The 57448-nt window shown below is 58.9% G+C and carries 52 protein-coding genes, 1 tRNA gene and 2 pseudogenes (1 of these 55 cut by a window edge); 28 read left to right on the top strand and 27 right to left on the bottom strand.

Going from position 1 to position 57448, the window contains the following annotated elements; genetic code table 11:
- From IBT46_RS13705 to IBT46_RS13635, 15 genes are all read left to right on the top strand, one after another.
- Positions 1 to 964, top strand: partial view of an autoinducer 2 ABC transporter substrate-binding protein gene (locus tag IBT46_RS13705; RefSeq protein ID WP_105591230.1) — the 3' portion only. Its footprint begins 23 nt before the window's first position; only the last 964 of its 987 coding nucleotides appear in the window; its start codon lies beyond the left edge, outside the window; it ends in the stop codon at positions 962 to 964.
- Positions 965 to 1016: 52 nt separating this feature from the next.
- Positions 1017 to 2516 carry a sugar ABC transporter ATP-binding protein gene (locus tag IBT46_RS13700; protein WP_200546136.1) on the top strand — a complete coding sequence of 500 codons (1500 nt, stop codon included), beginning with the start codon at positions 1017 to 1019 and terminating at the stop codon, positions 2514 to 2516.
- Positions 2509 to 3495, top strand: coding sequence for an ABC transporter permease (locus IBT46_RS13695; protein WP_200546135.1), 987 nt, complete (start codon positions 2509 to 2511; stop codon positions 3493 to 3495). The genes IBT46_RS13700 and IBT46_RS13695 overlap by 8 nt, the downstream gene beginning before the upstream one ends.
- A gap of 1 nt (position 3496) precedes the next feature.
- Positions 3497 to 4450 carry an ABC transporter permease gene (locus tag IBT46_RS13690; protein WP_200546134.1) on the top strand — a complete coding sequence of 318 codons (954 nt, stop codon included), beginning with the start codon at positions 3497 to 3499 and terminating at the stop codon, positions 4448 to 4450.
- A 15-nt stretch (positions 4451 to 4465) separates the two neighbouring features.
- On the top strand, positions 4466 to 6103 hold the full coding sequence (locus IBT46_RS13685) for an FGGY-family carbohydrate kinase (protein ID WP_105591226.1): 1638 nt from the start codon (positions 4466 to 4468) through the stop codon (positions 6101 to 6103).
- Positions 6100 to 6708 carry an SIS domain-containing protein gene (locus tag IBT46_RS13680; RefSeq protein WP_200546133.1) on the top strand — a complete coding sequence of 203 codons (609 nt, stop codon included), beginning with the start codon at positions 6100 to 6102 and terminating at the stop codon, positions 6706 to 6708. The genes IBT46_RS13685 and IBT46_RS13680 overlap by 4 nt, the downstream gene beginning before the upstream one ends.
- A 158-nt stretch (positions 6709 to 6866) precedes the next feature.
- Positions 6867 to 8051 carry a mannonate dehydratase gene (uxuA, locus tag IBT46_RS13675; protein ID WP_105591224.1) on the top strand — a complete coding sequence of 395 codons (1185 nt, stop codon included), beginning with the start codon at positions 6867 to 6869 and terminating at the stop codon, positions 8049 to 8051.
- Positions 8052 to 8158: 107 nt separating this feature from the next.
- Positions 8159 to 9625 carry a fructuronate reductase gene (locus IBT46_RS13670; protein ID WP_200546132.1) on the top strand — a complete coding sequence of 489 codons (1467 nt, stop codon included), beginning with the start codon at positions 8159 to 8161 and terminating at the stop codon, positions 9623 to 9625.
- A 16-nt stretch (positions 9626 to 9641) separates the two neighbouring features.
- Entirely contained in the window at positions 9642 to 11054 is a 1413-nt protein-coding gene (uxaC, locus tag IBT46_RS13665) for a glucuronate isomerase (RefSeq protein WP_200546131.1), read from the top strand.
- Positions 11055 to 11142: 88 nt separating this feature from the next.
- The gene (gene uxuR, locus IBT46_RS13660; protein ID WP_200546130.1) at positions 11143 to 11925 is read left to right on the top strand and encodes a Uxu operon transcriptional regulator; all 783 of its coding nucleotides are present in this window, start codon (positions 11143 to 11145) and stop codon (positions 11923 to 11925) included.
- A gap of 15 nt (positions 11926 to 11940) precedes the next feature.
- Complete coding sequence (locus IBT46_RS13655; protein ID WP_200546129.1) at positions 11941 to 12531, top strand: TetR/AcrR family transcriptional regulator; 591 nt, start codon at positions 11941 to 11943, stop codon at positions 12529 to 12531.
- 388 nt (positions 12532 to 12919) lie between these two features.
- Complete coding sequence (gene uidA, locus IBT46_RS13650) at positions 12920 to 14725, top strand: beta-glucuronidase (RefSeq protein WP_200546128.1); 1806 nt, start codon at positions 12920 to 12922, stop codon at positions 14723 to 14725.
- A gap of 6 nt (positions 14726 to 14731) precedes the next feature.
- Positions 14732 to 16129: a glucuronide transporter gene (gene uidB / locus IBT46_RS13645; RefSeq protein ID WP_200546127.1), complete on the top strand. Its 1398-nt coding sequence runs from the start codon at positions 14732 to 14734 to the stop codon at positions 16127 to 16129.
- A 20-nt stretch (positions 16130 to 16149) separates the two neighbouring features.
- On the top strand, positions 16150 to 17427 hold the full coding sequence (locus IBT46_RS13640) for a glucuronide uptake porin UidC (RefSeq protein ID WP_200546126.1): 1278 nt from the start codon (positions 16150 to 16152) through the stop codon (positions 17425 to 17427).
- A 137-nt stretch (positions 17428 to 17564) separates the two neighbouring features.
- Entirely contained in the window at positions 17565 to 17831 is a 267-nt protein-coding gene (locus IBT46_RS13635; protein ID WP_200546125.1) for a YceK/YidQ family lipoprotein, read from the top strand.
- A 35-nt stretch (positions 17832 to 17866) separates the two neighbouring features.
- Here the strand turns inward: IBT46_RS13635 and fabB are convergent, their stop codons facing one another.
- Complete coding sequence (fabB, locus tag IBT46_RS13630) at positions 17867 to 19090, bottom strand: beta-ketoacyl-ACP synthase I (protein ID WP_105591216.1); 1224 nt, start codon at positions 19088 to 19090, stop codon at positions 17867 to 17869.
- Positions 19091 to 19247: 157 nt separating this feature from the next.
- Here fabB and mnmC point away from each other — a divergent pair, with 157 nt between their 5' ends.
- From mnmC to IBT46_RS13600, 6 genes are all read left to right on the top strand, one after another.
- Complete coding sequence (gene mnmC / locus IBT46_RS13625; protein WP_200546124.1) at positions 19248 to 21248, top strand: bifunctional tRNA (5-methylaminomethyl-2-thiouridine)(34)-methyltransferase MnmD/FAD-dependent 5-carboxymethylaminomethyl-2-thiouridine(34) oxidoreductase MnmC; 2001 nt, start codon at positions 19248 to 19250, stop codon at positions 21246 to 21248.
- Between the two features lie 163 nt (positions 21249 to 21411).
- Positions 21412 to 21885, top strand: coding sequence for a (2Fe-2S)-binding protein (locus tag IBT46_RS13620; protein ID WP_200546123.1), 474 nt, complete (start codon positions 21412 to 21414; stop codon positions 21883 to 21885).
- Positions 21882 to 24134: a molybdopterin cofactor-binding domain-containing protein gene (locus tag IBT46_RS13615; RefSeq protein ID WP_200546122.1), complete on the top strand. Its 2253-nt coding sequence runs from the start codon at positions 21882 to 21884 to the stop codon at positions 24132 to 24134. Before IBT46_RS13620 ends, IBT46_RS13615 begins: the two co-directional genes overlap by 4 nt.
- Positions 24131 to 25426 carry a cytochrome c gene (locus tag IBT46_RS13610; RefSeq protein WP_200546121.1) on the top strand — a complete coding sequence of 432 codons (1296 nt, stop codon included), beginning with the start codon at positions 24131 to 24133 and terminating at the stop codon, positions 25424 to 25426. Before IBT46_RS13615 ends, IBT46_RS13610 begins: the two co-directional genes overlap by 4 nt.
- Positions 25423 to 26007 (top strand): nucleotidyltransferase family protein, encoded by a 585-nt coding sequence (locus IBT46_RS13605; RefSeq protein ID WP_200546120.1) that lies wholly within the window; start codon positions 25423 to 25425, stop codon positions 26005 to 26007. The genes IBT46_RS13610 and IBT46_RS13605 overlap by 4 nt, the downstream gene beginning before the upstream one ends.
- Positions 26004 to 26978, top strand: coding sequence for an XdhC family protein (locus tag IBT46_RS13600; protein WP_370569453.1), 975 nt, complete (start codon positions 26004 to 26006; stop codon positions 26976 to 26978). The genes IBT46_RS13605 and IBT46_RS13600 overlap by 4 nt, the downstream gene beginning before the upstream one ends.
- A 61-nt stretch (positions 26979 to 27039) precedes the next feature.
- Here IBT46_RS13600 and IBT46_RS13595 read toward each other — a convergent pair whose 3' ends face one another.
- From IBT46_RS13595 to IBT46_RS13585, 3 genes are all read right to left on the bottom strand, one after another.
- Complete coding sequence (locus tag IBT46_RS13595; protein ID WP_200546119.1) at positions 27040 to 27318, bottom strand: YfcL family protein; 279 nt, start codon at positions 27316 to 27318, stop codon at positions 27040 to 27042.
- A gap of 34 nt (positions 27319 to 27352) precedes the next feature.
- Positions 27353 to 27898: an elongation factor P hydroxylase gene (locus IBT46_RS13590; RefSeq protein WP_200546118.1), complete on the bottom strand. Its 546-nt coding sequence runs from the start codon at positions 27896 to 27898 to the stop codon at positions 27353 to 27355.
- 67 nt (positions 27899 to 27965) lie between these two features.
- On the bottom strand, positions 27966 to 28787 hold the full coding sequence (locus tag IBT46_RS13585; RefSeq protein WP_200546117.1) for an AraC family transcriptional regulator: 822 nt from the start codon (positions 28785 to 28787) through the stop codon (positions 27966 to 27968).
- 130 nt (positions 28788 to 28917) lie between these two features.
- On the opposite strand from IBT46_RS13585, the gene iolE reads away from it, so the two are divergent.
- Together iolE and IBT46_RS13575 are read left to right on the top strand one after the other, a co-directional pair.
- Positions 28918 to 29811 (top strand): myo-inosose-2 dehydratase, encoded by an 894-nt coding sequence (gene iolE, locus IBT46_RS13580; protein WP_200546116.1) that lies wholly within the window; start codon positions 28918 to 28920, stop codon positions 29809 to 29811.
- Between the two features lie 9 nt (positions 29812 to 29820).
- Complete coding sequence (locus IBT46_RS13575; protein ID WP_200546115.1) at positions 29821 to 30993, top strand: Gfo/Idh/MocA family protein; 1173 nt, start codon at positions 29821 to 29823, stop codon at positions 30991 to 30993.
- 217 nt (positions 30994 to 31210) lie between these two features.
- On the opposite strand, the gene IBT46_RS13570 is transcribed toward IBT46_RS13575, so the two are convergent.
- From IBT46_RS13570 to prmB, 4 genes are read right to left on the bottom strand one after another with little or no spacing between them, the layout of a single operon-like run.
- A complete protein-coding gene (locus tag IBT46_RS13570) occupies positions 31211 to 32008 on the bottom strand; it encodes a sulfite exporter TauE/SafE family protein (RefSeq protein ID WP_105591205.1) in 798 nt (265 codons plus the stop codon).
- Between the two features lie 32 nt (positions 32009 to 32040).
- Complete coding sequence (gene mepA, locus IBT46_RS13565) at positions 32041 to 32865, bottom strand: penicillin-insensitive murein endopeptidase (protein ID WP_200546114.1); 825 nt, start codon at positions 32863 to 32865, stop codon at positions 32041 to 32043.
- 5 nt (positions 32866 to 32870) lie between these two features.
- Positions 32871 to 33956 carry a chorismate synthase gene (aroC, locus tag IBT46_RS13560; RefSeq protein WP_200546113.1) on the bottom strand — a complete coding sequence of 362 codons (1086 nt, stop codon included), beginning with the start codon at positions 33954 to 33956 and terminating at the stop codon, positions 32871 to 32873.
- A 26-nt stretch (positions 33957 to 33982) separates the two neighbouring features.
- Positions 33983 to 34915, bottom strand: coding sequence for a 50S ribosomal protein L3 N(5)-glutamine methyltransferase (gene prmB, locus IBT46_RS13555; protein ID WP_105591202.1), 933 nt, complete (start codon positions 34913 to 34915; stop codon positions 33983 to 33985).
- 201 nt (positions 34916 to 35116) lie between these two features.
- Between prmB and smrB the strand changes: the two genes are divergently transcribed.
- Positions 35117 to 35668 (top strand): endonuclease SmrB, encoded by a 552-nt coding sequence (gene smrB, locus IBT46_RS13550; RefSeq protein WP_105591201.1) that lies wholly within the window; start codon positions 35117 to 35119, stop codon positions 35666 to 35668.
- A 92-nt stretch (positions 35669 to 35760) separates the two neighbouring features.
- On the opposite strand, the gene sixA is transcribed toward smrB, so the two are convergent.
- The 4 genes from sixA to IBT46_RS13530 all read right to left on the bottom strand — a co-directional run bounded on the left by sixA (position 35761) and on the right by IBT46_RS13530 (position 40354).
- Positions 35761 to 36243, bottom strand: coding sequence for a phosphohistidine phosphatase SixA (gene sixA / locus IBT46_RS13545; protein WP_200546112.1), 483 nt, complete (start codon positions 36241 to 36243; stop codon positions 35761 to 35763).
- Positions 36244 to 36413: 170 nt separating this feature from the next.
- The gene (gene fadJ / locus IBT46_RS13540; protein ID WP_200546111.1) at positions 36414 to 38570 is read right to left on the bottom strand and encodes a fatty acid oxidation complex subunit alpha FadJ; all 2157 of its coding nucleotides are present in this window, start codon (positions 38568 to 38570) and stop codon (positions 36414 to 36416) included.
- Complete coding sequence (gene fadI / locus IBT46_RS13535) at positions 38570 to 39880, bottom strand: acetyl-CoA C-acyltransferase FadI (RefSeq protein ID WP_200546110.1); 1311 nt, start codon at positions 39878 to 39880, stop codon at positions 38570 to 38572. The genes fadJ and fadI overlap by 1 nt, the downstream gene beginning before the upstream one ends.
- Before the next feature lie 177 nt (positions 39881 to 40057).
- The gene (locus tag IBT46_RS13530; protein WP_200546109.1) at positions 40058 to 40354 is read right to left on the bottom strand and encodes a YfcZ/YiiS family protein; all 297 of its coding nucleotides are present in this window, start codon (positions 40352 to 40354) and stop codon (positions 40058 to 40060) included.
- A gap of 372 nt (positions 40355 to 40726) precedes the next feature.
- Here IBT46_RS13530 and fadL point away from each other — a divergent pair, with 372 nt between their 5' ends.
- Positions 40727 to 42010, top strand: coding sequence for a long-chain fatty acid transporter FadL (gene fadL / locus IBT46_RS13525; RefSeq protein ID WP_200546108.1), 1284 nt, complete (start codon positions 40727 to 40729; stop codon positions 42008 to 42010).
- An 84-nt stretch (positions 42011 to 42094) separates the two neighbouring features.
- On the opposite strand, the gene mlaA is transcribed toward fadL, so the two are convergent.
- The 10 genes and pseudogenes from mlaA to ccmA all read right to left on the bottom strand — a co-directional run bounded on the left by mlaA (position 42095) and on the right by ccmA (position 49782).
- Positions 42095 to 42856, bottom strand: a complete 762-nt coding sequence (mlaA, locus tag IBT46_RS13520; protein ID WP_200546107.1) for a phospholipid-binding lipoprotein MlaA — start codon at positions 42854 to 42856, stop codon at positions 42095 to 42097.
- Positions 42857 to 42876: 20 nt separating this feature from the next.
- Positions 42877 to 43869 (bottom strand): annotated as a pseudogene (locus tag IBT46_RS13515) (tetratricopeptide repeat protein); the annotation flags it as partial.
- Between the two features lie 207 nt (positions 43870 to 44076).
- Positions 44077 to 44457, bottom strand: a pseudogene (locus IBT46_RS13510) (cytochrome c-type biogenesis protein CcmH); the annotation flags it as partial.
- A gap of 26 nt (positions 44458 to 44483) precedes the next feature.
- Positions 44484 to 45041 carry a DsbE family thiol:disulfide interchange protein gene (locus IBT46_RS13505; protein ID WP_200546106.1) on the bottom strand — a complete coding sequence of 186 codons (558 nt, stop codon included), beginning with the start codon at positions 45039 to 45041 and terminating at the stop codon, positions 44484 to 44486.
- Positions 45038 to 46990, bottom strand: coding sequence for a heme lyase CcmF/NrfE family subunit (locus tag IBT46_RS13500; protein WP_200546105.1), 1953 nt, complete (start codon positions 46988 to 46990; stop codon positions 45038 to 45040). The genes IBT46_RS13505 and IBT46_RS13500 overlap by 4 nt, the downstream gene beginning before the upstream one ends.
- Positions 46987 to 47469, bottom strand: coding sequence for a cytochrome c maturation protein CcmE (gene ccmE, locus IBT46_RS13495; protein ID WP_200546104.1), 483 nt, complete (start codon positions 47467 to 47469; stop codon positions 46987 to 46989). Before ccmE ends, IBT46_RS13500 begins: the two co-directional genes overlap by 4 nt.
- Positions 47466 to 47699 (bottom strand): heme exporter protein CcmD, encoded by a 234-nt coding sequence (gene ccmD / locus IBT46_RS13490; protein ID WP_200546103.1) that lies wholly within the window; start codon positions 47697 to 47699, stop codon positions 47466 to 47468. Before ccmD ends, ccmE begins: the two co-directional genes overlap by 4 nt.
- Positions 47696 to 48439 carry a heme ABC transporter permease gene (locus tag IBT46_RS13485; RefSeq protein WP_200546102.1) on the bottom strand — a complete coding sequence of 248 codons (744 nt, stop codon included), beginning with the start codon at positions 48437 to 48439 and terminating at the stop codon, positions 47696 to 47698. The genes ccmD and IBT46_RS13485 overlap by 4 nt, the downstream gene beginning before the upstream one ends.
- Before the next feature lie 66 nt (positions 48440 to 48505).
- Positions 48506 to 49165 carry a heme exporter protein CcmB gene (ccmB, locus tag IBT46_RS13480; RefSeq protein WP_200546101.1) on the bottom strand — a complete coding sequence of 220 codons (660 nt, stop codon included), beginning with the start codon at positions 49163 to 49165 and terminating at the stop codon, positions 48506 to 48508.
- Positions 49165 to 49782, bottom strand: coding sequence for a cytochrome c biogenesis heme-transporting ATPase CcmA (gene ccmA, locus IBT46_RS13475; protein ID WP_200546100.1), 618 nt, complete (start codon positions 49780 to 49782; stop codon positions 49165 to 49167). The genes ccmB and ccmA overlap by 1 nt, the downstream gene beginning before the upstream one ends.
- A 270-nt stretch (positions 49783 to 50052) precedes the next feature.
- On the opposite strand from ccmA, the gene IBT46_RS13470 reads away from it, so the two are divergent.
- The 3 genes from IBT46_RS13470 (at position 50053) to IBT46_RS13460 (ending at position 51862) form a co-directional block, all read left to right on the top strand.
- Positions 50053 to 50979 carry a formate/nitrite transporter family protein gene (locus IBT46_RS13470; protein WP_200546099.1) on the top strand — a complete coding sequence of 309 codons (927 nt, stop codon included), beginning with the start codon at positions 50053 to 50055 and terminating at the stop codon, positions 50977 to 50979.
- Positions 50980 to 51048: 69 nt separating this feature from the next.
- A tRNA-Arg gene (locus IBT46_RS13465) sits at positions 51049 to 51123 on the top strand.
- Positions 51124 to 51247: 124 nt separating this feature from the next.
- Positions 51248 to 51862, top strand: coding sequence for a DapH/DapD/GlmU-related protein (locus IBT46_RS13460; protein ID WP_200546098.1), 615 nt, complete (start codon positions 51248 to 51250; stop codon positions 51860 to 51862).
- A 28-nt stretch (positions 51863 to 51890) separates the two neighbouring features.
- Here IBT46_RS13460 and tssE read toward each other — a convergent pair whose 3' ends face one another.
- The 5 genes from tssE to tssA are packed head-to-tail and all read right to left on the bottom strand — an operon-like array spanning position 51891 to position 57302.
- Positions 51891 to 52328: a type VI secretion system baseplate subunit TssE gene (tssE, locus tag IBT46_RS13455; RefSeq protein WP_105591183.1), complete on the bottom strand. Its 438-nt coding sequence runs from the start codon at positions 52326 to 52328 to the stop codon at positions 51891 to 51893.
- On the bottom strand, positions 52328 to 52873 hold the full coding sequence (tssJ, locus tag IBT46_RS13450; protein ID WP_200546097.1) for a type VI secretion system lipoprotein TssJ: 546 nt from the start codon (positions 52871 to 52873) through the stop codon (positions 52328 to 52330). The genes tssE and tssJ overlap by 1 nt, the downstream gene beginning before the upstream one ends.
- A complete protein-coding gene (tssG, locus tag IBT46_RS13445; protein ID WP_200546096.1) occupies positions 52851 to 53936 on the bottom strand; it encodes a type VI secretion system baseplate subunit TssG in 1086 nt (361 codons plus the stop codon). Before tssG ends, tssJ begins: the two co-directional genes overlap by 23 nt.
- Positions 53900 to 55654 carry a type VI secretion system baseplate subunit TssF gene (gene tssF, locus IBT46_RS13440; protein WP_200546095.1) on the bottom strand — a complete coding sequence of 585 codons (1755 nt, stop codon included), beginning with the start codon at positions 55652 to 55654 and terminating at the stop codon, positions 53900 to 53902. Before tssF ends, tssG begins: the two co-directional genes overlap by 37 nt.
- Positions 55655 to 55712: 58 nt before the next feature.
- The gene (gene tssA / locus IBT46_RS13435; RefSeq protein ID WP_200546094.1) at positions 55713 to 57302 is read right to left on the bottom strand and encodes a type VI secretion system protein TssA; all 1590 of its coding nucleotides are present in this window, start codon (positions 57300 to 57302) and stop codon (positions 55713 to 55715) included.
- Positions 57303 to 57448 lie beyond the last annotated feature (146 nt).

Genomic DNA, 57448 nt, shown 5'->3' with positions numbered 1-57448 from the left:
GAATGCATGTGTTGTTTCCGCCTGCATGCTGTTAACCACCCCGCTGATGGCCGCGGAAAAACACGATATTGCGCTGGTCGCCAAAGTGACCGGCATTCCCTGGTTCACCCGCATGGCCGTAGGCGTGGATGAAGCAGCGAAAAAACTCGACGTCAACGCCTATCAGGTTGGAGGCTCCACCGCCGATCCGGCGCAGCAGGTTAAAGTGATTGAAGACCTGATCGCCAAAAAAGTCGACGCGATTATCGTGGTGCCCAACGACGCCAAAGTACTGGAGCCGGTGCTGAAAAAAGCCCGCGATCAGGGTATTGTCGTACTGACCCACGAATCACCGGACCAGCAGATTGGCCAGTGGGATGTGGAAACCATCGACAGCGTGAAGTACGCCGAGAAGAACATGGATGAACTGGCCAGCGCGATGGGCGGCCAGGGCGGCTATGCCATTTACGTTGGTTCGCTGACCGTGCCTCTGCACAATGCCTGGGCGGATGCGGCGATTAAATACCAGAAAGAAAAATATCCTAACATGCACGAAGTCACCTCCCGCCTGCCGGTGGCGGAAAGCATTGATAAATCCTACGCCACCACGCTTGACCTGATGCGCACCTACCCGGACCTGAAAGGTATTATCGGCTTTGGCTCCCTCGGCCCAATCGGTGCCGGTCAGGCCGTGAAGAGCAAGCGTGCGAAAAACAAAATTGCCGTGGTCGGCATTGCGATGCCGGCTCAGGCAGCGCCATATCTGGCCTCCGGCGATATCAAAAAAGCACTGCTGTGGGACCCGAAAGATGCCGGATTCGCGCTGGTCAGCCTGGCAGATCAGCTGCTGGACGGCAAACAGGTCACGCCTGACCTGACCATCGACGGCATCGGCAAGGCGGATGTGGATATGGAACATCACGTCATCCGCTTCAACCGCATTCTGGAAGTCACCAAAGACAACGCAGCATCCCTCGGCTTTTGATTGATTCGGGCCAGCGCTTGCTGGCCCCTCCCCAACACCAGGGCACTAACTTATGGCCACGCAAAATACCTTTATTTCGCTGGAAAATATCAGCAAATCGTTCCCGGGCGTACGCGCGCTGGATAACGTCTCGCTGACGCTGAATCGTGGTGAAGTCCACTGCCTGGCCGGGCAAAACGGCTGCGGTAAAAGCACGCTGATCAAAGTGATCTCCGGCGTTTATCAGCCCGATAAAGGCTCGCATATCAGCGTTGACGGCAAGCGTTTCCCGCGCCTGACTCCGGCGCTCTCCTCATTCTACGGCGTGCAGGTGATTTATCAGGATCTGTCGCTGTTCCCGAACCTGACGGTGATGGAAAACATCGCCATCCACCGGATGCTGCCGGGCGGCGACCTGCTGGTCAATCGCCGCGCGATGCGCCAGCTGGCGGTGGACACCATGAACCGCATTGGGGTTAACCTCGATCCGTCACGCAAAGTGGAAAAACTGTCGATCGCCGATCGCCAGCTGGTCGCCATCTGCCGGGCGCTGGCCGCTAAAGCCAGCCTGGTGATTATGGATGAGCCTACCGCCTCCCTGACTCGTCATGAAGTTAACGGCCTGCTGCGGGTGGTCAACGAGCTGAAAGCCGCCGGGATCTGCGTGGTGTTCGTCAGCCACAAGCTGGATGAGGTGATGGAAGTCTCCGACCGCATCAGCGTGATCCGCGACGGCAAGCTGGTCGGCACCTGGCAGGCCAGCGAGCTGGACAGCGATGAGCTGGCGTTTCTGATGACCGGCCAGCGCTTCAGCTTTAGCCACCTGCCGCAGCGCGCCGACGGCGACGAAACGCCGCTGCTGGAAGTGCGCAATCTCAGCCGCCGCAACGAGTATCAGAATATCAATTTACAGCTGCGGCGCGGGGAGATCGTCTCTATCGTCGGCCTGTTGGGGGCCGGACGCACCGAGCTGTGCCTGTCGCTGTTTGGCATCAGCAAACCGGACAGCGGTGAGCTGATCGTTGACGGCCAGCCGGTGACGCTGCGCCACAACCGCGACGCCATCCGCCACGGTATCGCCTACGTTTCGGAAGATCGCCAGAGCGAAGGGCTGATCATGCCGCAGCCAATTTTCGACAACCTGCTGGTGTCGATCTTCGATCGTCTGCGCGGCGGGCTGGGCCTGATAGATCGCCAGAAAGCGCGGCAGCAGGCGTCCGATCTGATCCGCGAACTGAATATCAAAGTCTCCGACAGCCAGCTGCCGGTGCAGACGCTCTCCGGCGGTAACGCCCAGCGCGTGGCGATCGGTAAATGGGTGGCGACGCAGCCGAAAGTGCTGATCCTCGACTCGCCGACCGTCGGCGTCGATATCGCTAATAAGGAAGGGATCTATCGCATTGCCCGCCAGCTGGCAGAATCGGGCATGGCGGTGCTGATGATCTGCGATGAGATCCCGGAAGCCTACTACAACAGCCATCGGATACTGGTGATGCGCAAAGGCGAGCTGGTTGCCAGCTTCGCACCACACCAGTGCCGCGAAGAAGAGATCGCCGGGGTGGTCAATGAATAATAAATTACGCCAGCTTATCGGCTATCACGAGTTCTGGCTGGGCATGCTGATCCTGCTGCTGGCGGTGGGCCTCAGCCTGCGTACCAGCGAATTCTTAACCCTCGGTAACCTGACCGACGTGGCCACCAGCTATGCCATTCTCGGCATTCTGGCCTGCGGACTGTTTGTGGTGCTGATCGCCGGTGGGATCGATATCTCCTTCCCGGCGATGACCGCCATCGCCCAGTACGTGACGGCCAGCACTATGCTGGCCCACGGCGGCAATCTGATCAGCGTATTTGCCGTAGCAATGGTCGTCGGCCTGCTGCTGGGCATGGTGAACGGGCTGCTGGTTTATCTGCTGCGGGTTCCGGCGATTATTATCACCATCGCCACGCTGAATCTGTTCTACGGCCTGCTGGTGTGGTTCACCGGCGGCACCTGGCTGTACGGCTTCCCGGACTGGTTTATGAACGGCATCAACTGGTTCTCCTTCACCGCCGCCGACGGCTATGAATACGGCCTGACGTTGCCGCTGCTCTGCCTGCTGGGCACCTTTATTGTGACCGGATTCCTGATGAACTACACCCGCCTGGGTCGGCAGATCTTCGCCATGGGCGGCAACCGCGAATCGGCGGCACGCCTCGGGATTAATCTGCGCGGCCTGCACTTACGGGTGTATGGCTATATGGGCCTGCTGGCGGGCGTGGCGGCGGTCGTTCAGGCCCAGACGACCCAGTCGGTGGCACCGAACTCACTGGTCGGCTATGAGCTGACGGTGCTGGCGGCGGTGGTGCTCGGTGGCACCAGCATGAGCGGCGGGCGCGGCTCGCTGACCGGGACGCTGCTTGGCGTGCTGCTGCTGGCCTTCCTGCAAAACGGACTGACGCTGCTGGCCGTCTCCTCCTACTGGCACATGGTCTTCAGCGGCGCGATTATTCTGTTTAGCGTCAGTGCAACGGCGTGGAATGAGAAACGCAAACAGGTTAAGGGGAATTAAGATGCAAAGTCTGCTGAAGGTTTTGCCAGGCGACCGGATTATTCGCCTGCAGCTGTTGATGATCGCCATCGTGCTGGTGCTGTTTTCCCTGACGCTGGGTTCACGCTTTTTTAGTTTAGGTAACTTCCAGTCTATCGCCGGGCAGTTGCCGGTGCTGGGACTGCTGGCGCTGGGAATGGGCGTCACGATGCTGACGGGCGGTATCAACCTGTCGATTATCGCCAGTGCCAACGCCTGTTCGCTGGTGATGGCGGCGATTATCGTTGCCCATCCCGATCAGCCAGCCTGGCTGGCGATTGGCCTGCTGGCCGGACTGCTGCTGGCGGTGGCTATCGGCGTACTGAACGGCGTGCTGATTGCGGTTATTGGCGTCTCACCAATTCTGGCCACGCTCGGCACCATGACGCTGATTGCCGGACTGAATATTCTGCTGACCAACGGTGCGGTGATTTCCGGCTTCCCGCCGGTGATCCAGGCGATTGGCAACAGCTCGCTGGCGGGCATTCCGCTGTCGCTGCTGCTGTTCCTGGCCGTGGCCGCCCTGCTGTGGCTGCTGCTGGAGCGCACCACGCTGGGCCGCAGCATCCTGCTGCTCGGGTCGAATTTACAGGCCACCCGCTTTAGCGGCGTGAATACCACCCGCGTGCTGATTACCGTTTACGTTCTGTCAGCCCTGATGAGCTGGGGCGCGGCGCTGCTGATGATGTCGATGTTTAACTCGGCAAAGGCGGGCTACGGCGAGTCCTGGCTGCTGGTAACCATTCTGGCCTCCGTGCTGGGAGGTATTAACCCGGACGGCGGTTTTGGCCGGGTGATCGGGCTGGTACTGGCGCTGATTGTCTTACAAATGCTGGAAAGCGGACTGAACCTGCTGGGGGTCAGTAGCTACCTGACCATGGCACTCTGGGGCGGCGTACTTATCCTGTTTATTGCGCTACAGAATCGCAAAAACTGATTATCGAGGGAAAAAATGAGCAGCTATTACATTGGTGTGGATGTAGGGACCGGTAGCGCACGCGCGGGCATTTTCGATATTACCGGCCGAATGATGGGCCAGGCCAGCCGCGAAATCGCGCTGTATCGCCCACAGGCGGACTTCGTTGAACAGTCCTCGGATAATATCTGGCAGGCCGTGTGTCAATCGGTGCGCGATGCGCTTAACCAGTGCAATATCAACCCGGTACAGATCAAGGGGCTGGGATTTGATGCCACCTGTTCGCTGGTGGTGCTGGATAAAGAGGGGCAGCCGCTGACGGTCAGCCCGTCCGGCCGCAATGAGCAGAACGTGGTGGTGTGGATGGATCACCGCGCCATCGTGCAGGCCGAGCGCATCAACGCCATGCAGCATGAAGTGCTGGATTACGTGGGCGGGGTGATCTCCCCGGAGATGCAAACGCCAAAGCTGATGTGGCTGAAACAGCATATGCCGGGCAGCTGGAATAATATCGGCCACCTGTTTGACCTGCCCGATTTTCTGACCTGGCGCGCCACCGGCGATACTACCCGCTCGCTCTGTTCGCTGGTCTGTAAGTGGACCTATCTGGCGCACAAAGAGGGCTGGGATGCCAGCTACTTCCGCGAAATCGGCCTGGAAGACCTGCTTGAGCACGATATGGCGAAGATCGGCAGCGAAGTGAAAAGCATGGGCGAACCGCTGGGCCGCGGTCTGACCCAGCGCGCCGCGCTGGAGCTGGGGCTGCTGCCGGGCACGGCGGTCAGCGCCTCGATCATCGATGCCCACGCCGGGAGCCTGGGCACGCTGGGCGCCTCCGGCCCTTCCGGCGAGCTGGCTGACTTTGACCGCCGCATCGCGCTGATTGGCGGCACCTCAACCGGGCATATGGCCATCTCCCGCGAGCCGCGTTTTATCAAGGGCGTCTGGGGGCCGTACTTCTCGGCGGTGCTGCCGGACTTCTGGCTGAATGAAGGCGGGCAGTCGGCTACCGGCGCGCTGATTGACCATATTATCCAGTCGCACCCGTGCTATACCACACTGCGTGAACAGGGCAAAAGCCAGGGGAAAACCATCTACGAGGTGCTGAACGAGCTACTGCGTAAGATGGCTGGAGAGGTTGACCAGATCGCTTTCCTCACCCGCGATATCCATATGCTGCCCTACTTCCACGGCAACCGTTCCCCGCGCGCTAACCCGCATCTGACCGGCATGCTGACCGGGCTGAAGCTCTCCCGCACGCCGGAAGATATGGCGCTGCAATATCTGGCCACGATTCAGGCAATCGCGCTGGGCACCCGCCATATCGTCGAAACGATGAACCAGAGCGGCTACAGCATCGATACTATTATGGCGAGCGGCGGCGGCACCAAGAACCCGATCTTCGTGCAGGAGCACGCTAACGCCACCGGCTGCACCATGCTGCTGGCCGAAGAGAGCGAGGCGATGCTGCTGGGCGGCGCGATCATGGGCACCGTCGCCGCGGGCGTGTACGACACGCTGCCGGAAGCGATGAACGCCATGAGCCGCATCGGCAAGACCGTGACGCCGCAGACCAACGAAATCAAACGCTACTACGATCGCAAGTATCAGGTGTTCCGCGAGATGTATCACGACCAGATGAAGTATCGCCAGATGATGCAGGAGGGATCATGAGTTCCCTGCCCGACTGGCAGCAGGCGACGGCGGCCTGGCAGACCTATCGCCAGGCGCTGACCGCGCTGGAAACCGAACTCGATCGCCAGCAGTGGCAGGCGGTGCTCGACGCGCTGGCAAGCTGCCGTGGAAAAATTGCGGTCACCGGCATCGGCACCTCCGGCATTGCCGCGCGCAAAATCGCCCATATGCTGGCCTGCATTGAGCATCCGGCGATCTGGCTGAGCGCGGCCGATGCCGCCCACGGTGATATCGGTTTTCTGCGCGAAGGCGACGTGTTGATTATGCTGTCACGCGGCGGCAACTCGGACGAGCTGACGCGGCTGCTGCCGACGGTCAAAGCGAAAGGCACCACGCTTGTTGCCGTCACTGAAAATGCCGCGTCGGCCATTGCGCAGCAGGCCGACCTGCTGCTGCTGATACCGAAAAGTCAGGAGGTCGACCCGTTACAAATGCTGGCAACCACCTCAATTATCAGCGTACTGGCGGTTTTCGACGCGATGGTGGCCGCGCTGATGAGCCGCAGCGGCTACAGTAAAGAGACGCTGCTGGCCGTACATCCCGGCGGTAACGTCGGTAAGGTGCTGCGCGAAGCACAGGAGTAATCGTTAAAAATGCCACATAGGTCAACCAATGAAAGATAATTGGTTGACTTCACTTCCCACCTGACCGATTTTATCTGCCAGCAGATGATCTTGCGTCCGCCAGCTTCGCAGCGGATGCGTCATCACCCCGTTCACAGCAGATAAAAGAGGAATTCAACATGAAACAGACCTGGCGCTGGTATGGCCCTGACGATCCGGTAACCCTGGCCGATGTGCGCCAGGCGGGTGCTACCGGCGTAGTCACTGCCCTGCACCATATCCCCAACGGCCAGATCTGGTCGGTGGAGGAAATCCTCAAGCGTAAAGCCATTATCGAAGCCGCAGGGCTCGTCTGGTCGGTGGTGGAAAGCGTGCCGATCCATGAAGAGATCAAAACCCACAGCGGTCAGGTCGATCTCTGGTGCCGCAACTACCAGCAAACCCTGCGCAACCTGGCGCAGTGCGGTATCCGCGTGGTGTGCTACAACTTTATGCCGGTGCTGGACTGGACACGAACCGATCTGGAATACCTGCTGCCGGACGGCGCGAAGGCGCTGCGCTTCGACCAGATTGAATTTGCGGTGTTCGAGCTGCATCTGCTGAAACGCGCAGGCGCGGAAGCGGACTACACGCCGGAAGAGATTCGTGAAGCCGCAGAACGCTTTGCCAGCATGAGCGATGCGCATAAAGAGCGGCTGGTACGCAACATTATTGCAGGTCTGCCGGGTGCCGAAGAAGGCTATACGCTGGAAGCCTTCGGCCAGGTACTGGCAACCTATGACGGCATTGATAAAGCCAAACTGCGCGAAAACTTCGCTTACTTCCTGCGGGCAATCATTCCGGTGGCGGAAGAAGTGGGTATCCGCATGGCGGTTCACCCGGACGATCCGCCGCGCCCCATTCTCGGCCTGCCGCGCATTGTCTCCACCCGTGACGACATGCAGTGGATGGTGGAAACGGTCAGCAGCCCGGCTAACGGCTTTACCTTCTGCACCGGTTCCTACGGCGTGCTTGCCGAGAACGATCTGGTGGCGATGTTCAAAGAGTTTGCGCCGCGCGTCTGGTTCGCCCACCTGCGCTCCACCCGCCGCGAAGAAAATCCGCGCACCTTCCATGAGGCCGCGCATCTGTACGGCGACGTGGATATGTATGCGGTGATCAAGGCGATTGCCGAAGAGGAGCAGCGCCGCCGGGATGAAGGCAGCGACGATCTTATCCCGATGCGCCCCGATCACGGCCACCAGATGCTGGACGATCTGCATAAAAAAACCAACCCCGGCTATTCAGCCATTGGCCGTCTGAAAGGACTGGCCGAAATGCGCGGCGTTGAATTAGCGATTCACCGCGCCTTCTTCACTCAGTAAACCGTTGCGGCAGGGGGCCTCCCCTGCCGGTATCACACTTTCCGGCCTTATCGTCTTACCCGCAGACCCTGCCGCCGCGCAGGCGTAGCGGATAACAGGAGTTTGCTATGGAACAGAATCTCGTTAGCGGGGCGGTTAACGCTGCACGCCCGAGCTGGGACACTTCACGCCTTGTGCCGCGCATCGTCCACCTTGGCTGCGGCGCGTTTCACCGGGCGCATCAGGCGCTTTATACCCATCGGCTGCTGAGCAGCAGCGACAGCGACTGGGGCATCTGCGAAGTCAGCCTGATGTCGGGCCGCGGCGCGCAGCTGATTGGCGATCTGAACGCGCAAAACCGGCTGTACACCGTTGCCGAACGCGGTGCCGGTGGCACCGAACTGCATATTGTCGGCGCAGTGGCGGAAGCCCTGCATCCGCAGTCCGACGGCTGCCAGGCAATCCTGGAAGCGCTGGCCCGGCCGGAAACGGCGGTCGTCTCGCTGACCATCACTGAAAAAGGCTACTGTACTGGTGCCGCCAGCGGTCAGTTGGACCTGAACAATCCGCTGATTCAGCACGATCTTGCCGATCCGCAGCAGCCGCAGTCGGCGATTGGCTATCTGGTCGAAGCGCTGGCTATTCGCCGCCGTCGGGGGCTGCCGGGCTTTACCGTGCTCTCGTGCGATAATGTGCGTGAGAACGGCCATGTAGCCAAAGCGGCGGTCACTGGCCTGGCGCAGGCGCGAGATGCCGAACTGGCCGCCTGGATCGCGCAACACGTCACCTTCCCTTGCACCATGGTCGACCGCATTGTCCCCGCCGCGACCGCTGAAACCCTGGACGAGATAGCGCAGCAGCTCGGCGTTTACGACCCCTGCGCCATCGCCTGCGAGCCTTTCCACCAGTGGGTCATTGAAGACAACTTCGTCAACGGCCGCCCGGAGTGGGATCGCGTCGGTGCGCAGTTCGTCAGCGATGTAGTGCCCTTTGAGCTGATGAAGCTGCGGATGCTGAACGGTAGCCACACCTTCCTGGCCTGCCTGGGATATCTGGCGGGCTACCGTACCATTGAGGAAACGGTCAGCGACCCGGCGTTTCGCCGTGCGGCCCGTTCGCTGATGCAGGATGAGCAGGCATCGACGTTGACTATGCCGCCGGACACCGACCTGTCCGGCTACGCCGCGCGACTGATTGAGCGCTTCAGCAACCCGGCGCTGAAGCATCAGACCGCACAGATCGCCAGCGACAGCAGCCAGAAGCTGCCGCAGCGGCTGCTCGATCCCATTCGTCAGCATCTGCGCGAGGGCAGCGACTGGCGCTACCTGGCGCTGGGCGTGGCCGGGTGGATGCGCTACGTCGGTGGCGTTGACGATCGCGGCGAGCGCTATGCGGTGGTTGACCCGCTGGCCGCCACCTTCGCAGCCATCCACCAGCAGCCGCATACCCCGGCAGAGCGGGTTCGTGCCCTGCTGGACATCGGCGATATCTTCGGCAGCGACTTACCGGCGCACCCGCACTTTGTTGATGCGATTACCGTGGCCTACTGCCAGCTACTCAATGACGGAGCCGCCGCAGCGGTTGTCGCACGCTAACCTCTGGGAGGAACTGATGAGCAGATTTATGAGTGAGGATTTTCTACTGCATAACGGCACCGGGCGCGAACTGTACCATCGCTATGCGGCAGCCATGCCGATTTTTGATTACCACTGCCACCTCAATCCGCAGGAAATTGCCGAGGATCGGCGTTTTGAGAATCTCAGCCAGATCTGGCTGGCGGGCGATCACTACAAATGGCGGGCGCTGCGTGCCGCCGGAGTCGATGAATCGCTGATTACCGGCAGCGAAAGCAGTGATTACGAAAAATATCTCGCCTGGGCGAATACCGTGCCGCGCACGCTGGGCAACCCGCTCTATCACTGGACGCATCTGGAGCTGCGCCGCCCGTTTGGCATCCGGGATACGCTGTTCGGGCCAGATACCGCGCAGGCCATCTGGCAGCAGTGTAACCAGCAGCTGGCCACGCCGGAATTTTCCGCGCGCGGGATTATGCGCCAGATGAACGTGCAGATGGTCGGCACCACCGACGATCCCATCGACTCGCTGGTTTACCATCGCCAGATAGCGGAAGACCCGGGGTTTTCCGTTGAGGTTGCCCCGAGCTGGCGACCGGACAAAGTCTTTAAAATCGAGCTTGCGGGCTTCGTCGACTATCTGCACCAGCTGGCCGCAGCAGCGGACGTCAGCATCAGCCGCTTTGAGCATTTGCGCACCGCGCTGACCAGGCGGCTGGATCACTTTGCCCGCCACGGCTGTCGGGCGGCCGACCACGGCATTGAAACGCTGCGCTATGCGCCGGTGCCGGACGACGCGCAGCTGGACCGCATCCTCAGCAAGCGTCTTTCCGGCGGCGAACTGAGCGAGCAGGAAACGGCGCAGTTCAGTACCGCCGTGCTGGTGTGGCTGGGGCGGCAGTATGCGGCGCGCGGCTGGGTAATGCAGCTGCATATTGGTGCTATCCGCAACACCAATACCCGGATGTTCCGGCAGCTCGGTGCCGACAGTGGTTTTGATTCCATCGGCGACGGAGCTATCGCCTGGCCGCTCTGCCGCCTGCTGGACAGTATGGACGTCAGCAACGAGCTGCCAAAAACCATCCTCTACTGTCTCAACCCGCGCGATAACGCGGTACTGGCGACGATGATTGGTAATTTCCAGGGAGCGGGGATCGCCGGGAAGGTGCAGTTTGGTTCAGGCTGGTGGTATAACGACCAGAAAGACGGCATGACCGCGCAGCTGACCCAGCTGGCACAGATGGGCTTCCTCAGCCACTTTGTCGGCATGCTCACCGATTCGCGCAGCTTCCTCTCCTACACCCGCCACGAATACTTCCGCCGCCTGCTGTGCAATATGATCGGCCAGTGGGTAGAGGACGGCGAGCTGCCGGACGATGAGACAATGCTCAGCGGACTGGTTGAGGACATCTGCTTTAAAAACGCGCGGCGCTATTTCGCCATAGCGTGATCTTCCCCACGGCAGACGCAGAAACTGGCTGACCCATTATGCTATAGTGGCCGACATCAATCGGTGACTGCGGATGCCTGTACAGAAGATGAAAGCGGATAGCACGATAAAACAGACCGGCCAGCAGCGCCCCTATCAGGAAGTGGGGACCCTGCTGCGTAACATGATTGCCCAGCAGCAGTATGCGGTGGGCGACAGGCTGCCCCCCGAGCGTGAAATCGCCGAACGGCTGAACGTCAGCCGAACGGTGGTGCGTGAAGCGCTGATCATGCTGGAGATCGAAGGCCTTGTCGACGTGCGGCGCGGCGCGGGGATCTTCGTTACCGATATGCCTGCTGAGCCATCCGACGCGGTTCCGGCGGCGGTCACCTCCGACAGCGCCGCCGGTCCGTTCGAGCTGCTGCAGGCGCGCCAGCTGCTGGAGAGCAATATTGCCGAGTTTGCCGCCCAGCAGGCTACCCGCGACGACATCATTAAAATGCGGCGCGCATTGCAGATCGAAGAGCAGGAGCTTGTCAGCGACGACCACGAAAGCGGCGATATGCAGTTTCATCTGGCGATTGCCGAAGCCACCCACAACAGCATGCTGGTTGACCTCTTTCGCCAGTCCTGGCAGTGGCGTGAAAATAATCCGATGTGGACCCAGCTGCACAGCCATCTGAAAGATACCCACTACCGTCAACAGTGGCTGACCGACCATCAGCAAATCCTCGCGGCGCTGATTAAGAAGGATGCCAAAGCCGCCAAGCAGGCCATGTGGCAGCACCTGGAAAACGTCAAAAACCGACTGCTGGAGTTCTCCGACGTTGATGACATCAATTTTGACGGCTACCTGTTTACCTCATGGCCGTTAAATCACCTTAATTCCTGACGTTGAGCGAGCAGCATGGATTCTGAAAACACTCCGCCTTCCCCAACCCGGCTGCGCGTGCTGGCTGCGGCCCGCGCCTGTTTTTCCCGCGATGGCTTCCACGGCGCGTCGATGAAAAACATCTGCAAAGCCAGTGAAATCAGCCCCGGTACGCTCTATCACCACTTCCCGAGTAAAGAGGCGCTGGTGGAGGCAATCATCGAGGAAGACCAGCTGCGCGCTTTCTCACGCTTTGCTCAGGATAAACCCGATAGCGACCTGGTGGAGACGATCGTCAACAACCTGCTGGCGGTGCGCGAGGAAGATCGCGCACAGCGTGCGCTGGTGGTAGAGATTATGGCCGAGGGCATGCGTAACCCGCTGGTGGCGGAGATGCTGGACCGCAAACATCAGGCGATTATGGCGATGATCGAGTCTCGCCTTCGACAGGCGCAGCAGCAGGGCGCGGTGGCTGCCGATCTCGATCTGCCCGCCACGTCCAGCCTGCTGCTCTCCCTGACCTACGGTATTCTGGCTGATACCGGCACCGGTTCCGCGCTGAGCGAAGCGCAGCGCCGCCGGGCGCTGTCGGCGATGATAAACGGCGTGCTGCGCCCGGTTGGCTAAACGCCGCGGCCAGCCAGCACTCAGCACTCAGCACTCAGCACTCAGCACTCAGCACTCAGCACTCAGCACTCCATTTTTTTTAATAATAACCGTGAAAACAGCAACATGAGACTAATGTCATCGTGCTATTTTTCACACCTCGCATTCGAACGAACGTTCGATTGATCATCTGGCGCTGAAAGTCAATGACCCTCAATCGACGAACGTGAACTCCCTCTCCTTTCCATCTGTTGGCGCGCGGCTTTTATGATCCATCCACCATCGATCGCTTCTGCCGATAACGATCCTGAGACGTGCATGGTATTTGTTTAAGCCGTCAGCAATTTGGTTGACCATTTTAAAACTGGTTAACCTTTACGTTTTTTAAACCTGTAATGGAGAGAGATCGATGTTAAAACCCATTGAAACCCGTAGTCGCGAAATCAAAACGCTGGATGGCCTGTGGGACTTTGCCGTTGACCGCGACAACCAGGGAATGAGCCAGCGCTGGTGGCTTCAACCGCTGAATGACAGCCGCAGCATTGCGGTTCCCGGCAGCTTTAACGAGCAGTTCGCCGATGCGGAAATCCGTAATCACGTCGGTAACGTCTGGTATCAGCGCACGGTGATCGTCCCGGCAGGCTGGCAGAATCGCCGCATGGTGCTGCGCTTTGACGCGGTCACCCATTACGGCAAGGTATGGGTGAACGATCGCGAAGTGATGGAACATCAGGGCGGCTATACCCCGTTTGAATGCGTGATTTCCCCGCAGGCCAAACCCGGCGAGAGCATCCGCATCACCGTCTGCGTCAACAACGAGCTCAGCTGGCACACCATCCCGCCGGGCACCATCGTGCAGGACGATGCCGGTAAACGCGAGCAGCTCTACTTCCACGATTTCTTTAACTACGCCGGTATCCATCGCAGCGTGATGCTTTACACCACCCCGGAAACCCACGTCCGCGATATCCACGTGGTTACCGAACTCGCCGACAACCACCAGCAGGCCACCGTCCGCTACAGCGTGGCGGCAGAAGGCAAGGTGCGCGTGGTACTGAAGGACAGCCAGCAGCAGATCGTCGCCGAAAGCGAGGGAGCCAGCGGTGAACTGCAGGTGAATGCGCCGCATCTGTGGCAGCCTGGCAATGCCTATCTCTATACCCTGTGGGCCACGGTCAGCGACGGCAGCAGCCACGACGAGTATCCGCTGCGCGTTGGTATTCGTACGGTAAAAGTGGTGGGCGAACAGTTCCTGATCAACGATCGACCTTTCTACTTCACCGGCTTTGGCCGACATGAAGACGCCGATATTCGCGGTAAAGGATTCGATCACGCGCTGATGGTGCACGACCACGCGCTGATGAACTGGATCGGGGCCAACTCCTACCGGACATCGCACTATCCTTACGCCGAAGAGATGCTCGACTGGGCGGACGAACACGGTATTGTGGTGATTAACGAAACGCCGGCGGTGGGGCTGAATCTGGCGCTGGGCATCACCTTTGACGGCGCGGCCAAACCAGCGCAGCTGTTCTCCGACGAAGCGGTCAACGATGAAACCCAGCGGGCACACCTGCGGGCGATTGAAGAGCTGATTGCCCGCGATAAAAATCACCCGTCGGTGGTAATGTGGAGCATCGCCAACGAGCCGGATGCCAACCAGCAGGGTGCCCGGGACTACTTTGCTCCACTGGCTGCAGCCACGCGCGAACTGGACCCTACCCGCCCTATCACCTGCGTTAACGTGATGTTCTGCACCGCCGAGAGCGACACCATCACCGATCTGTTTGATGTGGTATGCCTGAACCGCTACTTCGGCTGGTACACCCAGTCGGCGAATCTGGCGAAGGCGGAACGCGCGCTGGAATCCGAGCTGCGCGCCTGGCAGGAGAAGCTGCACCGACCGATTATCATCACCGAATACGGTGCCGATACGCTGGCGGGGCTGCACTCGTCCTATCAGGAGATGTGGAGCGAAGAGTTCCAGAACGCCTTCCTCGATATGTATCACCGGGTCTTCGATCGCGTCAGTGCGGTAGTGGGCGAACACGTGTGGAACTTTGCCGACTTTGCCACCTCGCAGAACATTATTCGCGTTGGCGGTAACAAAAAAGGCATCTTCACGCGTGACAGAAAGCCGAAATCTTCCGCATTTATTCTGCGCGATCGCTGGACCTCGCGTACTCCGTTCACCAAACCCGGCGATGCGGAGTAATCCCCGATGAAAAATAGCCTCACATGGAAAAATATTGTGGGCTATGGCTTAGGCGACGTTGCTAACAACTTCGCCTTTGCTATGGGCGCGATGTTTTTACTGAACTATTACACCGATACCGCCGGTATTCATGCGGCCGTCGCCGGAACCATGCTGCTGGTGGTGCGTATTTTCGATGCCGTCGCCGATGTGGTGGTGGGCAGAGTGGTGGACAGCACCCGCAGCCGCTGGGGAAAATTCCGGCCGTTTATTCTTTTCGGCGCAGTGCCACTGATGATCTTCAGCATCCTGGTGTTTTCCGTACCGTCATTTTTAAGCGACGGACAGAAGATTTTCTATATCTATCTGACCTATATGGGACTCGGAGTCTGCTATTCACTGGTGAATATTCCCTACGGATCGCTTTCCACCGCCATGACCCAGAACCCGGAGGAGCGCGCCAGGCTGGGGGCCGCCCGCACGATTATGGCCTCGTTTACCTATACGCTGCTGGCCTTCGTCATCTCCCCGGCTATCGGCGGCGGACACGGTGAGTCGCAGTCCACCTACACGCTGTATACGGCGATTCTGGCGGTGGTCGGCGTGGGTCTCTACTGGATGTGCTTTGCCAGCACGCGGGAGAACATCACCCGCACGGTCGAGCAGCCGTCGCTGCGCATCAGTCTGCGCACGCTGAAGAGCAATCGCCCGCTGATTATTCTGTGCCTGGTGGCGATAGCCACTCTGACCGGCACCTTCTCGCTCAGTGCCGCCGGGCTGTACTACGTGCGCTATATCCTCAACGATATGAGCTACTTCAGCGTGCTGATTTTTATTCAAACCTTCCTCGGCGCGGTACTGGCCGCCCCGCTGGTGCCACGGCTGGTCAGGCGCATCGGGAAAAAATCGACCTTCCTGCTCGGCTCGGGGATTGCCGCCTGCAGCTATCTCACGCTGTTCTTTTTCCTCTCTGCATCGCCGTACGTCGCTTTTGCCCTGTTTGCCTGCGCGTCTTTTGGTGCCAGCCTGTGCATGACGGTGATGTGGGCGCTGGAGGCGGATACCGTGGAACACGGCGAATATCGCACCGGGGTGCGCATTGAAGGCTTAACCTACTCGCTGTTCTCCTTCACCCGCAAATGCGGCCAGGCGCTGGGCGGCTCCCTGCCCGCGTTTATTCTCGTGTCGTTCGGCTATGTTTCTAACCAGCCGCAAACGGCGGAAGCGGTGATGGGCATTAAACTGTCGGTGGCGGTTATCCCCGCGCTCTTTATGCTGCTGGCTTTTATCGGGATGGTCTTTTATCCGCTGACTGAAAAACGCTATCAGCAGATATTAATTGAGATTGAACAGCGCAAGAAAAATAGCCAGGAATTCTTAGAGGCACTGGAAGAAAACCAGGTCTACCGCCGCAGAACAGAATAATAACCCATTCGGGGTGAATAATGATGACACTGATAGCGAGAAATACGCTGATCGGCGGCTGCGTGCTGCTCTGCAGCTGGCCACTGTATGCATCCTCATTTAATCAGCAGGATGATGATGAGGTAAGACTGCGTTTGAGAAACGAACTGCGCCGGGCAGACAAACCCAGTGCAGGCAGCGGGCGGGATATTTACGCCTGGGTGCAGGGAGCGGCGCTGGAATATAACAGCCGTTATTTTCAGGATCGGCTGGGCGTGGATATCGGGGATTTTTACGTATATAAGCTGGGCGCACGAAATAACTGGAGTTCACGCTGGTATCTTAACGGCACGGACAGTTTTAATCGCTATACCGCCGCGTTGAAATTTAAAGTTTCCGAGCAGCTGTATATTAAAGCCGGACGGATGGTCACCGACAGTGCCTATACCGGCGGCAAGGATCTGTTAATTATTAATTCGTCGTCGCAACGAACGGTGCCGACATTATCCGATGCGGTATTAATGCAATATCGGGTCGATGATGAGCTGGATATTTATGCCATGTATCGCCACGGGATTTATACCTATCCCGACGTGGCGGAAGGAGTACACAAAACCGGACCGGTTAACCCGGCAACCTATCGCCACGACACGCTCCGGCCACAGTATATCGCCGCGCTGGCCTGGCAGCACCAGTGCGATAACGCCGGGCTGGCCGTTTCCTGGCAGGAGGACGTGGCGGCGCAGGTGATGACCAAAGCCGCGCGGTGCATCCCGCTGGCGGGCGACGGACAGGCGACGATCAAGCCCGAATTTATGGCGTTTTATGCCCGGCTTAACGGCACCAGCGCGAGCTATGACGGACCGGATAATGCGTGGGTGATGAGCGGGCAGCTGAGTTATATCGTACCGCGCGGTCGACTCTCGTTTGGCGTGGGTAAAACCGGTAATAAACCCAACAGCCTGAGCGGTATTGATACCGATTTGGGCTATCCGTTCGATTTAAGCATCGATCGTAACCACAGCGATATGTGGTCGGTACAGCTTGGCGGCACGCTGAATCTGCCGGGTGATACGTTTGTCGGCATCGCCCCGATTCTGACCCACGGCTATGAGGATACCCGCCACCGGGTGACCATTAACGGGCTGAGTACCAATCTGCTGTTTGGCTATCAGCCACAGAGCGGGCTGTTCAAGGGCGCGAAGGCGCTGCTGGTACTGAACAAAGCCCGGGAACATCGCAACGGCAGTGCTTTTGGCGATCGGCTGGACTATTACGATATCAAGATGAATCTGCAGTACGATTTTATGCTCAAGTAACCCCGCGATGGCGTCAGAAGTGAGTGGTTGACGCCGGACGCTCCCCCCGCAAATAAACGTTATCCGCACGTATCGCCCAAACCCATTTTGCGATCCTCCGTAAGTTGTTTACGCCCATCGCATACAGGGAACCAACTATGTTACGGATGCTCACGCTGATGATTTGCCTGACGGCCCTCTCCAGTTGCGCCACCATGGACAGCAGAACCCCGGAAAACTATCAGAGAAACTCATTCTATTCAGGCACGCAGCAGGACTATCACTGCTTTTTTGATTCGGCGCTGTGCGCGCTCGATCTGCCGCTGTCGGTAGTGGGTGACACGCTAATGGCCCCGTTTGACGGCTGGTACTACTATCAGACGCCCGATGACGGCGGGAAGGGAAACAGCAAGATCGTGGATTGAGTGAACGGGGGTGAGAGCTCACCCCCGCTAAAAACTCACTTCAGCTTGCGCATCACCAGGGTGGCGTTGGTGCCGCCGAAACCGAAGCTGTTGGACATGACGGTAGTCAGTTCACGCTCGGTAGGTTCGGTGATGATGTCCAGGCCTTCAGCCGCCGGGTCCAGTTCGTCGATGTTGATGCTTGGCGCGATAAAGCCGTGTTCCAGCATCAGCAGCGAGTAAATAGCTTCCTGCACGCCCGCGGCACCCAGAGAGTGGCCGGTCATCGCTTTGGTCGCCGACATCGCCGGGGTTTTGTCCGGGAAGACCGCACGGATTGCGCCCAGCTCTTTCACGTCGCCTACCGGGGTAGAGGTGCCGTGGGTGTTGAGGTAGTCCACCGGCGTGTCCACGCCTTCCATCGCCATACGCATGCAGCGCATTGCGCCTTCGCCCGATGGCGCAACCATGTCCGCACCGTCAGAGGTCGCACCGTAGCCGACGATTTCAGCGTAGATGTGAGCGCCACGCGCCAGTGCGTGCTCCAGCTCTTCAACCACGACCATGCCACCGCCGCCGGCGATAACGAAGCCGTCACGGCTGGTATCGTAGGTACGGGAGGCTTTTTCCGGGGTTTCGTTGTATTTGGTAGAGAGTGCGCCCATGGCGTCAAACTCACAGGACATTTCCCAGCACAGCTCTTCGCCGCCACCGGCAAACACGATGTCCTGCTTGCCCAGCTGGATCTGCTCAACCGCATTACCGATGCAGTGGGCAGAGGTCGCACAGGCGGAGCTGATCGAGTAGTTCACACCGTGAATTTTGAATGGGGTCGCCAGGCAGGCAGAAACGCCGGAAGCCATGGCCTTGGTCACCATGTAAGGGCCGACGCCACGCAGGCCTTTCGCGCGCATACCGTCAACGCTGGCCGCCTGATAGAACGGGGAGCCGCCGCCGGAACCGGCAACCAGACCCACGCGTGGATTATTCTGATACTGCTCTACAGTCAGGCCGGAATCCTTTACGGCATCCTGCATAGCCAGGAAAGCATAGATAGAAGCGTCGCTCATAAAGCGCAGCATTTTGCGATCGATACGCGCGGAGATATCGTCCTTAGACAGTTTGACGTTACCCCAGACGTGACTACGCATGCCCGAATCTTTCAGCTCCTGCGAGAAGGTAATACCGGAACGTCCTTCGCGTAATGACGCCAGAACTTCTTCCTGGTTGTTACCGATACTGGATACGATTCCAAGGCCAGTAATCACAGCACGTTTCATTCAATACCTCTTCTACTTCTATTATTAGGATTCGACACGCACTCTAGCTTACAGATGTACGCCGAACAAGTCCGATCAGCGTTTTCCCTGTGTAAATTTGCGTAGCCTGGCTCACATAGTTAGAATCCCGCCACCGCCTGAGCAATGAGCCTTTGCCGTGAAAACCGCCCCAATTGAGTATGCTGCGCTAAGCTGGAACGAACAGGGTACACCTGTATCCCGAGCGTTTGATGACGTTTACTTCTCCAACCAGAATGGTCTGAAAGAGACCGAATATGTCTTTCTGGACGGCAACGGCCTGCCCGATCGTTTTGCTCAGCATCCGCGCGATCTGTTTATCGTCGCCGAAACCGGGTTTGGCACCGGCTTAAATTTTCTCACTCTGTGGCAGGCGTTCGATCGCTTCCGTCAACAGCAGCCCGATGCCCCGCTCCGGCGGCTGCATTTCATCAGCTGTGAGAAATTCCCGCTTAATCCTGACGATTTAGCCGCCGCGCACGCCAGCTGGCCGGAGCTGGAAACCTGGGCACGCGCCCTGCGTCAACAGTGGCCTTCCGCGCTGGCGGGCTGCCATCGCCTGTTGCTGGATGGCGGACAAGTTACCCTGGACCTGTGGTTTGGCGATATTAACCAGCTTATTCACACTTTTGATGACACGCTGAACCAGCAGGTCGATGCCTGGTTCCTGGACGGCTTCGCGCCGTCGAAAAACCCGGACATGTGGACCGATGCGCTGTTCTCCTGCATGGCGCGGCTGGCGCGCCCGGGCGCAACGCTGGCTACCTTTACCTGCGCCGGATTCGTCCGCCGCGGGCTGCTGGCTGCAGGGTTTAGCGTCAGCAAGCGCAAAGGCTACGGACAAAAACGTGAGATGCTGGTCGGCCATCTGCCCGTCGCCATTGAGGCCCCCCTACAGGCCCCGTGGTATGCCCGCCCTGCGGCCAGCGGTGATGATATCGCTCTTATTGGCGGCGGTGTTGCCAGCGCGCTGCTGGCCCTCGCGCTGCTGCGTCGCGGTAAGCGCGTCACGCTTTATAGCGAGGCATCCGCGCCCGCCGAAGGGGCTTCCGGCAATCGTCAGGGGGCACTCTATCCTTTACTGACCCATCACGATCCGGCGCTGGCGACGTTTTTCCCTGCCGCCTTTAACTTTGCGCGGCGCATGTACGATGAGCTGGACGTTCCTTTCGAGCACGACTGGTGCGGCGTAACCCAGCTCGGCTGGGATCAAAAAAGCCAGGGTAAGATTGTCAATATGCTGGGCATGAACCTGCCGACGGATATCGCTCGCGCAGTGGATGCCGCAGAGGTTCAGCGCATTACCGGTGTGGCAACCGACTGCGGCGGCATTACCTATCCTGCGGGCGGCTGGCTTTCCCCCGCGGAACTGACCGCCGGACTGATCCGCCAGGCCTGCGAGCAGGGAATGACCCTGCACTGGCAGCACGAGCTGACCGGGTTGAGCCGCCGGCAGGATGAATGGCAGCTGAGCTTCAGCCAGCAGGAGCCCGTGCAGCATCGCAACGTCGTGCTGTGCAACGGCCACCGTATTGCCGATCTCACTCAGAGCGAAAAACTGCCGGTTTATGCCGTAGGCGGCCAGGTCAGCCACGTCACCGGCGGCAGCGGGCTGGCGGCCCTTAAGCAGGTATTGTGCTATGACGGTTACCTGACTCCGGTCAGTCCGCAGTACCGGCAGCACTGCATCGGGGCCAGCTACCGCCGCGGCGACAGCAAGACTGATTATCGCGATGAGGATCAGCGGGAAAACCGTGAACGCCTGCTGCGCTGCCTGCCGCAGGCGCAGTGGGCCAAAGAGATTGATACCAGCGCGAAGTCCGCACGCTGCGGCGTACGCTGCGCTTCGCGCGATCATCTGCCACTCATTGGTGCGCTGCCAGACTACGATCGACTGGTTGTGCAGTATGCGCAGCTTTCACAACATCCGGAGCAGGCCGAACCGTCCCCGGTGCACGAGGGGGTCTTTGTTCTGGGGGCGCTGGGTTCTCGCGGCCTGTGCAGCGGCCCGCTGGCGGCAGAGGTGCTTGCCGCGCAAATGTGCGGCGAGCCGATACCGCTGGACCACGCCACGCTGGCCGCAACCAATCCCAATCGCTACTGGGTGCGTAAACTGCTGAAGGGAAAAATGCTGCGATAACCCCGCGCTTTATGTAATCGTGCGTTGGCCGGGAAATCCGCTTAACAACTGGCACAAAAATCGCCTAAAATTTCAAAACCCATGTTTTTGTCATGGGTTTTACTATTTTCAGGCCAGGCATCTTAATCATGGACGTGCCTGACCATCAACGGATGATTCAGCTATGCACTTCACGCTTAACGGCAGGCGCGTCGAGATTGACGACGCGCTGTCTGACACTCCCCTGCTTTATATCCTGCGTAATGATTTTCAGCTTAATGGCCCCAAATACGGCTGCGGCGTAGGGGAATGCGGCGCTTGCACTATCCATATTGATGGCCTTGCCGCGCGTTCCTGTAGTATTCCTGTTGGTAACGTGGCAGGGAAATCCATCGTCACGCTGGAAGGCCTGGCTGAAGGAACGCAGCTGCACCCGGTGCAGCAGGGGTTTATTGATGAACAGGCCGCACAATGCGGCTACTGCGCCAACGGCATGATCATGACCCTGGTCGCGCTGTTTACCCGTCAGCCTGACGCGTCTGAACAGCAGATAAAAAGCGAACTGGCGTTTAATCTCTGCCGCTGCGGCACCCACCTTGAGATCCTGCGCGCGGCGGAAAAGGCACGGGAAATTATTGCCGGAGGCCAGCAGCCATGAACCTGTTCGCCCTTACCCGACGCCAGTTGCTGCAGGCCGGTGGCATTCTCAGCGTCAGCGCCATGCTGCCGCCCGCCGTGCTGGCATCCGGCCTGACCGATGCCGTTTTTCCTGTCAGTGAACGCTCTATGGGCCAGTTAGACAGCTTTATTGCGCTTTCTGCCGATGGCAGCGTGACCGCATTTAATGGCCATGTCGATCTGGGGACCGGCGTGCGCACGGCGCTGGCCCAGTACGTGGCCGACGCACTGGACGTGGAGTTCAGCGCGGTGACGATGATCCTGGGTGATACTTCGCTTACCCCCGATCAGGGGCCGACGATCGCCAGTTCCACGCTCCAGGTGACAGCCATTCCACTGCGAAAAGCCGCCAGCCAGCTTCGTCTTCAGCTGATTCAACTGGCCGCAACGGCAATGAAAGTCCCCACGGCACAGCTACAAACGCAAGCAGGATGGGTTATTGATAGCCGTAACCCCGCCCGACGATTGAGCTACGCTCAACTTGCTACGAATAAAGACGATCATCAGCCTCTCAATCCTAATACTCCCTTAAATACTGCGAATCCGCGCTATGTCGGCCAGCCGGTCGCCCGCGTGGATATTCCGGCCAAAGTTACCGGCGGGCTGAGCTGGGTTCACGATTTACGTCTGCCCGGCATGTTACATGGCCGCGTTATCCGTCCCCCTTATCCGGGAACCGACAGCAGCGCCCCACTGGGCCACAGCCTGATTTCCGTGGATGAAAGCTCCATCGCTCATCTGCGGGGCATCGTCAAAATCGTGGTTAAGCATGATTTCGTTGGCATCGTCGCCCGCCGCGAAGAGCAGGCCATCGCCGCCATGCGTACGCTGAAAGTCACGTGGCAGCCCTGGGCGAAGGTGCCGGCGCTCGATCCTGAAAATCTGGCGATTGCCCTGACTGACTGCAAAAAAACGCCGCGTATCCTGCGTGAGGATACCGGGATTGATACAGCCCTGAACGAGCGACATATCGCCGTTGACGCCGATTACGTCTGGCCATACCAGATGCATGGTTCTATCGGGCCTTCGTGCGCGGTGGCTAACGTCACTGCCAGCCAGGCGGTGATCTGGTCCGGCACGCAGAATCCGCACGATCTGCGCCGCGATCTGTCGCTATTGCTGGAAATGGATACCCGCTGGATTGAGGTTAAACGGATGGAAGCCTCAGGGTGCTATGGTCGCAACTGCGCAGATGACGTCTCGGCGGATGCCGCCCTGCTGTCGCAGGCGACCGGCTATCCGGTTCGCGTACAGCTGATGCGCGAACAGGAAGCCGCATGGGAACCCAAAGGCAGCGGACAGCTGATGCGCGTGCGCGGCGGGCTGGACGAGACGCTGAAGGTATCCTGCTACGAGCTGCATACCTGCTATCCCTCGAATAACGCCACGCCCCTGCCGCTGCTGCTCACACGCAAGGTCGACAACAATCCCGACGTGCAAACCATGGGCGACCGCTCCGCTATTCCACAGTACAGTTTCCCGCAGATGCGGGTGGTTTGTGAAGATGCCGCACCGCTGGTACGTGCCTCATGGATGCGCGGCGTGTCGGCCCTGCCCAACGTTTTTGCTCACGAGAGCTGGATGGATGAGGTGGCTTTCCTCGCCGGACAGGACCCCATCGCATTCCGCCTGCCTTTAATAGAGGATGAACGCGCGATCGCCCTGATTAATGAGGTGAAAAAACTGTCAGGCTGGCAGGAAGGACCGGCTCATCGCCATCAGCAGCAGGGAGAACTCCTGCACGGGCGCGGATTCGCCTGGGCGCGTTATTTCCACAGCAAGTTTCCCGGCTTCGGGGCGGCCTGGGCCGCGTGGGTCTGCGATGTGACCATAAACAGCCGCACCGGAGAAGTGCGGATTGATAAGGTGTTTGTTACGCACGACTGCGGGCAGATGGTCAATCCTGCCGGTGTTCGCCATCAGGTGCACGGCAATATTATCCAGTGCTGTAGTCGGGTGTTAAAAGAAACCGTCACCTTTGACGATCGCGGCACCACTTCCGTGGAATGGGGAAGCTATCCGCTGCTGCGTTTTGATGAACTCCCGGAGGTGGAAATCCAGCTGATGGATTATCCTGAACAGCCCGCGATGGGAGCAGGAGAATCCGCCTCCGTTCCCGGCGCTGCGGCCATTGCCAATGCGCTATTTGACGCCACAGGAAGGCGATTCCGTGCTCCTCCGTTTACTCCGGAGCGGGTACTACAGGTTTTACAGGGAGCAAAAAAATGAACCGCTGGAAAAAAAGTGCAATCTCGCTGTCGGCCCTGGTTCTGGCCGCCGGTGCGGTGCTGCTGGTATTTAGTCTGCAGCCGGAGATCGCACCGGTTGCACCACCGCAGGCCAGCCAGTTTAGCGCCGAGCAAATTGCACGCGGAAAAACGCTGGCTGCACTGGGAGACTGTAAGGTTTGCCATACCCGTGCTGGCGGCCAGGTCGATGCCGGGGGAATGGCGTTTAATACGCAGTTCGGTACTATTTACAGCAGTAATATTACGCCGGATGTCGCTACCGGCATTGGCAGCTGGTCCTATCCTGCGTTTAAACGCGCCATGCGTTACGGCATTAATCGCGAGGGGCATTACCTCTATCCGGCGTTCCCCTACACCTCATTTACCCTCACCCTTGATGACGATTTACAGGATCTTTATGCCTGGCTGATGGTTCAGCCAGCCGTGAATTATCGTCCGCCAAAGACTGAACTGCACTTTCCCTTTAATATTCGCCAGGGAATGTTCGCCTGGAACTGGCTTTTTCTTACCCCCGGACCGTTTGCAGTAAACCCGCAGCAAAGTGAAGAGTGGAACCGGGGTGCCTATCTGGGTGAAAGCCTGGGCCACTGTAGTGCCTGCCATTCACCGCGGAATCTGGCTGGGGCAGAAAAAGGCGGCAGCCACCATCTCAGCGGTGGCATTGTCGACGGCTGGCGTGTCCCGGCACTCAATTCACACTCTCCTGCTCCGATCGTCTGGAACCATCAGCAGCTGATGGAATATATGCGTAACGGCTTCGCCACGTCTCATGGAGTGGCGGCCGGTCCGATGGCCCCGGTGATTGCCGAAGGTCTGTCGCAGCTGCCGGAGGACGATCTGAAGGCGATGGCCACCTGGCTCGCCAGCTTCCAGCCGCCGTGGCCGGACCACAGCAAAGAGGTCAGCAACCAGGCCGAGCAGCAAATGATGCAGGCAAACTCACCGGGAGCCCGCCAGTTTGCGGGTTCCTGCATGGCCTGCCACGCACAGAATACCGGTCCGAAACTCTACGGCGTGCACCCTTCACTGATGCTGAACAGCAATCTGTATAGCGACAGCCCCGATAATCTGATCCGTATCGTGCTGGATGGCATCCAGCATCCGGCGAGCGCAGAACTGGGCAGTATGCCGGGATTCCGCTATCAGCTGAACAATCAGCAGATTGCCGTTTTGCTGAATTATCTGCGTACCGACCTGGCTCAACACGCTTCCTGGCCCGATCTGCTGAATCGCATTGAGCAGATTCGCCAACAAACGGAGGGTAAATCGTGATTGCCAGTACCGGGATACTGCTGATGGCGGCGGGCTTAAGCAGCCGCTATCGCCAGCTGAGCGGTCAGCACAAACTTCAGACCACCCCCGCCGACGGTAATCCGCTCTCCTTACTGGAGCGTAATCTGCATCTGGCGACCACCGTAGCAGGCGGCCAGGTCAATGTGGTTCTGCGGCCGGAAGACCGCGAATTGATTGCCCTCGCCCGCCGCTACCACTGCGCGGTCACGCTGCTGGCCAGTCGCGGTTTAGGCAGTTCGATTGCTGCTGGTGTGGCCAACCGTCCCTGGTGGACCGGTTGGCTGGTGATGCTCGCCGATATGCCCTGGCTTCAGCAGAATACCGTCATGCGAGTCTTTCAGGCACTTCAGTTTGCCGATACCGTACGCCCGATATGGCAGCAGCAGCCCGGACATCCTGTGGCCTTTAGCCGGACGCTGCGCCAGTCACTACTGGCGCTGAGCGGTGATACGGGTGCAAACAGTATCCTGGAACAATGCCCGCCGCTGCTGATCGAAGTCAACGATCCCGGCTGCGTGTGGGACGTTGACGTGCCGGCCGACTGGCAACGAGAGCAATGAACATGCATTCACCGGATATCAGAGTGCTGGAGTTTGCGCTGAGCGAGGCCGGACAGCACCGGGATCTTTGGCTGTGTACCGTGCTAAACACGTGGGGATCGTCACCGCGCTCCCCCGGTGCGCTGATGGCGGTCAGCCAGACGAATACCTCGTGCGGATCGCTCTCCGGCGGCTGCATTGAAGAACATTTTATGCCGCGGCTGGCGCAGGGCGCATATCGCAATCCCAGCCAGCTCGTGCGATACGGGGCGGGAAGTGATATCCCTGAGATTTCACTCCCCTGCGGCGGTAGCCTGGAAGTGCTGGTGGAATATCTGCCGGCCACCGCCGAAACGTTAGATTATCTGCACCGCATGCTGCTGGCCCTGCGCGGTGAGTTCCCGCAGGAAAAAACGCTGGCCCCCGGTGAACCCGCGATTCTTACACCCTGCCCACACCCGCCACCCGGCCCCGCCGTCCACCTTCAGGGCACGACGCTTCGCCTGCGGCTGGGTCCGCCGGTGCAGGTGATTATTGCCGGGCTGTCGCCGGTGGCGGAGTACTGCATTGAATTCGCCCGCGCGGTCGGTTTCACCGTGCTGGTATGCGAACACCGTGACGCGCTGCGAACGGCATTCGGCCCGCAAAAAATCCTGGCAGATTTCCCCGCCCGCTATCTTGAGCGGCACGGTTGCGGCCCAAACAGTGCGGTGCTGTGCCTGACCCATGATGCACGCATTGACGATCTGACACTGATGGAAGCCTGCCGGACTCCGGCTTTTTACATCGGGGCGCTGGGTTCGCGGCGAAACAGTGAAAAACGTCTGGAAAGGCTGAGGAAAATTGCCGACCTGGACGAAGCCCAGCTGGCACGAATTCGCGGTCCGGTTGGCCTGGCTATCGGCAGTAAAACCCCCGCTGAAATCGCGCTGGCAATTATTGCTGATATTGTCCGGGTTAAAAACAGCGCGGGAGTGAGGGGCGGAACGTAATACAGAAAAACCACAGCGGGAAGTCATATGACCCACCGCAGTGGTTTTACCTCACAGCACGTTAAGAAGGCTGGCGTGCCTGACGGAACAGATTTTCCCACATGCCGATCACCAGCGCCTGATCGCGCGGCGACAGTTCGGACTGAATGGTACTTTCCAGGCTGCGCTGAACATGAGCCTGTAACGCTTCCGGCGTATGATCGTCGGAGAGTTCAATCTCAGCCACCGCCACGGTCAGATGCCCACGCAGATAACCGCTGGCAAACAGCTCGTCGTCGCTGGCGTGTTCTACCATGTCATCAATCAGGCCCAGAATACGCGCCTCGAATTCATCGATCATATCATTCCTCTGTAGGCAATTCGTTCCACGCGCATTACAAGTCTTCCGGCCAGGGAAACAGTTCCGCAGTCAGCGGTGGAGTAGTATAAAACGAGCGAAGTTCAGCAATCAGACGCGCCGGGCGGGCGGGTATACCCTGCTCCAGATACGTCATAACCTGCGCATGAACCTTGCGCTGAAAAGCAATGCGATCTGGCTCACAATCGCCTTCAAGATTGTCACAGCTTACGTTGAACGGAAAGCCAGCGGCAACAGAAAACAGCCACTCCAGCGCCTGCGGTTTAATCTCCGCCGCTTCAAACTGACTCTGGGTGTCAGCATCACGTCCGTCCGGGCAATACCAGTAGCCGAAATCCACCAGCTTGCGGCGCTCGGCACCGGCAATGCACCAGTGCGAAATCTCGTGCAGCCCGCTGGCGTAGTAGCCGTGGGCAAACACCACCCGATTCCATGGGGATGTCTCGTCTGCCGGCAGATAGATCGGCTCATCGTCGCCTTTAATCAGGCGGGTTTGAAAATCATCAGCAAAGCAGTGATCGAAGATCTCAATCAGCTGCTGATAGTGGTGTTGCGTGCTCATAGCTGTTTGTCGTCAAAGTAAAAAAACGCGCAATTGTCGCATTATGTCAGCCCGGTTACGAGCACTATTACAACGTCTGCGACTGGCGGCGAAAGGCCAGCGGGGCCAGGCCGTAGTGCTCTTTAAAGGCGCGGGAAAAATGGAACGGGGAAACAAATCCGCACTGTTCGGCAATCAGCGCCACCGGTAGTTCGCTGTGGATCAGCTGGCGACCGGCGTGACGAAGGCGCACATCGCGCAGGTATCGTGCGGGAGTCTGGTGCAAATGGCGGCGAAACAGCGCAATAAGATGATTAACCGAACAGTGTGCCTGGGCGGCAATATCCTCCAGCGCCAGCGGATGCTGATAGCGCATCGCAATATAGCGACAGGCTTCACGCACCCCTTTCGGCATAGTTTGCTGCGTATCGCCGTGAGAATGGTCACCGCGCGAGGCGTAATAATAAAGCAGCGTTTCCGCCAGCGAAATCAGCGCGCGGGCGGCACCGGCCGGCTGTGCCGCCAGGCTCATCCCCAGCTCCATCAGCTGTTCAACCTGGTTATCAAAGGCAATCGTCGGCGGCAGGCGCTGCAAATCACGGTTGAAATCCCCCGGCAGCGCGGCGAAATCCAGCTGGCACCAGATATGTTCGCTGGGCTCGCTGGGATCGAAGCGGAAAAACTCGCGCTGTCCTGGCAGCAGCAGCGCCAGCATACCCGGCTGTAACAGCAGCGGCCGATCGTCAATTTCAATGGTCACGCTGCCGCTCAGCATGGCGATAAACTGGATGCCGCGCTGAACGCGCGGACCGTGAGTTTCCCCCGGACTGTAGCGCGACAAACCAAAATACCCTTCTACCGGCGCAACGGGCAGTGTGATTTCAGATATTTTTCTCACAACTCTGGTCATGTACCCTCCCGGGCCTGTCAGGCTATCTTTTCCCCATCTTCAGCCGTGTAACGGCTAATGCAATCTCGATGCTGATACAGGCACTGATTTTGCGACGCAGATCAAACTTTGATTTCAGACAGGAGAAATGATGAGCAATACCAATGTTCGACTTGGCGTCAGCCCGCTGGCATGGACCAACGACGTGCTGGAAGATCTGGGCGACAACGTCTCTGCCCTGCAGTGCATGCAGGAAGCTGCTGCGATCGGCTATCAGGGCATTGAGCTGGGGCGTAAATTCCCGCGTGAGCTGTCCACTCTTCAGCCGCTGCTGCAGGAAACCGGCCTGTCGCTGGCCTCCGGCTGGTTCTCCGGCACGCTGGCCGATATCAGCGTGGAGCAGGAATTACACAACGTGGCCGATCATGCCCGCCTGCTGAGCGGCCTCGGCTGTAAAGTGATGGTCTACGGCGAGTGCGGCGGGATGCCGGGTGATACGCCGCTGGATATCGGCATTTCCCACTCTCCTGCACTCAGTGCGATCGACTTTGACGCCTATGCACGCCGGATGAGCCAGTTCTCCTCGGCGCTGTATCAGGAGTACGGCCTGAAGCTGGCCTACCACCACCATCTGATGATGCTGGTGGAACACCAGGATGAGATCGAGCGCTTCTTCTCCGCTACCTCTGACGACGTCGGCATGCTGCTGGATACCGGCCATGCGGTAGCCGCAGGCAGCGATTTAACCGCGCTGATTAGCCGCTTCGGCAGCCGTATCTGCCATATCCACCTGAAGGATATCCGCCGCGAGCGCATGGCGCAGGTCTACGAACAGGATCAAAGTTTCAACGAGGGCGTGCGCGGCGGCATGTTCACCGTGCCGGGCGATGGCTATATCGACTATCAGCCGGTGGTCGACTACGTCAGCAGCAGCGGCTACCGCGGCTGGCTGATTGTGGAAGCCGAGCAGGACCCGCTAAAAGCGCCACCGGTCCCGACCGTGACCCGCGCCTTCAATCATGTTAACCACCTCTTCTCGCTGTAAGGAATCATCATGTCTGACACGCTGAATATTGGCCTTATCGGCTCCGGTTTTATGGGCCAGGCGCATGCCGATGCAATCCGCCGCGCGGCACTGCTGTACCCCAATCTGCCCAAAACGCCGGTACTCTACGCGATTGCCGATCAAAATCAGGCAATGGCAGAACAGGCGGCAAAACGCTTCGGCGCCCTGCACGCGTTCGGCAACTGGCGCGAAATGCTCCAGGACCCGAATATCGACGTGATTGATATCACCTCGCCAAACCATCTGCATCATCAGATGGCGCTAGAAGCGATCGCCGCCGGTAAACACGTTTACTGCGAGAAGCCGCTGGCCGTCACTGAGCCGCAGGCGCGCGAGATGGCAGAAGCCGCACGCAAAGCCGGGGTGAAAACCATGGTGGCGTTTAACAACATCAAAACTCCGGCGGCTCAGCTGGCAAAACAGCTGATCGAACGCGGCGAAATCGGCACGCCAGTGCGCTTCCGTGGCACCTTCGACCAGGGCTTCTACAACGATCCCGAACTGCCGTGGTCCTGGCGCTGCTCGAAGGAGCTGGCCGGTTCCGGCTCGCTCGGTGATCTCGGTGCGCATACGCTGTCGGTGGCGCAGTATCTGATGGGTGGCGTCAGTGAAGTGTGCGCCAGCGGCCAGACGCATCTGAAAACCCGTCCGGTTCCGGGTGTGGACAGCGGCTACGCCAGCAAGGTCGAAGCCAACGCCGAACGCCGTGAAGTGGAGAACGATGACCAGATGCAGTGCCTGGTTACCTTCGACAGCGGTGCTGCCGGAGTGATTGAATCCTCGCGTATTTCAGCCGGGCGCATTTTCGGCGTCTACTGGGAAGTTTCCGGCACCGAAGGCACGCTGTATATGGACGGCGAGCGGTTTAACGAACTACAGGTGTTCCGCTTTAACGATGATAAGCGCGACCGGGGCTTCAAAACCCTGTATGCCGGCAGCCAGATCCCGTCCTACTCCGCCTTCTTTGGCTTTGACTTTGGCGGCGGCGGTCTGGGCTACTTCGACGTCAAGGTGCTGGAAGTCCATGACCTGGTCCAGGGCATCTGCCGCGATGACGACTGCTATCCGAACTTTGCCTTCGGCTGGGAGAATCAGCGGATACTGCAGGCGATTGAGGATTCGATGGATGAGCGCCGCTGGGTCAACGTGAGCCGGGGATAACACCCTTCGCATCGCCCTTCCGCAGCCCGAAAAAATAAGCCCGGGCTGACAGACGAGCCACGAGATAACAGGGAACAGGAGAAGAATGTCTCCAGCAGATAACGGACTGAATCTCGCGTAAGGAAGCGGTTGCTTTGTCAGGCGCTACGACGGTTAAATTTTGCTTAACCGTAGGGGGTAGCGCCTGATTTTTTCGTGTCCGACAGAATGATGCAGCCTACAGCGCGTGGAACCAGGCGATGATTTCCGCTCCGTGGCTGTCAAACAGCAGCTTGGCGCTCATCACCGCGGAAACAATCACGATCATCGGGCGGATCAGTTTCTGGCCCTTGCTCAGCACCATTCTTGCCCCCAGGCGCGCACCGCACACCTGCCCCGCCAGCATCACCACGCCCACGCCCCACACCACCTTGCCACCCAGCATAAACAACAGCAGCCCGCCGAGATTTGAGGTGAAGTTCAGCACTTTGGCATGCGCGGTCGATTTCGCCAGGTTGTAGCCGCACAGGGTGACGAACGCCAGGGCATAAAACGATCCCGCACCCGGCCCGAAGAAGCCATCATAGAAACCGACGCAGCCCCCGGCGACCAGCGCAAAGGGCAGGCCGTGCAGGCGACGATGGCGATCCTCTTCGCCGATGCGCGGCATCAGCAGGAAGTACAGGCCAATGGCAATCACCAGCAGCGGCAGTAGCTGGCGCAGAATATCGCCTTTAACGTGCTGCACCAGCAGCGCGCCGCAGATCGACCCTAAAAAGGTCAGTGCGATATTCAGCTTCTGCTCGCGCAGATCCACCGCCTTGCGGCGAATAAAATAGAGACTGGCGGAGAACGATCCGCCCACTGACTGTAGCTTGTTGGTGGCCAGCGCCTGCGCCGGAGAAAGCCCGGCGGCCAGCAGTGCCGGAACGGTCAGTAGCCCACCGCCTCCAGCGATTGAGTCAATAAAACCGGCAAGCAACGCCACCAGAAACAGCACCCCCAGTAACCACGGGGCAACGGCAAACCACTCCATCTGAATTCCTTAAATCCTGAATGTAACGGCGATCAGAGCAAATGCTTATCCAGCAGTGCCTGGCAGGCCTGCGGCAGCGGTGGCGGCTCGCGTTTTACCGGCGGAGTGGTACCCGGTTTCGGCGGAGCAAACCAGCTTTGCAGCTCGGCTCCGCAGCCGTCGCCCGCAGGCGGCAGCGGCTGATCCTCACACTGCAGGCTGCCCGCCGGGCAGCGCAGGCGCACGTGCATGTGTGCACGGTGCTGGAACCACGGACGCACCTTGCGCAGCCAGTCGCGATCGGCACCAGCATCGGCACACAGCTGCTTTTTAATCGCCGGATTCACGAAGATACGCGTAACCTCATTATCCTTCGCCGCCAGCTTGATCAGGCTGTCTATTTGCGGCTGCCAGTGGCGGGCAACGACGTTTTTACCGTCGGCGCTGACCAGATCCAGCGGCTGCGGCTTCAGCAGCATTTGCTGCGTCCAGCGCTGCTTCGGCAGCTGTAGCCAGATGTCCACGTCCAGACCGGACTGGTGACTGGCGTGGCCGCTGCTGAAGCGCCCACCGGCCGCCATGCCCATATCCCCCACCAGCACTTCGCCCAGACCCAGCTGGGTGGTGCGGGTGCTAAGGCGCTGGATAAAAGCGATCAGATCGGGATGACCAAAATAACGACGCTGATCGGTGCGCATCACCTGATAACCCGGAGCCTCCAGCGGCAGCGCCTGAGCGCCGATAATACAGCCGTTAGAGAACGCGCCAATCGACTGCGGCGCACCGCTAATCGGCTGACGGATTGTCTGCCACGGCGTGGCCGCCAGGGAAGCCGCAGAAATCAGCAGGGAGCACAGCACAAGCAGCGTCTTTTTCATCGTCGTTACCAGCGTGGAATATCGGTATGAACATCCGCATTCTGCGCGCGGTGGCGCAGCAAGTGGTCCATCAGCACAATCGCCATCATCGCTTCGGCGATCGGCACTGCGCGAATGCCCACGCAGGGATCGTGACGCCCCTTGGTGATCATCTCGACTTCTTCACCGCTGCGGGTGATGGTCTGACCCGGTACGGTAATGCTGGAAGTCGGTTTCATCGCCAGGTGCGCAATAATGGTCTGGCCGCTGCTGATGCCGCCGAGAATACCGCCCGCGTGGTTGCTCTGGAAACCGTTAGCACGGATTTCATCACGGTGCTGGCTGCCGCGCTGGTTAACCACCGCGAAGCCGTCACCGATTTCAATACCCTTCACCGCGTTGATGCTCATCAGCGCGTGCGCCAGGTCGGCGTCCAGGCGATCGAAAACCGGCTCGCCGAGGCCCACCGGAACGCGCTCCGCCATGACCGTCACTTTTGCGCCAATCGAGTCGCCCTCTTTTTTCAGGCCGCGCATCAGTTCATCCAGCGCGTCGATTTTGTCCGGGTCCGGGCAGAAGAACGGGTTCTGCTCAACCTGATCCCAGTCCTTCAGCTCGCAGGCCACTTCGCCGATCTGCGCCAGGTAGCCGCGCACTTTAATACCGTGCTTCATTTCCAGATATTTTTTAGCAATGGCTCCCGCCGCAACGCGCATGGCGGTTTCACGGGCGGATGAACGGCCGCCGCCGCGATAGTCACGGAAGCCGTATTTTTGATCGTAGGTGTAATCGGCATGGCCGGGACGGAACAGATCTTTGATCGTGCCGTAATCCTGTGAACGCTGGTCAGTGTTTTCGATCAGCAGGCCGATGCTGGTGCCGGTGGTGCGGCCTTCAAACACGCCGGAAAGGATTTTTACCTGATCCGGTTCGCGACGCTGAGTGGTATAGCGCGAGGTGCCAGGGCGGCGACGGTCGAGATCGTGCTGCAAATCGGCTTCGGTCAGTGGAATGCCCGGTGGCACGCCGTCAACGATACAGCCGAGGGCAATACCGTGTGATTCACCAAACGTCGTTACCCGAAATACTTGTCCAATGGTATTACCCGCCATGCTGGCTCCTCGCTCTGTTTTTCTAATTAGTCTTTGTAAATTTTGAAGTGATGCTGAGCATCGATAATCTGTTGTTTAGTCAGCATAAACACGCCGTCACCGCCGTTATCGAACTCCAGCCAGGTGAAGGGCACATCCGGGTACTGTTCAATCATGTGCACCATGCTGTTGCCCACTTCGCAAATCAGCACGCCGTCATCGCTCAGATAGTTTGGCGCACAGGCCAGAATGCGGCGCACCAGCTTCAGGCCGTCGCGCCCTGCGGCCAGGCCCAGTTCCGGCTCGTGGCGATATTCATCAGGCAGATCGTCCATATCGTCCGCATCGACGTACGGCGGATTGGTGACGATCAGATCGTACTGCGTTTCCGGCAGTCCGCGGAACAGATCGGCGCGGATCGGCGTGACGTGCTGGTCAAGGCCGTGAGCGCTGATGTTCTGCTCGGTGACCGCCAGCGCGTCGGTTGAGATATCTACCGCATCCACTTCCGCTTCCGGGAAGGCGTAGGCACAGGCAATGGCGATACAGCCGCTGCCGGTGCACATATCCAGAATGTGGCGCGGCTCATCGTTGATGATGCCGGAGAAACGGTTGTTGATCAGCTCACCCACCGGCGAGCGCGGCACCAGCACCCGCTCATCAACGTAAAATTCATGGCCGCAGAACCAGGCTTTATTGGTCAGATAGGCCACCGGAATACGCTCGTTAACGCGGCGAATCACCCGCTCAACGATGCGGTGACGCTCGCTGGAGGTCAGACGCGCGGTGCGCATATCTTCCGGGATATCCAGCGGCAGGTAGAGCGTTGGCAGCACCAGCTGAACGGCTTCGTCCCAGGGATTGTCGGTGCCGTGGCCGTACCAGATATCAGCAGCAGAAAAGCGGCTGACCGACCAGCGCAACATATCCTGAATGGTGTGCAGTTCATTCACTGCTTCATCGACGAAAATTTTGTCCAAAGTGCCCTCCGCAGGCCGTTCGTTAAACCCGGGCGCTAGTTTGCCACGAAGACGCAGATAATTCAGCGCGAGGGGGTGAAAAAGCTGAGATTTGTTTAGTCCCCGGGGGAAGAAAAGGTAGACTAGCGGCTGAAAACAGTATGATGATGCTGAATGCTGGCCTGATGCCCGCGCTATTCTGAGAACAAGCAGTGAGTTGAGATGAGTAAAAAAGAGAAACTGAGCGTGGAGGACAAGGCGCTGTTTCGCGGGCTGATGAGCGGGACGCGCAAGCTGGCGCAGGACACCATTGTGCACAAACCGCCGCGTAAAAAAATCAGCGAAGTGCCGCAAAAACGCCTGCTGTCCGAGCAGATGGATGCCAGCCACTATTTTTCCGATGAATTCCAGCCGTTGCTGGCCAACGAAGGCCCGGTTCGCTATGTGCGATCCGACGTCAGCCACTACGAGTTAAAAAAACTGCGGCGCGGTGACTATACGCCGGAGATTTTTCTCGATCTGCACGGTTTGACCCAGCAGCAGGCCAAGCAGGAACTCGGTGCGCTGATTGCCGCCTGTCGGCGCGAGCATATTTTTTGCGCAAGCGTGATGCACGGGCACGGCAAACATATTCTGAAGCAGCAGACGCCGCTATGGCTGGCCCAGCATCCGTGGGTCACGGCGTTTCATCAGGCACCCAAGCTGTTCGGAGGCGATGCGGCCCTGCTGGTGCTGATTGAAGTGGAAGAGTGGACGCCGCCGGAGCTGCCGTAAAGGCCTCAGCCCTTGCGCAAGAAGCCGGAACTAAAAGGTGGGCGGGACAATATGGGCCGACCGCAGAACGAGGCCGACCCCGGAGCCGTAAGCTAGATCGCTTTGGCAAGTTTGGCGGGTGAAACCTGCCACTCAAGTTTGCCCTGGGCGCTGTCCGGATCGAAATCAACGCAGGCAATGGCGGAAGTAGAAAACATCGGCGGCGCTTCCTGCGGGCACAGTTCTGCAACCAGATACCCCACCAGCGGCAGGTGCGAAATCACCAGCACCGATTTTACGCCTTTATCAGCCAGCACTTGCAGGTAGCTTGCCACCTGGGCCGGGTCGCCACCGGGCGTCAGTTCAGGCAAGACCTCTTCGCCTGACGGCAGGTTCAGTGCTTCACGCACCGTATTCAGAGTCTGCCTTGCCCGCAGGTAAGGACTGACCAGCACGCGTTCGATATCCACAGACTGACCGTTAAGCCAGGCCGCCATTTGACGGGACTCATCACAGCCGCAGTGGGTTAGAGGTCTTACTGAATCACTGGCTGCATCCAGAGCCGCATCACCGTGACGCATTATAAAAACTTGCATATAGCACCGCTGTTGTTAAACAAAAACGCCGGAGGTACAACGCCACCGACTCTTCATTCAGAGAATGAACAGTGTGTTGTACCTAATGCCTTTAGTATAGTCAACCGATTGTTTACTTAGTGAGCGACCGGTATAACAACCCAACAGAGCAACCTACTTATCGGTCAGAATTAACCCGCTGAAACGCCGCCGCTATCCAGCGTAACATCCGGTCCGTAGAAGGTTTTCTGTTCTTCCATCATTTTTTTCAGCCGTTCGCAGGGGCCGAAGCGAGAACCGAATCGCTGTTCCAGCTGCTCAAGGGCCGCGACCACCTGAGCGATGCCCATCCGGTCCATGTAGCGGAACGGCCCGCCGAGAAACGGTGGGAAACCAATGCCGAACACCGCACCGATATCGCCATCCCGCACGCTGCCCACCACCTGTTCATCCAGAGTGCGGGCCGCCTCGTTGAGCATCATCATCACACAACGCGTAGCAATATCTTGTGCGCTAAGACAAGGTTTTGGCGACAGCTTCAGCAGGCGATAGATCTCCGCATCGGCCTTTTTCTTCCCACCCGGGCGTTTGCCGTACAGATAAAAGCCCCGACCGTTTTTTCGCCCTTTACGGTTATCGTTAAGCACCGCGCCCAGCGCCGATGGCAGCGCAAAACGCTCACCCCACGCCTTTTCCAGCACCGGCATAATATGTGTGCCGACATCAATGCCGACTTCATCCAGCAGCTGCACCGGGCCAACGGGGAAGCCAAACTTCACCAGCGCATCGTCAATCGCTTCGATCGGTTCCCCGGCCAGCAGGCAGTGCATCGCCTCAATCACGTAGGGGGCAAGGATACGATTAACGTAAAAACCGGCTTTATCCGCCACCACAATCGCCGTTTTGCCCTGTTTTTTAGCCAGCGCCACCGCCGTTGCTACGGTCACATCGCTGGTGCCCGCGTGCGGGATGACCTCAACCAGCGGCATTTTTTCCGGCGGGCTGAAATAGTGCAGGCCAATGACATTTTCCGGCCGCTGCGCCCCGGCGGCGATATCGGCAATCGGCAGCGAAGAGGTATTGGAGGCAAAGATCGTCTGCGGCCCGCAGTGAGCTTCAACTTCCGCTACCATTTTTTGCTTGAGAGCCAGGTCTTCAAACACCGCTTCAATAATCACATCGCGCTGGCTGAAGCCCTGATAATCGGTCGATCCGGTAATCAGCGCCATCTGCTGCTGTCGCCCGGCTTCCGTCAGATGGCGACGCTTAACAGCTTTGCTTAATACCTGCCAGCTGGTTTTCAGCGCGTGGTTGATGCCCTGTGCATTAATATCCTTGATGCGCACCGGCAGCCCGGCTCGGGTGGCGGTCACGCAGGCGATACCGCCGCCCATCAGCCCGCCGCCCAGTACGCCAATGCTGTGCAGCGTTCGCGGTTTGCCTGCGGCTCCCGGATCTTTTTTCAGCGCGGTGGTGGCAAAAAACAGCCCGCGCAGTGCCGCCGATTCCGGCGTCATCGCCAGCTCGCCAAAGGCCCTCGCCTCCGCTTCGTAGCCGCTGCTGCTGCCCTGTTCCAGTCCCTGGCGCACTACCGTCAGGATTTTATCCACCGCCGGATAGTTGCCGTGAGTCTTCGCCTGCGCCCGGCGTTTCGCCATGTTAAACAGCAGCGCCCTGCCCGCCGGTCCGCTCAGCAGCCGCTCGCGCAGCGGCAGCGGTTTTCTTGCCTCACGCGCTTTCAGCACCGTCTTTACCGCCGTTTCCAGCAGGATAGCGTGCGGCACGGCTTCATCCACCAGCCCACATTTTAGCGCCTGCCGTGGGCGCAGCGTTTTTCCACTCAGGATCATGTCCAGCGCCATCGAGGCACCGATTAATCTCGGCAGGCGCTGCGTGCCGCCCGAACCCGGCAGTAAACCGAGTTGCACCTCCGGTAATCCCAGGCGGGTTTTCTCATCAAGGCTACAGACGCGATGATGGCAGGACAGCGCCAGCTCAAGACCGCCGCCAAGACAGGCCCCGTGGATCGCCGCCACCACCGGCACCGGCAATCCTGCGATTTCGGCCATCACCTTCTGCCCCTGCTGCGCCAGCTTTTCCGCCTGCTGCGCGCTATCGCATGCGGCAATCATCGCGATGTCCGCACCGGCAATAAACGAGTCCGCCTTGCCGGAGACGATCACCAACCCGACCAGCTGCGGATTGGCACAGGCGCGCTTGAGTACGCTGCGGATCTCTGCGGCGAATTCCGCTTTCAGGGTGTTCATCTTCTCGCCCGGGACGTCGATGGTAATCACCCCGACGTTGTCCAGCCGCATCGTCAGAGTAAATGCTGATGACTGTTCCATTATTCCGCCTCCAGAACCATTGCCGCGCCAAGACCACCCGCCGCGCAGGCGGTGACCAGTCCCAGACCGCCGCCGCGACGCCGCAGCTCATTCAGCGTTTGGGTGATCATCCGCGCTCCGGTGGCCGCGAACGGGTGGCCGTAGGCGATGGAACCGCCCAGCACGTTAAAGATCTCTTCATTGACTTCGCCCAGCGCGTGCGGGCGATTCAGTACCTCGCGGGCGAAGCGCTCGTCGGCGAACATTTTAAGATTGGCGAGGGTCTGCGCAGCAAACGCCTCGTGCATATCGATTAGCGTCAGATCGCTGAGGGTGATGCCCGCACGCTCCAGCGCCAGCGGCGAGGACCACGCCGGTCCCAGCAGCATATCCTCTCGCACGCCAATCGCGGTGAAGGCGTAGCTGCGCAGATAGCCCAGCGGGGTGATGCCCAGCTCACGCGCGCGGGATTCGGTCATCAGGATCACCGCCGCCGCGCCGTCGGTGAGCGGCGTGCTGTTGGCGGCGGTCACCGTACCGTGGCGGCGATCGAACGCCGGCCGCAGGCGGGCATAGTCTTCCGGCTTGGAGTCGGGGCGCACGTTGTTGTCCTGTTCCAACGCGGCCTGCCAGGGGGGTGTGAAGGCGGTCATTACCTCCTGATTCAGCAGCCCCTGCTGCCAGGCACGCGCCGCGCGCTGGTGCGAGCGGTGTGCCAGCGCGTCCTGCTGCTCGCGGCTGATACCGTGGCTTTTTGCCATCTGTTCGGCGGTATCCCCCATGCGCAGTCCGGTGGAGTATTCGGCAACGGCAGGCGGCACCGGCAGTAAATCGCGCGGGCGCAGCTGGCTGAACAGCTTGAGTTTTTGTGACAGGGTGCGCGCCTTGTTGAGATCGACCAGCGTTCTTGCCAGTTTGCGGCTGACGCCAATCGGCAATACGGAAGAGGAGTCTGCACCGCCGGCGATCCCCACCTGAATACTGCCCGCCATCAGGCTTTCCGCCACGTTTGCCACCGCCTGAAAGCTGGTGGCACAGGCGCGGCTGACGCTGTACGCGTCGGTGTGGACGCTCATACCGCTGGCCAGCACGATTTCCCTGGCAATATTTGGCGCTTCCGGCATCTGCACCACCTGGCCAAAGACCAGCTGATCGATGATATCGGCGGGAATATCGCTGCGGGCCAGCAGCTCACTGACCACCATTCTGCCCAGCTCCAGCGCCGGGATGCCGTGGAAAGCCGTCGCCTGCTTAGCAAACGGCGTGCGCAGCCCGTGGGTAATGGCGATGCGGTCGCCCTGGCGCGTCAGCAAAGGTAGCGCTTTGCTCATTATTATCACCTGTTTCGTGTCGATGGACGGCATCACTGCCAAAGAGGTCTGACCTCCTCAGTGTTAACCAGAATATAACGGGGCGCTACGGCGGGAAGAAAAAAATGCGAGAGCAAACACGGTTTAAGGGGAGCATGGCCGCTCCCCATAGCCTGTCAGCACAGGCAAGAGCGTGGTTCAGCGCAGACCAAGCTGGAATATCAGCGTTTCGGCCTGGCAGCAGAAGGTAAAGCTACAGTCGAGCACCACGCCTTCCGGCGTTTCGGTAAACGTACTGTCGATCGCGCAGGGATCGGACTCAACCTCACGCGCTTTCGCTGTCAGCGAGGTCAGCATCGCTTCGGCTTCGCTGCGATTGGCAAAGGTACGATTGTAAGCCGCCGTGCAGTCGGTGTTATCCATCACGGTGCCCACATCAACGCAGCAACAGGCTGCCGTTTCGCTGGCGCTACAGCGGTTAATTGCGTCGGTCATTTCATCCTCCGGCATGCCGCGACAGGAAGGCGGCAGGTTAATTTAAGACTAAATCCATTTTACGCCTGACGCTTTTCCCGCTCCAGCAGACGCGCGAAATGAGTCCGTGAAGTGATGAAAATCACACTATTATTTGATCCACCGCAATCAGCGGCGTTGTTCGAAATTTCTACCTGTAAGTTTTTGTTAGGCAGATCTCTTTTCTTGCATCATTTTGGAAATAAGTCGAAAACATTATTGCAACATCTGTACAGGTCGGACCTATACTTGGGCCACTGGTCTGATTTGTTGCCCGTCAGTCAGTCCCTACAATCCGCGATCCCTTGTTACTTCAGGTAACAGAGTTTAATAAAATCTAATGAGGTTGTGGTTATGAACCATAAAAACCTGTTTACGAAATCCACACTTGCCGTGGCAGTGGCCCTTGTTTCTTCAAATGTGTTTGCGGCTGGCTTTCAACTGAATGAATTTTCCTCGATTGGTTTAGGTCGTGCCTACTCCGGTGAAGGTGCGATGGGCGATACCGCCGCGTCCGCCAGCCGTAACCCTGCAACCATGGCGCTGATGGATCGCCCGATGTTCTCCGTCGGCGCGGTGTTTATCGATCCCGGTGTTGATATCGACGGCCAGTCGGCCAGCGGCAACAGCCTGGATGCCAGCAATATCGCCCCTACCGCCTGGGTGCCGAATATTCACTACGTGCAGCCGCTTAACGATCAGTGGTGGTTAGGTGCCAGCGTCACCTCTAACTACGGTCTGGCTACCGAGTTCAACGACAGCTACACCGCCGGGCCGTACGCCGGTAAAACCGACCTGACTACCATGAACTTTAACCTCAGCACCGCCTACCGTCTGAATCAGCATTTCAGCTTCGGCGTGGGCTTTGATGCGGTTTATGCTCGTGCCAAAATTGAACGCTACGCCGGTGAATCCCTCGGCTCGCTGGGTATCCCGGCAAACACCCAGATTGCCCATCTGAAGGGTGATGAATGGGGCTACGGCTGGAATGCCGGTATTCTTTATGAAGTGGATGACAATAACCGCTTCGGTCTGACCTACCGTTCAGAAGTGAAGATCGATTTCGACGGCGATTATCGCAGCAGCCTGCCAAGCTCGATTAACCCACTGAACCAGGCGCTGGGCCTTGGCCTGCCGTTTGGCACCGACGGTAATACGATTCCTGGTGCACTGACGCTGAATCTGCCGGAAATGTGGGAACTGTCAGGCTTCCATAAGGTGGCACCGAAGTGGGCCGTACACTACAGCCTGGCCTACACCAGCTGGAGCCAGTTCCAGGAGCTGAAAGCCACCGGCACCAGCGGCCAGCAGCTGTTCTACAAAGATGAGAGCTTTAAAGATGCTTACCGCATCGCGCTGGGTACCACCTACTATCATGACGATCACTGGACATTCCGTACCGGTATCGCCTTCGATGACAGCCCGGTTCCGGCACAGACCCGCTCTATTTCCATTCCCGATCAGGACCGTCTGTGGCTGAGCGCCGGTACGTCTTATGCCTTCAATGAAGATGCATCGGTTGACGTCGGCGTTTCCTATATGCACGGCCAGCACGTCACGGTGAAAGAAGGCCCTTATACCTTTAACTCTACCGGTAAAGCGTGGCTGTACGGCGCAAGCTTTAACTACAAGTTCTGATTATCGTTCAGCATGAAAAAGGCCCGCTGGTTTCCCGGCGGGCCTTTTATTAGGCAGCGCGAAAACAACTATGCGACGCGAAAATTACGGCGCATCAATATCGTTGAGTTCGTCTTTGATCGCCGCCGCATTCGGATTTTCCTGCGGGATCAGCTTGCCGTCGCTGGCAAGGAAATCATGATGCTGGAAGTAAGCCGAACGCATAAACGCATAAGGATCTTTCGAATTGCTCAGGATAGAGTCGGAATCCAGCAGCTGCGCGCGGGTTTCAATACCTTCCAGCGCCCACTTACCGGCGGACATCCACCACGTCAGCCATGACAGCGGCGGATAGAGATCGTCGACAATACCACCGACATCCTCACGCGGCGTAAAGCTGCCGTAGCCCGGCACCACCACATATGTGCCGTAACCCACGCCGTAATGGCCCAGCGTGCTACCGAAGGCGCGCGGTTCTTCTTTCGCCAGTTTCGGGTTAGCCATGCTGGCCACATCAATCAGACCGCCCATCCCCAACAGGGTGTTCAGGAAGAAACGGTTAAAGTGGATCATAGCCTTGTAGGGATTTCCCTCAACGAAGTAGTTCACCATCGATGCCGGTTCATCAAGGTTACTAAAGAAGTTGCCCAGGCCGTTTCGCGCCGGCACCGGCACGTAGTCTCGCCATGCTACCGCAACGGGCCGGAGGACGTACGGGTCCAGCACGTTGTAGTTAAAGTTGAACATTGACCGGTTGAAGCCTTCCAGCGGATCGGAACGTCCCTGAGGATCATCGGCGTTCTTAGAGCTGGCGCAGCCCACCATCATTACGCTTGCCAGCACTAAGCCCGTCAGGCGATAGTTCATTTTTTTCTCCCTGTACTGGTTTATGGATTATCGCCTGCCACCTGCTGGTCGATAGTGACCGCAAGCTGCTGTTGACCGTTGAATGGCGTAACCTCGCTCAGCCCGAACCAGTCACCGGGTTGAGGATTGGCGCTGCCGTCGCGTGAAATACGTACGCGAACTCGCACCTGATGCAGCGCTGATAGCAAGCGCTCCGGCATCATTGCGTTACTGTCATCCAGCGTGAGCGATAGAGGAAAATGGCTCAGCGACAACTGCTTCACCGCAACGGGAACTGGAGTGGTTCCGTCAGAAATAGAAATATACAACACTCCACCTTCCGGTAACATTTTTTCTGCCTCCGGCGACAGATTTACCTGAATCGCCAGATGGCTGCTTTGCTGACCCGATGCGCTTTTGGCCCGCTCAATACTGCGGCGAATGACCTCAACACGCGCATCTTTGGCCGGTAAAAGCGCCAACATCTTATCCCAGGCTTCGATGGCTGCGGTGTAATCCTGCTGGCCAAAGGCATTAAATGCCAATAAACCCAGCAGACGAAGGTTGTTGCCGTCGTGTTTCAGCATATCACGCAGCATCACCGTTGCCTGGCTGTTGTCCTGCGGATCAGCGGATCGCGCCAGCACTTCAGCATAGCTCAGCCTGACGTCGGGATTATCCGGTGCCAGCTGCAGGGCGCGTTCGAAGGACTGCGTGGCGAGGGTGGCGTTATTCAGTACCATTCCCAGCCGCCCGAGCATCATCCAGTCGTTCAGATTATGCGGCTCCTGCTGCAGTTCGCTGCGAATTCCGAGCGCCAGCCGGGCCAGCTGTTCCATATTCAAGGGCGCGGCCTGCGGGTCCATCACCTGCCTGCGCAGCGCGGGCAGATCGCTTTTTACCTGCTGCCAGGCCAGCACCTGCGACAGGCCGCCGGTTTTCAGATAAAACCCCACGCTGATAACCGCCAGCAGCACGCCGCCGGGAAGCAGTACCCAACGGCTCAGTGGCCGGGCGGACGGCGGATTTGTCTGGACAGGGTTCCGGCTGGCAGGATCGCATGGAGGGGGCAACATAAGCCCGCCATCCGCCAGACCTGACGCTCCCGGCAGGGACGGCGCTCGCGCGAACTCCGTCGCCTGGCTCCCGGCATTCGGTTCCAGCCGACCAACGTCGTAACACTGGCTGCCTCCCACACGTTGACTCACGCCTTCGGCATCGGCATCGGCATCGGCATCGGCATCGGCATCGGCATCACTTACACTTAAACGCTGCCTGCCGCGTAGCACAATGATCAGTGCCCCCATGGCAACAAATAGCGCCGGCCCCGCCCACAGGATCAGCGTGGAGAGCTGTAGCGGGGGCTGATAGGAAACAAAATTACCGTAGCGATCGATCATCCACGCCTTAATCTGCTCCGGGGTTTGCCCCTGGTGCAGCAGCTCATAAACCTTCAGCCGCATATCCGCCGCGATGATCGAGTTAGAGTCGGCGATGCTGTTATTCTGGCATTTGGGGCAGCGCAGTGACTCAGTCAGATGGCGATACTGCTGCTCCTGGTTGACTGAATCAAACTGATAAGTATCGATGCTGTCCGCCAGCACGCTGGTACTCAACAGCATCAGTGCCAGCGCAATCAGAAACGGCTTCACTGGCTGCTCTCCCGGCTGTACTGCTGCCAGAGCGGCTCTAGCTCATCCCGCCAGACCTGTTCGTTCATATCCCCGGCGTGGCGATAGCGGATAATCCCCCTGTCATCGATCAGAAACGTTTCCGGTGCGCCATACACGCCCAGATCCAGCCCCAGCATGCCGTCACCGTCATACAGGCTCAGGATGTAAGGATTTCCCAGAGTATTCAGCCAGTTCACCGCCTTCAGGCGATCGTCCTTATAGTTCAGCCCCACCACACGCACTCCCTGCGTTGCCAGCGTATTTAAATATTGATGTTCCGCCCGGCAGGTCGGGCACCAGGTCGCCCAGACGTTCAGCAGAAGCGGCTGACCGGTCAGCATCACCGATCTGTCGTACACTTTCCCCGGCTGCTCCAGCGACTCCAGCCGGAATTCCGGCACCGGTTTACCCACCAGCGCGGATTCAAGACGCGTGGGATCGTCGCCATTGGCGTTGCGGCTCAGTTGCCACATCAGCGCAGCCGCCAGCAGCAGAAACAGGAACAGCGGGATAAACAGTATTTTCCTGTTCATAACGCCTCCTGCGCTTTTTTACGCGAACGGTAGCGGGGGTCCAGCAGGCAAAGCACGCCACCTGCGGCCATCAGCAGGCCACCAAACCAAATCCAGCGCACGAACGGTTTGTAGTAAATACGCACCGCCCAGGAGTCTCCGCCCAGTTCTTCCCCCAGCGCGGCGTAAAGATCGCGCGTCAAACCACCATCGATCGCGGCTTCGGTGATCATCATGCGGGCAACGCTGTAGTAGCGTTTTTCCGCATACAGCGTCGCCTCCTGCTGGCCGTTGCGGGTGACATCGATAACACCGACGTCGCCAGAGTAGTTCGGGCCCTGCAGATTGTGTAGCGCGCGGAATGTGAAATGATAATTATGGATATCCACCGAGTCTCCGGCCTTCATCCTGACGTCACGCTCCACGCTGTAGTTCTGGCTGAAGGCGATGCCAATCACCGTGACCGCCACGCCGAGATGGCCGAGCACCATCCCCCAGTGGCTGTGCGACAGGCACAGCAGTCCCCTGAAGAATCCGTGACGATGGGTTGCGCGCTCGTGCAGCTCCATCAGCGTCAGAAGGATCACCCAGATTGCCATCAGCAGGCCGACGACGGTCATCGCCTCAATCCGGTCCTGCATCAGCCACGGCAGCAGAATCGACAGTACGCAGGTCGTCAGCGCGGCAACACCAAGCCGTTTCCACAGCGTTTTCGGACTGTCCCGCCGCCAGCGCACCAGCGGCCCGATACCCAACATCAGCGCCAGTGGCGCCATCAGCCAGGTAAACAGCGTATTAAAGAATGGCTCGCCGATGGAAATACTGCCCAGCCCCAGTTGCTTATGTACCAGCGGCAGCATAGTACCCAGCAGCACCACCAGCATGGCGGCGATCAGCAACACGTTGTTGCCCAACAGAAACGATTCGCGCGACCAGAGTTCGTTTTGCACTCTGCCGCGTACCCGCCCCCCCTTAATGGCATACAGCAGTAGCGAACCTCCGATCGCGATCACCAGGAAGGCGAGGATAAACATACCGCGCGCCGGATCGGAGGCAAAAGAGTGCACCGAAACCAGCACGCCGGAGCGCACCAGGAACGTCCCCAGCAGGCTGAGCGAAAAGGCGGAAATCGCCAGCAGCACCGTCCACGCCTTAAACGCCCCGCGCTTTTCGGTAACCGCCAGCGAGTGCAGCAGCGCCGTTCCCGCCAGCCACGGCATCAGCGAAGCGTTTTCGACCGGGTCCCAGAACCACCAGCCTCCCCAGCCCAGCTCGTAATAGGCCCAGGCCGATCCCAGCACGATACCTGCGGTCAGAAATACCCATGCGGCGAGGGTCCACGTTCGCGACCAGCGGGCCCACGCCGTATCCAGACGGCCGGCCAGCAGCGAAGCAATCGCAAAAGCAAAGGCTACGGAAAAGCCCACGTAACCCATATACAGCAGCGGCGGATGGAAGATCAGTCCGATATCCTGCAGCATCGGGTTCAGATCGTTACCGTCAATCGGCAGATCCGGCAGCGTGCGAATAAACGGGTTAGAGGTCAGGGTAATAAATAGCAGAAACGCCAGATTGATCATCCCCATCACCGCCAGCACGCGGGCGATAGCCTCCTGCGGCATGCTGCGGCTGAACAGGGCGACAGCCAGCGTCCAGCCGCTGAGCAGCAGCACCCACAGCAGCAGCGATCCCTCATGTGCGCCCCATGTTGCCGCCACGCGATACCAGACCGGCAGCAGGCTGTTGGAGTTAGCCGCCACGTACGCCACGCTAAAATCATTCACCACAAAGGCGTGAACCAGAATAAGAAAAGCAGCGGCAACGCAGGTAAACAGAGCAACAGCCAAAGGCCGCGCCATCGCCATCAGACGCGCATCCCGGCGGGCAGCGCCCCACAGCGGATAGATAAGCAGCAACAGGGACACACCCAGAGCCAGGCACAGCAGGAAACTGCCGATTTCCGGGATCATGGCTGACCTCCCTGGCTCACCCCGGACGCCGGTGCCCGATGATTTTTCTTCATCGCATCGGTAATTTCCGGCGGCGTATATTTCTCATCGTGCTTCGCCAGCACTTCTTTCGCCATCACGTGGCGACTGTCCTCCAGCACGCCCTGGGCCACCACTCCCTGCCCCTCACGGAACAGATCCGGCAGAATCCCCTCATAGCTGACGTTAATCACCCCGCTGTTATCGTATAGCTGGAAAGACACTTTCAGCGTATGGGGATCGCGCTTAACGCTGCCCGGCATCACCATGCCGCCGACCCGCAGCCGCTGGCCCGGTTCGGGTTTCTGCTGCGCTTCCCCTTTGCCGTAAATAATTTCGCTGGGGGTATAGAACAGGTCAATATTGGCGCGCAGCGCATACATCACCAGCGCCGTGGCAATGCCGAGGCCAGCCAGCACCACCAGCGTGAGGATAAGACGGTTTTTGCGGCGTTGATTCATGATGGCTCCCCTGCCGACGCGGGGCGATTTCTACGGCTTTTTGCCGCCCGAATACGCTGTTCGCGTGCTTCACGCTGGCGGATCGCCGTCAGTAACCGGCGGCGCTGGATGACGGTGTGGAGTGTCAGGCCGCCGAGGCCCAGCAGTGCACAAGCCACCGCCAGCCAGACATAGCTGGCATAGCCGCCCATGGCGAAGAAATCCTGCCAGTTGGAGAATGCCGGAGTCATAACCTGCACCCTCCTTTCATCGCGATCGCTACGGCCCACGGGCGGTGGCTTTCGCTCAGCAACAGCAGGTTGCGCAGGCGCATAAGGGTAAGAGTGACAAAGACCAGCAGCATACCGAGAATTGACCAGCGCAGCGGCGTACGCATACTCGGATCGATCGCCTGCTGCATCATGCCGGAAGATCCCTGATGCAGGGTGTTCCACCAGTCGACCGAGTAGTGAATAATCGGCAGATTCACCACGCCGACGAGGATCAGCAACCCGGCTGCTCGCCCGCCGGTCCGGCTGTCATCAAATGCATTCCGCAGAGCGATAGCGCCCATATAAAGGAACAGCAGCACCAGCTCCGAAGTGAGCCGGGCATCCCAAATCCACCAGGTGCCCCACATGGGTTTTCCCCAAGCCGCGCCGGTCACCAGAGCGATAAAAGCAAACACGGCACCGATCGGGGCCATGGCGGCGGCGGCGAGATCGGCGGTTTTCCACTGCCACACCAGGCCAACAAACGCCGCAGCGGCCATCGTGGCGTAGACGCCCATTGACCACATCGCGGCGGGCACATGGATATAAATGATGCGATAGCTGTCGCCCTGTTGATAGTCGGCCGGAGCAAAACCGAATCCCCACCCCCATCCCAGCAGTAGCGTTATTGCGCCAGCGACCGCAAACCAGGGGGTCAAACGACCGCATATTCGATATAGCCGCTCCGGCTTACTAAGTTGATGAATCCATTTCAACATGATTAAACCTGCTAAAAATAAAAGAAAATCGTATGCGTAACGCGCCGCAGTTTACTTTACATCACGCTACTGCACGCTGACCCTCAGCGCAGCGGCGGTGGCAAACGGCGCAAGGGCAGAACTGGCGGCCAGCAAAGCGCCCAGGATCGCCAGATAGCCGCTAATCGGCAGCCCCTGCCCTGCGGCATCCATCGCGCTGCTGGCAAAAATCAGCACCGGGATGGCCAGCGGCAGAACCAGCAGGCTTAACAATACGCCACCGCGCCGCAGCCCGACGGTCAGCCCCACGCCGATAGCTCCGAGAAAACTCAGCGTTGGCGTACCCAGCAGCAGGGTTAACGCCATTGCCCGCCAGCTGGCATAATCCAGCGACAGCAGCAGCGCCGCCAGCGGCGATAGCAGCAGCAGCGGCAGGCCGGTGACCATCCAGTGCGCGGCCACCTTGCCGAGTACGGTCAGCGGCAGCGGCGCAGGCATCAGCAGCAGCTGCTCCAGCGAGCCGTCAATAAAATCATCACGAAACAACCTCTCCAGCGCCAGCAGTGACGACAGCAGCGCGGCAACCCACACGATGCCCGGCGCAATCCGCGCCAGCAGCTGAGGTTCCGGCCCGATGCCCAGCGGAAACAGGGTGATGACGATCAAAAAGAACCACAGCGGATTCATCACTTCCGATCCGCTGCGGAACGCAATCCGCAGTTCCCGTTTCAGCACGCGCCAGAACATCAGTTGTACTCCGGCGCGGTCAGCCGCACGGTGCCGACCCGCTGCATGCCGGATGGCAGCGGCTGGTGAGTGGTCAGAATTACCGCACCGCCCTCTGCGGTATGGCGCGTAAACTGCGCCATCAGTGCCTCAACCCCGGTTCGATCGATTGCGGTCAGCGGTTCATCGAGTATCCACAAGGGTGCCCGGGTCAGCCACAGCCGCGCCAGCGCCACGCGCCGCTGCTGGCCCGCCGACAGCTGCGCCGCCGAAACGTCTTCATAACCGGTAAGTTCAACCTGCTCCAGCGCCTGCAACAGCAGCGCCTGCGGGCAATCCCCATGGTAGAAGCTGAGGTTTTCCAACGGGGTCAAAATCGCCTTCACCCCCGGCTGGTGCCCGAGGTACAACAGACTGGCGTGATAAACCTCGCGCTGCCGGTAAATACTTTGCTGCTGCCAGAGCACTTCACCCTCATCCGCCCGGCTCAGCCCGGCAAGAATACGCAGCAGCGAGGTTTTCCCCGCGCCGTTGGCTCCTTCAATCTGCACAATCTCTCCTGCGGAAACGGCAAAGCTCAGCCCGCTAAACAGCGTTCGGTTATCGCGCAAACAGGTCAGATTTCTGGCAGACAGCATGGGAAATTCACACATTAAATACAGGGCGATGGATCATATCACAGGCCCTACTGCTACCTGGAAGTACATTGAAAAATATCCACACTAACGCCAGGTTAATTCACTATTACAACCTCCATTTGCATATGAAAACGTCGCAGTTAAAGCTTTGTTACTCTTCTGATTGCATGACATCGTGCCTTTCCCTGCTTTCCCTTCATCCCCTGCGCCGCTGCCAGATAAAAAACTCCGCTACGCTTAACAGGATACGACCGTGCCTCCGGGGGAAAGATGACCAGTAAGACAAACGATAAAACCGCTGAAAATGAAGTTGAAAGCGAAGAGAGCGAACAGGGAAAGGAGATTGAAGTTGATGAGGAGGTGCTGCCTTCCCGCGCCGCCGCGGTTCACGAGCAGATACGTCAGGAAGGGGAAAAAGAGCTGGAGCGCGACGGCCTGGCGCTGCTGTTTTCAGCCATCGCCGCCGGGATTTCGATGGGGGCTTCGCTGATGGCGAAGGGCATTTTCCAGGTTAATCTGCACGAGGTGCCGGGCGGCTTTCTACTGGAGAACCTCGGCTACACCTTCGGATTTATTATCGTGATTATGGCTCGTCAGCAGCTGTTCACCGAGAACACCGTCACGGCGGTGCTGCCGATGATGCATAAACCCACGGTGGGTAACGGGCTGCTGCTGCTGCGGCTGTGGGGGCTGGTGCTGCTGGGCAACCTGATCGGCACCGCGCTGGCCTCGCTGGGCTTTATCCATATGCCCATTTTTGACGAGGCGACCCGCAGCGCATTTGTCAGTATCAGTCAGAAAGTGATGGAGAATCCGCCGAACGAGATGTTTGCCAACGCCGTGGTGTCCGGCTGGATTATCGCCACCATGGTCTGGATGTTTCCTTCCGCCGGTGCCGCCAAAATCTGGGTGATTATCCTGATGACCTGGCTGGTTGCGCTGGGCGATCTGGCCCATATCGTGGTCGGCTCCGTCGAGATCTTCTATCTGGTCTTTAACGGCGACATCCCGTGGCAGCAGTTTATCTGGCCGTTTGCCCTGCCGACGCTGGCCGGCAATATCATCGGCGGCACCTTTATTTTTGCCCTGCTCAGCCACGCGCAAATCCGCAACGATATGCGTAACAAAGCCAAAGCCGAGGCGGAAGCCAAAGCGAAGCGCGAGAAGCAAAGGCAGCAGGGACACACGGCGAATTGATGGTAAAATGCGCAGTCAGTTCGGTAAGTAGTTAATCTGCGGCAGGAATTGCGCTATACTCCCGCCGCTGTCTCCTTAGTTAAATGGATATAACGAGCCCCTCCTAAGGGCTAGTTGCAGGTTCGATTCCTGCAGGGGACACCATTTTATTACCCGCTCCCTCAGCCAATACCCTGTGCAGCACCACCTTCAAACACACAGCTCTGCCGTCATTTTCCCGACATATCCCGGCCCTACACTCACGCCATCCGCGATGAGAGAACCGTCAATGAGCCACGTAAAGCTAGCAGAAACCTGGATCGACCCAAGCGTGCGTATGCGCGAGTGCAATATTGGAAGGCAGTGCGAGGTGCTGGCGAACAGCCAGATGGAGTACAGCAGGCTGGGTGATTTTTCCTACGTTGGGGAATATTGCAGCGTGGCCGATTCTACGATTGGCAAGTTCGTGGCGATTGCCAACAGCGTACGTATTGGCGCACCGAATCATCCGATGGATCGCCCGTCGCAGCATCGGATCACCTATTGCCCGGAATACTATTCCACGAGCGCGGTGCGCGACGCCGGATTTTTCAGCCGCCGCCGGGACGATAAGGTGATAATCGGCAACGACGTCTGGATCGGCCATGCGGCAATCGTGCTACCTGGCGTGACCGTCGGTGACGGCGCGGTGATTGCCGCCGGGGCGGTGGTCAGTAAAAACGTCGAGCCTTATACCATCGTCGGCGGCGTGCCGGCCAAAACAATCCGGCAGCGCTTTTCACCGCAGATCGGCCACAGACTACAGCAGATCGCCTGGTGGGACTGGCCGCTGGAAACGATTATCGAGCGGCTTGCCGACTTCCAGGACGCGGACGTTGAGGCCTTTTGCCGCAGGTGGGAGTGAGCGTGACCGTGATGCCCTCCCCCTCCCGTTAGATAAACTGCTGCTCCCGCAGATGGCGCAGCAGCACTTTTCCCTCCGGCATAAAGTCGGTGCCGTAGCGCACCAGGCCAATCCCTTTCAGCTCGGCATCGATGGCATAGCGCAGTTCGCCGGGGGATTTCTGTGCCAGCATCACTACCGCGATTTTTTTCAGGCGCGGCTCGTACTTCAGCAGCACGTCGGCAAGGGTATTCATCAGCTGATGCGCCGTACCCGGCATCCCCTGTAAAATCCGCGTCATATCCGGCAGACCGTAGTCCGGCAGGTGGGCCAGCGTACCGGCCCGGCAGTTGAGGATGCGCTGCATATTATCCAGCACGGAGAGGATCACCTGGTTCTCCTCGCTGACCTGATGAAGATCGAGGCCGCCGGAAAAGTTGCCGTAGAGTATCTCGTAGAGCGACGGCGTGTTGTGGTCTCGCATCATCACTCCCCCTCGATCGCGATCGGGTTGAGGCTGTTCGCGCCGGCCTCAAATACCCGCGCTTTATCCGGATCGAGCTGTTCACGGTCCAGTACCTGTTTCCAACCCTGTTTCACACTGTCCGGGTGACGGAACAGCGCCACGACCGCAACGAACTTCGCATCGGCCTCCATCGGCATATCAAGGCCCACGGCACTGCCCGGCTTGAGCACGACATCGCGGCTGGCCAGTAGATCCTGGCCCAGCAGCGACTCGCCCTCTTTCAACAGCTGCTGATAGACCGTTTTATCAAAGGTTTTACGCTCCCTGAGCTGATAAACGCGAATCACCACGGATTCCGGGTGCGAATTATTCTCCCGCGCATCCGTATTCAGATCGGCGCGGGCAACGAAATCCAGGTGCAGAACTTTAATCTTCTTGTAGAAAATAGATGATACGGCAGATTTCGTGCCGTCGCTGACGCTCTGACCCAGCCCGCATCCTGACAGGTTAAGAACCAGAATCGGCAGCAGCCAGATGGCTGATTTAGTTAAATTTGTAGGTAACACGTCGTTGTCCTTGAGTCTGTGTTGCAAGTTGCAGGCCGCTGTAGTTTCCCAGCTCCGTGGTAAAAGTGGCGGGTAGATCGTCAGGAATCCTGTCGCCATCAGCGCCCAGCACGCCGTTCATGCCCAGCCATAGCGGTGCTTCACCCAGCGGCGGAGCGGGCAGCAGGCAGGTGGGCACGGTCAGGCGAATACGCGCTTTAAACCGCCACCCCAGATAGACGCGCAGCATCACCCGAAAATCCTGCCAGAGCTGGCCTTCCGGCATCCAGCCCCTCGCTTCTTCAGGGTTGTGTGTTTGCAGCTCAACCAGCAGCTGGCTGCTGGTATCCATCACTTCGTCCCCCAGCGGGCCGTTGCCATCCAGCAAAATATCCTCGTCGCCGTAAAAACCTGACGGCACATCGGTCCTTACCGGACGCAGGCTGTAGGGGCTGACGTTAACGCGGGTATCCGGTGCCAGCAGATGCACCAGAGCCTGCATCCCCTCCCGGGTTTTTCCGGGCTGGCGCAGCACGCCAAGGAGCGCCAGAAAGCGGGACACCGGCGTGGCGATATGATTCGCGGTGCCCGGAATTCCCAGCCCCACCAGCCCCAGCAGAGACTGAGAAACCGCATCCGTTCCCCCTGCGGCAAAGGTTGCCGGGTAAGAGTATTTTCGCCAGATACGGTAAAACTGAGTGAGGATGCGATGGCTGAAGATATCCAGAAAGCCCTGTAGCGCTTCGTACCCTTCACGCTGCTGGTTAATATCATCCAGGAATGCCGTCGGCAGGGGTGAGTCAACGCCATAGAGTCCCATAAAGGTGGTGCGCACCACGGGTGGCCGGGTTTGATCTTCGCCATCATATTCAACGGCATTCAGCTCCGTGGCCGGAAAGCCCATTCCCGGATGAGGACAGAAGCGAACCGGGTCGTCAGAGGGACGGCTGGTGCTGCCCATCAGCGGCCGGGCAGGTTCCTGCTTTTCCAGCAGCTGACAGAAACGATAAAAGTTTATTCGCGTCAGGTCCGCTTCCAGGCGGGGCGTCAGCCGGGAATTCGGCGGTTGTGTTTCTCTTCCCATTCCAGGCGTTCTCCGGTGGGTTGCAGGATGATAATCAGGCGGTTAAACAGGTAGATATCGGTGTAAAGCGCAAAGAACCGGCTCAGCATTTCACCGAACAGGCAGATATCCCCTTTTCCGGCAAAACCGTTGCTGTCGAGGGTCACTTCGATCTGTACCCCGCGCAGCAGATAGCCCTGCTCAAAGCGCTCCGTTTCACCGTGGCGAACATCAATAATTGCCTCCAGCCGGCGTCGGTTCATTTCGCTGTCGGTCCATTCGTACAGCGCCAGCGTGCCGCGCAGCACCTCAGCGTTGTCCATCATTGATAAAAATCCACTGCCGAGGTGGCTGAGTACCCGCCAGTGGAAGCGATCGCGGTCCGGTGGGTAGCAGGGCAACGTTGGCGCACACAGATTACGGACACCAATACTGACGGAGGTGCTTTTCATAACGGTATCCAGCAGCGTGCTCTGTAATGCCCGGCGAGGGAGCTGTCCGTTGGTACCAGTCAGCGTCAGCGACAGGCTTTCGTTTTCCGGCACCGTATGACGATCAAACGCCTCGCCGCCGAGGATCAGCCAGGTACTGTGCAGCCCGGAAGGGCCACGCCGCACGCGGGTGTGGTAGTAATATTCCGGCGCGTCATGCCGCATCATCCCGCCCTTATGGCGAAAGCTGGAGAACGGAACGTAAACCTGCCGGCTTGCCGACATGACCGAATCCACACTGTAAATCTCGGTGTGCCCGTCCTGTACGCGCATCGGGCGCAGCAGGTATTCGGTGCGCAGAGAATCGAGCGTCAGCGGATCGGATTCCAGCGGAAACAGATTAATCACCGGCACGCAGTTAAGGCGCAGATGCTTTGTACTAAAGGTGAAGTCATGCTCCCAGCGCTCGGCCAGCACCACATCGATTTCAAACCATGGAAGCGATGGTGGAAACTCGACCGATTCCAGCCCACACAGCCCGGTGAACATAAACTTTTCGCGGAAGGTGAAGTATTCCAGCAGCAGCTGATAGCCGCTGAAGCTGCTGTTGCCCTTCGGCCACAGGCGATCGTCCTCGGCAAATCCCAGCGCGGTGAAGTGCCCAGCCAGCGGGCGGCGATCGATGTCTCCCGGCAGGCGCAGCCACATCCGGGCCACGTTCATGGTAAAAGCCTCATGCATGGCGCAGGCCAGCGGCGCATCGGCGTTGAAATAGAGCGGGATACGGCTCAGATCGATGCGGCTCCAGTCGGCCAGACCGCTGCATGCAAAGCGCAGTGAGATTGTCGAGCGGCCTTCGGCATCGGTCGTTAAACGCGCCTGCTCCAGCGCCAGTGGCTGAAGGCCGATCTCACGGGTGGTGGTATAGCGGCAGCGTGTTGCTTTATCGCCAACCGGACGAGACTGTATTTCAAAACCCTGATTTATAATCATTATCTCTTTCATTTCCCGCCATTCGGGCGTGAATTCCACCACCGACATTGACGGGATGGTTCGCAGATAATGTGGCCAGAGCAGGCTGACCAGCCCTTCGGTGAGCTCGGGCAGGTCATCATCCAGTTTTTGGCGCAGCCTCCCCATCAGAAAAGCAAAGCCTTCAAACAGGCGTTCAACATAAGGGTCGCGCGCCCCGGCCTTGTCGAGATTGAGCATTGCCGCTCTGTCCGGATGGGCGCGGGCAAATTCTTCACCGGCTTCAAGCAGGTAGCGCATTTCAGCGTCGTAGTAACGCAGGGTTAAATCGTCCATAACAGAACCTGAGTTGTGGTTTTTGGTATGTGGGAAGGTCTGGTTCCCGGGGATGAACTCAGCCGCAGAGCACTGCGGCGCGTGCCGGATCGATAGCTATCAACCCGGAAAGCAGGGCATCCATTTCCGGTTGCAGCCGGATTTTATCCGCCTCGCTGCGCGACACTCTGGATCGCAGCAGCTTCAGGCGGCGGGCTTTTACCTCGAATATCAGTTCAGGCGCCCACTGTTGCAGCGTCAGCGCCTGTGCCCCGTCATCAAGTTCACCAAGCAGATGCAGCGACATTTCATTTTTTCCGTACTGTTCGGTAACCCGCGCCATCAGCAGACGTACCAGCCAGCGGTCGCGGGCGGATACGATGCCGGGCCGCGCCTGTAGCCAGTTAAGCGCCGCCTCAATGCCGTCGCTGTCGGCCAGCGCCAGCACCTCCGGTTCAAGGCTCAGAACGTCATCGCCGGCGGGCGCTGCCGCCGTAACCGGGCCATCGTTCCACTGCGACAGTTCATCGCGCACCGTTACGTTGATCCAGTTCAGCGTCACCTCATCGGCAAAGGGTGTGCCGTCGTTAAAAGCGAGCGCCTCAAGGCCCGGCAGCCGCGAGATCAGCCCCTTCAGATCGCTACAGATAATCTCGGCGCGCACGCTGTCACTGTCCTGTCTGACCAGCGCCTGCCAGGTATACCACTGCAGGTCCAGCCACAGATGGTTCACCCCCTGCGCCAGCAGGCGATCGCTCTGTTCCAGCAGTTCTGACCAGCTTTGCTGTAGATACAGGCGTTTGAGATGTGCGCGGTGATCCGGCTTTGGGGGAACCAGCCGTGTACGGCCGCTGGCATCCAGCGGCGGCAGTTCGGTCAGCGTGTCCCAGCGTACGCTTTTTATCAGGTGATGACCGGCAAGCCAGCCGCCGTGCTGGTCACGCAGGTATTTTGCCAGCACTCTGGCCTGTTCCAGCAGGTCGCGGCCGGAGCTGACGGCGGTCATCAGCGGCGTGGATGCGCTGGTCGACGTTGTGTTCTCTTCGCTGCTGGTTTGTGGCACCAGGCTTGTTGCTCCGCCGCTCTGAGCCAGGCGAATTTCCAGCGCCTGGCACAGGCTGGTAAACGTCGCGCTGGCTTCGCCATCCTGACGACGGAGTGCCTGCTCCAGCAGCAGCAGCGCGCCGCCAATACGCTGCATTGCGGCCATGTCGACTTCCGGGTACAGGGCAAGACTGTCCAGCATGCGGCTGCTGCCCAGCCATTCCAGCGCGGAGCGTCGGCTGCGTTCGCGTTGCGGGTGCAGCGCAGTGCCAAAGCGCTGGATCGCACCGGCCAGCAATTCCAGCCCCTCGGCAAGCCCTGTTTCACCGTCCTGATGCAGACGTGCCCAGATATAAAAAGTGACGATGCGCAGATCTTTGCTCACCGTGGTCAGCAGCTTTTCCGCCAGCGTGCAGACCAGCGCGGTATCAAAGCCGGACAGCTTATTCATCTCCTCACGGATGCGCTGAAAATCATCGTCATAGCCGGGATCGTCGCCGGTCGGATGGCCCTCTTCTAACGGCAACAGCCAGCCCTCCCAGCGTGAAATATGCGCCTGTGCCCGTTCCGACAGCGTCTTCTCATCCGCCTGGCAGGCCGCGACTAAGTTTTGCAGATAGTTCATTGATCGATTCCCTCCCTGTCATCGCCTTGTATCGTGCTCTCCAGCACTTGTGCCTGAGCGGTGGCGTCCACGCTAAAAATGTCTTCCGGCAGGGAGAAGCTGCGCAGCCCCAGCAGCGCCAGTGGCCCATTACCCAGTTGCGTTCG

Source organism: Erwinia sp. S38, from assembly GCF_016624545.1.
Taxonomy (GTDB): domain Bacteria; phylum Pseudomonadota; class Gammaproteobacteria; order Enterobacterales; family Enterobacteriaceae; genus Erwinia; species Erwinia coffeiphila.
This window is presented reverse-complemented; position numbering and strand designations above follow the sequence as displayed.

Bases quoted from the DNA above. Each gene is read 5' to 3' on its own strand.
- IBT46_RS13700 (WP_200546136.1), top strand. From the start codon at position 1,017: ATGGCCACGCAAAATACCTTTATTTCGCTGGAAAATATCAGCAAATCG.
- IBT46_RS13695 (WP_200546135.1), top strand. From the start codon at position 2,509: ATGAATAATAAATTACGCCAGCTTATCGGCTATCACGAGTTCTGGCTG.
- IBT46_RS13690 (WP_200546134.1), top strand. From the start codon at position 3,497: ATGCAAAGTCTGCTGAAGGTTTTGCCAGGCGACCGGATTATTCGCCTG.
- IBT46_RS13685 (WP_105591226.1), top strand. From the start codon at position 4,466: ATGAGCAGCTATTACATTGGTGTGGATGTAGGGACCGGTAGCGCACGC.
- IBT46_RS13680 (WP_200546133.1), top strand. From the start codon at position 6,100: ATGAGTTCCCTGCCCGACTGGCAGCAGGCGACGGCGGCCTGGCAGACC.
- uxuA (WP_105591224.1), top strand. From the start codon at position 6,867: ATGAAACAGACCTGGCGCTGGTATGGCCCTGACGATCCGGTAACCCTG.
- IBT46_RS13670 (WP_200546132.1), top strand. From the start codon at position 8,159: ATGGAACAGAATCTCGTTAGCGGGGCGGTTAACGCTGCACGCCCGAGC.
- uxaC (WP_200546131.1), top strand. From the start codon at position 9,642: ATGAGCAGATTTATGAGTGAGGATTTTCTACTGCATAACGGCACCGGG.
- uxuR (WP_200546130.1), top strand. From the start codon at position 11,143: ATGAAAGCGGATAGCACGATAAAACAGACCGGCCAGCAGCGCCCCTAT.
- IBT46_RS13655 (WP_200546129.1), top strand. From the start codon at position 11,941: ATGGATTCTGAAAACACTCCGCCTTCCCCAACCCGGCTGCGCGTGCTG.
- uidA (WP_200546128.1), top strand. From the start codon at position 12,920: ATGTTAAAACCCATTGAAACCCGTAGTCGCGAAATCAAAACGCTGGAT.
- uidB (WP_200546127.1), top strand. From the start codon at position 14,732: ATGAAAAATAGCCTCACATGGAAAAATATTGTGGGCTATGGCTTAGGC.
- IBT46_RS13640 (WP_200546126.1), top strand. From the start codon at position 16,150: ATGATGACACTGATAGCGAGAAATACGCTGATCGGCGGCTGCGTGCTG.
- IBT46_RS13635 (WP_200546125.1), top strand. From the start codon at position 17,565: ATGTTACGGATGCTCACGCTGATGATTTGCCTGACGGCCCTCTCCAGT.
- fabB (WP_105591216.1), bottom strand. From the start codon at position 19,090: ATGAAACGTGCTGTGATTACTGGCCTTGGAATCGTATCCAGTATCGGT.
- IBT46_RS13620 (WP_200546123.1), top strand. From the start codon at position 21,412: ATGCACTTCACGCTTAACGGCAGGCGCGTCGAGATTGACGACGCGCTG.
- IBT46_RS13615 (WP_200546122.1), top strand. From the start codon at position 21,882: ATGAACCTGTTCGCCCTTACCCGACGCCAGTTGCTGCAGGCCGGTGGC.
- IBT46_RS13610 (WP_200546121.1), top strand. From the start codon at position 24,131: ATGAACCGCTGGAAAAAAAGTGCAATCTCGCTGTCGGCCCTGGTTCTG.
- IBT46_RS13600 (WP_370569453.1), top strand. From the start codon at position 26,004: ATGAACATGCATTCACCGGATATCAGAGTGCTGGAGTTTGCGCTGAGC.
- IBT46_RS13595 (WP_200546119.1), bottom strand. From the start codon at position 27,318: ATGATCGATGAATTCGAGGCGCGTATTCTGGGCCTGATTGATGACATG.
- IBT46_RS13590 (WP_200546118.1), bottom strand. From the start codon at position 27,898: ATGAGCACGCAACACCACTATCAGCAGCTGATTGAGATCTTCGATCAC.
- IBT46_RS13585 (WP_200546117.1), bottom strand. From the start codon at position 28,787: ATGACCAGAGTTGTGAGAAAAATATCTGAAATCACACTGCCCGTTGCG.
- iolE (WP_200546116.1), top strand. From the start codon at position 28,918: ATGAGCAATACCAATGTTCGACTTGGCGTCAGCCCGCTGGCATGGACC.
- IBT46_RS13575 (WP_200546115.1), top strand. From the start codon at position 29,821: ATGTCTGACACGCTGAATATTGGCCTTATCGGCTCCGGTTTTATGGGC.
- IBT46_RS13570 (WP_105591205.1), bottom strand. From the start codon at position 32,008: ATGGAGTGGTTTGCCGTTGCCCCGTGGTTACTGGGGGTGCTGTTTCTG.
- mepA (WP_200546114.1), bottom strand. From the start codon at position 32,865: ATGAAAAAGACGCTGCTTGTGCTGTGCTCCCTGCTGATTTCTGCGGCT.
- aroC (WP_200546113.1), bottom strand. From the start codon at position 33,956: ATGGCGGGTAATACCATTGGACAAGTATTTCGGGTAACGACGTTTGGT.
- smrB (WP_105591201.1), top strand. From the start codon at position 35,117: ATGAGTAAAAAAGAGAAACTGAGCGTGGAGGACAAGGCGCTGTTTCGC.
- sixA (WP_200546112.1), bottom strand. From the start codon at position 36,243: ATGCAAGTTTTTATAATGCGTCACGGTGATGCGGCTCTGGATGCAGCC.
- fadJ (WP_200546111.1), bottom strand. From the start codon at position 38,570: ATGGAACAGTCATCAGCATTTACTCTGACGATGCGGCTGGACAACGTC.
- fadI (WP_200546110.1), bottom strand. From the start codon at position 39,880: ATGAGCAAAGCGCTACCTTTGCTGACGCGCCAGGGCGACCGCATCGCC.
- IBT46_RS13530 (WP_200546109.1), bottom strand. From the start codon at position 40,354: ATGACCGACGCAATTAACCGCTGTAGCGCCAGCGAAACGGCAGCCTGT.
- fadL (WP_200546108.1), top strand. From the start codon at position 40,727: ATGAACCATAAAAACCTGTTTACGAAATCCACACTTGCCGTGGCAGTG.
- mlaA (WP_200546107.1), bottom strand. From the start codon at position 42,856: ATGAACTATCGCCTGACGGGCTTAGTGCTGGCAAGCGTAATGATGGTG.
- IBT46_RS13505 (WP_200546106.1), bottom strand. From the start codon at position 45,041: ATGAACAGGAAAATACTGTTTATCCCGCTGTTCCTGTTTCTGCTGCTG.
- IBT46_RS13500 (WP_200546105.1), bottom strand. From the start codon at position 46,990: ATGATCCCGGAAATCGGCAGTTTCCTGCTGTGCCTGGCTCTGGGTGTG.
- ccmE (WP_200546104.1), bottom strand. From the start codon at position 47,469: ATGAATCAACGCCGCAAAAACCGTCTTATCCTCACGCTGGTGGTGCTG.
- ccmD (WP_200546103.1), bottom strand. From the start codon at position 47,699: ATGACTCCGGCATTCTCCAACTGGCAGGATTTCTTCGCCATGGGCGGC.
- IBT46_RS13485 (WP_200546102.1), bottom strand. From the start codon at position 48,439: ATGTTGAAATGGATTCATCAACTTAGTAAGCCGGAGCGGCTATATCGA.
- ccmB (WP_200546101.1), bottom strand. From the start codon at position 49,165: ATGTTCTGGCGCGTGCTGAAACGGGAACTGCGGATTGCGTTCCGCAGC.
- ccmA (WP_200546100.1), bottom strand. From the start codon at position 49,782: ATGCTGTCTGCCAGAAATCTGACCTGTTTGCGCGATAACCGAACGCTG.
- IBT46_RS13470 (WP_200546099.1), top strand. From the start codon at position 50,053: ATGACCAGTAAGACAAACGATAAAACCGCTGAAAATGAAGTTGAAAGC.
- IBT46_RS13460 (WP_200546098.1), top strand. From the start codon at position 51,248: ATGAGCCACGTAAAGCTAGCAGAAACCTGGATCGACCCAAGCGTGCGT.
- tssE (WP_105591183.1), bottom strand. From the start codon at position 52,328: ATGATGCGAGACCACAACACGCCGTCGCTCTACGAGATACTCTACGGC.
- tssG (WP_200546096.1), bottom strand. From the start codon at position 53,936: ATGGGAAGAGAAACACAACCGCCGAATTCCCGGCTGACGCCCCGCCTG.
- tssF (WP_200546095.1), bottom strand. From the start codon at position 55,654: ATGGACGATTTAACCCTGCGTTACTACGACGCTGAAATGCGCTACCTG.
- tssA (WP_200546094.1), bottom strand. From the start codon at position 57,302: ATGAACTATCTGCAAAACTTAGTCGCGGCCTGCCAGGCGGATGAGAAG.